The organism is Myxococcus sp. CA005 (genome assembly GCF_006518205.1).
In the GTDB taxonomy this organism is placed as follows: domain Bacteria; phylum Myxococcota; class Myxococcia; order Myxococcales; family Myxococcaceae; genus Myxococcus; species Myxococcus xanthus.
In genome coordinates this window covers 1-44,389 of record NZ_SRLV01000075.1, presented here as the reverse complement: position 1 = coordinate 44,389, position 44,389 = coordinate 1, and the positions used below count along the sequence as shown (strand labels likewise).

The 44,389-nt window shown below is 69.7% G+C and carries 36 protein-coding genes; 16 read left to right on the top strand and 20 right to left on the bottom strand.

Annotation, left to right across the window (positions count from 1 at the left end; all coding sequences use genetic code 11):
* Positions 1–408: RIO1 family regulatory kinase/ATPase (locus tag FMQ63_RS27545; protein WP_301340265.1), on the bottom strand; the 408-nt coding region annotated here is incomplete at its 3' end.
* A gap of 306 nt (positions 409–714) precedes the next feature.
* Here FMQ63_RS27545 and FMQ63_RS27540 point away from each other — a divergent pair.
* The 5 genes from FMQ63_RS27540 to FMQ63_RS27520 all read left to right on the top strand — a co-directional run bounded on the left by FMQ63_RS27540 (position 715) and on the right by FMQ63_RS27520 (position 7,972).
* The gene (locus FMQ63_RS27540; RefSeq protein ID WP_011552391.1) at positions 715–1,389 is read left to right on the top strand and encodes an EF-hand domain-containing protein; all 675 of its coding nucleotides are present in this window, start codon (positions 715–717) and stop codon (positions 1,387–1,389) included.
* A 42-nt stretch (positions 1,390–1,431) separates the two neighbouring features.
* A complete protein-coding gene (locus FMQ63_RS27535; protein ID WP_011552392.1) occupies positions 1,432–4,266 on the top strand; it encodes a response regulator in 2,835 nt (944 codons plus the stop codon).
* Positions 4,267–4,389: 123 nt separating this feature from the next.
* A complete protein-coding gene (gene gor / locus FMQ63_RS27530; protein ID WP_011552393.1) occupies positions 4,390–5,808 on the top strand; it encodes a glutathione-disulfide reductase in 1,419 nt (472 codons plus the stop codon).
* Positions 5,809–5,891: 83 nt separating this feature from the next.
* A complete protein-coding gene (locus FMQ63_RS27525) occupies positions 5,892–7,187 on the top strand; it encodes a nucleotidyltransferase domain-containing protein (RefSeq protein WP_020477597.1) in 1,296 nt (431 codons plus the stop codon).
* Positions 7,184–7,972, top strand: coding sequence for a nucleotidyltransferase domain-containing protein (locus FMQ63_RS27520; RefSeq protein ID WP_026113938.1), 789 nt, complete (start codon positions 7,184–7,186; stop codon positions 7,970–7,972). Before FMQ63_RS27525 ends, FMQ63_RS27520 begins: the two co-directional genes overlap by 4 nt.
* An 8-nt stretch (positions 7,973–7,980) precedes the next feature.
* Here FMQ63_RS27520 and FMQ63_RS27515 read toward each other — a convergent pair whose 3' ends face one another.
* From FMQ63_RS27515 to FMQ63_RS27505, 3 genes are all read right to left on the bottom strand, one after another.
* On the bottom strand, positions 7,981–9,147 hold the full coding sequence (locus FMQ63_RS27515; protein WP_225909904.1) for a serine hydrolase: 1,167 nt from the start codon (positions 9,145–9,147) through the stop codon (positions 7,981–7,983).
* A 34-nt stretch (positions 9,148–9,181) separates the two neighbouring features.
* Complete coding sequence (locus FMQ63_RS27510) at positions 9,182–9,439, bottom strand: DUF504 domain-containing protein (protein ID WP_171410160.1); 258 nt, start codon at positions 9,437–9,439, stop codon at positions 9,182–9,184.
* Positions 9,440–9,546: 107 nt separating this feature from the next.
* The gene (locus FMQ63_RS27505) at positions 9,547–11,010 is read right to left on the bottom strand and encodes a BamA/TamA family outer membrane protein (protein WP_011552398.1); all 1,464 of its coding nucleotides are present in this window, start codon (positions 11,008–11,010) and stop codon (positions 9,547–9,549) included.
* A 23-nt stretch (positions 11,011–11,033) separates the two neighbouring features.
* On the opposite strand from FMQ63_RS27505, the gene FMQ63_RS27500 reads away from it, so the two are divergent.
* Positions 11,034–11,765, top strand: a complete 732-nt coding sequence (locus FMQ63_RS27500) for a M90 family metallopeptidase (protein ID WP_011552399.1) — start codon at positions 11,034–11,036, stop codon at positions 11,763–11,765.
* A gap of 69 nt (positions 11,766–11,834) precedes the next feature.
* Positions 11,835–12,788, top strand: a complete 954-nt coding sequence (coaA, locus tag FMQ63_RS27495; protein WP_011552400.1) for a type I pantothenate kinase — start codon at positions 11,835–11,837, stop codon at positions 12,786–12,788.
* Between the two features lie 7 nt (positions 12,789–12,795).
* On the opposite strand, the gene FMQ63_RS27490 is transcribed toward coaA, so the two are convergent.
* The 3 genes from FMQ63_RS27490 to FMQ63_RS27480 form a co-directional block, all read right to left on the bottom strand.
* Positions 12,796–14,187 carry an aldehyde dehydrogenase family protein gene (locus tag FMQ63_RS27490; protein ID WP_011552401.1) on the bottom strand — a complete coding sequence of 464 codons (1,392 nt, stop codon included), beginning with the start codon at positions 14,185–14,187 and terminating at the stop codon, positions 12,796–12,798.
* A 138-nt stretch (positions 14,188–14,325) separates the two neighbouring features.
* Positions 14,326–15,900: a tetratricopeptide repeat protein gene (locus FMQ63_RS27485; RefSeq protein WP_011552403.1), complete on the bottom strand. Its 1,575-nt coding sequence runs from the start codon at positions 15,898–15,900 to the stop codon at positions 14,326–14,328.
* Positions 15,901–15,999: 99 nt separating this feature from the next.
* A complete protein-coding gene (locus FMQ63_RS27480; RefSeq protein WP_011552404.1) occupies positions 16,000–16,473 on the bottom strand; it encodes a GNAT family N-acetyltransferase in 474 nt (157 codons plus the stop codon).
* A 93-nt stretch (positions 16,474–16,566) separates the two neighbouring features.
* On the opposite strand from FMQ63_RS27480, the gene FMQ63_RS27475 reads away from it, so the two are divergent.
* Positions 16,567–17,637 (top strand): AbrB family transcriptional regulator, encoded by a 1,071-nt coding sequence (locus FMQ63_RS27475; RefSeq protein ID WP_043612179.1) that lies wholly within the window; start codon positions 16,567–16,569, stop codon positions 17,635–17,637.
* Positions 17,638–17,765: 128 nt separating this feature from the next.
* Positions 17,766–18,629 carry an NAD-dependent protein deacetylase gene (locus FMQ63_RS27470; RefSeq protein ID WP_011552406.1) on the top strand — a complete coding sequence of 288 codons (864 nt, stop codon included), beginning with the start codon at positions 17,766–17,768 and terminating at the stop codon, positions 18,627–18,629.
* 15 nt (positions 18,630–18,644) lie between these two features.
* Here the strand turns inward: FMQ63_RS27470 and gspC are convergent, their stop codons facing one another.
* The gene (gene gspC / locus FMQ63_RS27465) at positions 18,645–19,517 is read right to left on the bottom strand and encodes a type II secretion system protein GspC (RefSeq protein WP_011552407.1); all 873 of its coding nucleotides are present in this window, start codon (positions 19,515–19,517) and stop codon (positions 18,645–18,647) included.
* Between the two features lie 373 nt (positions 19,518–19,890).
* On the opposite strand from gspC, the gene FMQ63_RS27460 reads away from it, so the two are divergent.
* A complete protein-coding gene (locus FMQ63_RS27460; RefSeq protein ID WP_171452331.1) occupies positions 19,891–20,853 on the top strand; it encodes a trans-aconitate 2-methyltransferase in 963 nt (320 codons plus the stop codon).
* Positions 20,854–20,876: 23 nt separating this feature from the next.
* On the opposite strand, the gene cysI is transcribed toward FMQ63_RS27460, so the two are convergent.
* From cysI to FMQ63_RS27425, 7 genes are read right to left on the bottom strand one after another with little or no spacing between them, the layout of a single operon-like run.
* Complete coding sequence (cysI, locus tag FMQ63_RS27455) at positions 20,877–22,565, bottom strand: assimilatory sulfite reductase (NADPH) hemoprotein subunit (RefSeq protein ID WP_011552409.1); 1,689 nt, start codon at positions 22,563–22,565, stop codon at positions 20,877–20,879.
* Positions 22,566–22,589: 24 nt separating this feature from the next.
* On the bottom strand, positions 22,590–24,416 hold the full coding sequence (locus tag FMQ63_RS27450; RefSeq protein ID WP_011552410.1) for an assimilatory sulfite reductase (NADPH) flavoprotein subunit: 1,827 nt from the start codon (positions 24,414–24,416) through the stop codon (positions 22,590–22,592).
* Positions 24,413–26,125, bottom strand: coding sequence for a sulfate adenylyltransferase subunit 1 (locus tag FMQ63_RS27445; protein ID WP_011552411.1), 1,713 nt, complete (start codon positions 26,123–26,125; stop codon positions 24,413–24,415). Before FMQ63_RS27445 ends, FMQ63_RS27450 begins: the two co-directional genes overlap by 4 nt.
* Positions 26,125–27,042: a sulfate adenylyltransferase subunit CysD gene (gene cysD / locus FMQ63_RS27440; protein ID WP_011552412.1), complete on the bottom strand. Its 918-nt coding sequence runs from the start codon at positions 27,040–27,042 to the stop codon at positions 26,125–26,127. The genes FMQ63_RS27445 and cysD overlap by 1 nt, the downstream gene beginning before the upstream one ends.
* The gene (gene cobA, locus FMQ63_RS27435) at positions 27,035–27,835 is read right to left on the bottom strand and encodes a uroporphyrinogen-III C-methyltransferase (RefSeq protein WP_011552413.1); all 801 of its coding nucleotides are present in this window, start codon (positions 27,833–27,835) and stop codon (positions 27,035–27,037) included. Before cobA ends, cysD begins: the two co-directional genes overlap by 8 nt.
* Positions 27,832–28,497 carry a bifunctional precorrin-2 dehydrogenase/sirohydrochlorin ferrochelatase gene (locus FMQ63_RS27430; protein WP_011552414.1) on the bottom strand — a complete coding sequence of 222 codons (666 nt, stop codon included), beginning with the start codon at positions 28,495–28,497 and terminating at the stop codon, positions 27,832–27,834. Before FMQ63_RS27430 ends, cobA begins: the two co-directional genes overlap by 4 nt.
* Positions 28,494–29,216 (bottom strand): phosphoadenylyl-sulfate reductase, encoded by a 723-nt coding sequence (locus FMQ63_RS27425; RefSeq protein ID WP_011552415.1) that lies wholly within the window; start codon positions 29,214–29,216, stop codon positions 28,494–28,496. The genes FMQ63_RS27430 and FMQ63_RS27425 overlap by 4 nt, the downstream gene beginning before the upstream one ends.
* A gap of 692 nt (positions 29,217–29,908) precedes the next feature.
* Here FMQ63_RS27425 and FMQ63_RS27420 point away from each other — a divergent pair.
* Both FMQ63_RS27420 and FMQ63_RS27415 read left to right on the top strand, forming a co-directional pair.
* A complete protein-coding gene (locus FMQ63_RS27420; RefSeq protein WP_026113937.1) occupies positions 29,909–30,346 on the top strand; it encodes a DUF2383 domain-containing protein in 438 nt (145 codons plus the stop codon).
* Between the two features lie 219 nt (positions 30,347–30,565).
* Positions 30,566–31,336 carry a hypothetical protein gene (locus FMQ63_RS27415; RefSeq protein WP_011552418.1) on the top strand — a complete coding sequence of 257 codons (771 nt, stop codon included), beginning with the start codon at positions 30,566–30,568 and terminating at the stop codon, positions 31,334–31,336.
* Between the two features lie 16 nt (positions 31,337–31,352).
* Here FMQ63_RS27415 and FMQ63_RS27410 read toward each other — a convergent pair whose 3' ends face one another.
* Complete coding sequence (locus FMQ63_RS27410; RefSeq protein WP_011552419.1) at positions 31,353–32,447, bottom strand: hypothetical protein; 1,095 nt, start codon at positions 32,445–32,447, stop codon at positions 31,353–31,355.
* A 93-nt stretch (positions 32,448–32,540) separates the two neighbouring features.
* A complete protein-coding gene (locus FMQ63_RS27405; RefSeq protein ID WP_225909905.1) occupies positions 32,541–32,909 on the bottom strand; it encodes a hypothetical protein in 369 nt (122 codons plus the stop codon).
* 378 nt (positions 32,910–33,287) lie between these two features.
* On the opposite strand from FMQ63_RS27405, the gene FMQ63_RS27400 reads away from it, so the two are divergent.
* The 3 genes from FMQ63_RS27400 to purL all read left to right on the top strand — a co-directional run bounded on the left by FMQ63_RS27400 (position 33,288) and on the right by purL (position 39,901).
* Positions 33,288–34,805, top strand: coding sequence for a hypothetical protein (locus tag FMQ63_RS27400; RefSeq protein ID WP_225909906.1), 1,518 nt, complete (start codon positions 33,288–33,290; stop codon positions 34,803–34,805).
* Between the two features lie 36 nt (positions 34,806–34,841).
* Positions 34,842–35,696: a metal-dependent hydrolase gene (locus FMQ63_RS27395; protein ID WP_011552423.1), complete on the top strand. Its 855-nt coding sequence runs from the start codon at positions 34,842–34,844 to the stop codon at positions 35,694–35,696.
* Positions 35,697–35,992: 296 nt separating this feature from the next.
* The gene (gene purL / locus FMQ63_RS27390) at positions 35,993–39,901 is read left to right on the top strand and encodes a phosphoribosylformylglycinamidine synthase (RefSeq protein WP_011552424.1); all 3,909 of its coding nucleotides are present in this window, start codon (positions 35,993–35,995) and stop codon (positions 39,899–39,901) included.
* 72 nt (positions 39,902–39,973) lie between these two features.
* On the opposite strand, the gene msrB is transcribed toward purL, so the two are convergent.
* Positions 39,974–40,396, bottom strand: a complete 423-nt coding sequence (gene msrB, locus FMQ63_RS27385) for a peptide-methionine (R)-S-oxide reductase MsrB (RefSeq protein ID WP_011552425.1) — start codon at positions 40,394–40,396, stop codon at positions 39,974–39,976.
* Between the two features lie 189 nt (positions 40,397–40,585).
* Between msrB and FMQ63_RS27380 the strand changes: the two genes are divergently transcribed.
* Positions 40,586–41,023, top strand: coding sequence for a CBS domain-containing protein (locus tag FMQ63_RS27380; RefSeq protein WP_225909907.1), 438 nt, complete (start codon positions 40,586–40,588; stop codon positions 41,021–41,023).
* A gap of 56 nt (positions 41,024–41,079) precedes the next feature.
* Here the strand turns inward: FMQ63_RS27380 and thrS are convergent, their stop codons facing one another.
* On the bottom strand, positions 41,080–42,282 hold the full coding sequence (thrS, locus tag FMQ63_RS27375; protein ID WP_011552427.1) for a threonine--tRNA ligase: 1,203 nt from the start codon (positions 42,280–42,282) through the stop codon (positions 41,080–41,082).
* Positions 42,283–42,561: 279 nt separating this feature from the next.
* A complete protein-coding gene (locus FMQ63_RS27370; protein ID WP_011552428.1) occupies positions 42,562–44,322 on the bottom strand; it encodes an OPT/YSL family transporter in 1,761 nt (586 codons plus the stop codon).
* Positions 44,323–44,389 lie beyond the last annotated feature (67 nt).

The following is a 44,389-nucleotide window of genomic DNA, read 5'->3' as shown; positions in this document are numbered from 1 at the left end:
GGCTTCCACCATGCGCGGGGCGGGGTGGCCCTCTGGATCCAGCACCACCTCCATGAGGAGGATGCCCTCGTAGAACAGCACCGGGGTGGGGACGCGCACCCCCTGGGCGTGCAGTTTGTAGAGCGAGTCCGACTCCGCGCTCTTCCAGGCGTCCTCGGCGGCGTTCTGGCCGAAGCGGCTGCCCTTCTCCATGGCGCGGCGCGTGCGCGAGTTGCGCACCTCGCGGCCTTCCCGGTAGCCCGCGTTGTTGCGGAAGTTGCGCTCGTGGCGCTCCTTGTACAGCTTGGCCGCGACCACCTGGCCGGCATGCTGGACCAGCCATACCTCGGCCTCCTTGCCCGTCTTCAACTGGCCGATGATGGCTTCGATGATGCCATCGGCCAGGAGGGTCTCTAGCGAGTCATTCATTCCGACGCGGGGTTCCAGTGGGGGCCGGGCAGGATTGGCGGCGCAGTAGCGAGCGTGCGGGCGGCCCTGTTCGCGGCGCACGGCGGCATGTGAACATCTCGCGGGCCCTTCTTGCTACCAACACGGTGCGGCAAGCAGTCAAGAAGGCTGGCGGACGGCCTGCTAGCAGTTTGCCTCCCGGGGTTCCAGGGTAGCCTGGGCTTTGAATCCGCTGGGTGGGTCATCTTGGACCATGTTTTGGACTTGATTTCAGGCCCTCCCCACCGTCCGCGTTCGCCAGGGGACGGAGGCCGCACCGCATAATGGGTGGGTTGGGGCGCGTGCCGATGCTTGGACCCGAACGAGGGAGCGCTACGATGCGCGCCGTCCAGGGAGGGGTTCATCATGGCGACGAAGTCACGCAAGACGGCTGTTGCGAAGAAGTCATCCCGGCGTACCGCGACGGCGAAGAAGGCCACGCCGAAGAAGGCGGCTGGCAAGGCGCACGGCGCGAAGAAGACCACCACGAAGAAGAAGACGACGGCGAAGAAGACGACGGCGAAGAAGGCGGCTGCGAAGAAGGCCCCCGCGAAGAAGACGACGGCGAAGAAGGCAGCGGCCAAGAAGACCACCGCGAAGAAGGCCACCACGCGCAAGGCGGCGACGCGGCGGACCTCCAAGTCTCGGCGTGAGCGGCCCACGACAGGGGTGCCCTTCGTCGAGCAGGTGGAGACGACGTCCGCGGGGCTCCAGCCCCTGGCGCCCACCCACGCCGCGGTGGACGAGTTCACCAGTTCCGGCGACGAGGTGCTCGACATCTTCCAGCGGTACGACCGCGACCGGACCGGCACCATCGACCGTGCGGAGTTCGCGCGCTTGCTGGAGGCGCTGGGGCAGAACATCTCCGACGAGGAGCTGGAAATCGCCGTCGACATCGTCGACACGGACCGCACCGGGAAGATTTCCTGGAACGAGTTCAAGGCCTGGTGGAACAGCCGCTGACGGCTCGTCGCAACACGGACCTGGTCCGCGCGCGCGTCTGGCATGATGCGGTCCGAGCGGGCCTTCATTCTCGTGGCAGGGGGAAGGGTGGCTGACCTGGCGTCAAGCGCACATGCAGCGATTTTCGAGCACTCGCGGGATGGGGTGCTCGTGCTGGATGCTGGGCAGCGCATCGTGGAGGTCAACCGCGCCGCGGAACGCATCTTCGGGCCGCGTACCAGACTCGTGGGGCAGCCGGTGGGGCTGCTCCTGCCCGGCTGGCGTCCTCCCGAGCCCCGCGCTCCCGCCGATGCCGCCCTGCGCGAGACGGAGCTGGCCGGGCATCGCCCAGGCGGCTCTGGCCCCGCGCACTACCTGCGGGTGGTGACGCTGCCCCTGCCCGGAGAAGGGGACGGGGGCTGGGTCTTGCAGCTCCATGACATGACGGCCCGCCTGGAGGTGGAGGCCTCGCTCCGGCAGCAGAAGGAGTTCTTCGAGGCGGTGGTCATCAACAGCCCGGTGGCCATCATCACCATCACCCGCCAGTTCCGCGTGCTGTCGTGGAACCCCGAGGCCACGCGCCTGTTCGGGTATTCGCCGGCAGAAGCGCTCGGCAAGCACATCTTCGAACTGGTCGCCACCGAGCCCACCGTCCTCCCGGAAGCGGAGCAGGCGTCGCGCGAGGTCGTGCAGCGCGGGCGGCTGCGCTCCGTCACCCGGCGGGTCCGCAAGGATGGCAGCGTGGTGGACGTGGAGCTGCGGGCGCTGCCGGTGTCGGTGGGCGGGCGGCAGCTTGGCTTCATCGCCATCTACCACGACATCACCGACCTCGAACGGGCACGCAAGGCGGCGGAGGCGGCCAATCAGGCCAAGAGCCTGTTCCTGGCCACCATGAGCCACGAAATCCGCACGCCGATGAACGCCATCATCGGCATGACGGGCCTGCTCCTGGACCGGGCGCTGACGGAAGAGCAGCGCGACTTCGTCGCCACCATCCGGCAGAGCAGCGAGGCGCTGCTGACGTTGCTCAACGACGTGCTGGACTTCTCCAAGATCGAGGCCGGTCGCTTCGAGGCGGAGCTGCGGCCCTTCGACCTGCGCCAGTGCGTGGAGTCCGTCCTGGACCTGATGGCCGTGCGCGCCAGCGAGAAGGGGCTGGACCTGGGGTGTGACCTCGCGCCGCCGCTGCCGCAGATGTTGGTGGGCGATGCGTCGCGCCTCCGCCAGGTGCTGCTCAACCTGGTGGGCAACGCGCTCAAGTTCACCGAACACGGCGGCGCGGTGGTGAGCGTGGAGGGATTGGCCCTGGGCGGCACGGAGGGCGCGGCGGACTGGGAGCTGACCTTCAGCGTGCAGGACACCGGCCTGGGGATTCCCGACGACCGGCGCACCGGGCTGTTCCAGCCGTTCAACCAACTGGATGCCTCCGTGTCGCGGCGCTTTGGTGGCACGGGGCTGGGGTTGGCCATCTCCAAGCGGCTGGTGGAGGCCATGGGCGGCACCATCTGGGTGGAGAGTGAGGGCGTGCCCGGACAAGGCACCACCTTCCGCTTCACCCTGCGCGCCCAGGCTGCGCCACAAGCCTACGCGGTGCAGCCGCGCCAGGAGCAGGGGCTGCTCCAGGGCCGGCGCGTGCTCGTCGTGGATGACAACGCTCTGTTTCGAAGGTTGCTGGGCCGGCAGCTCCAGGCGTGGGGCCTGGTGCCCGTGGAGTCCGCGTCGGGGATGGACGCGCTCGCCCAACTCGAGGCGGGGGCTTCGTTCGACGCGGTGCTCATTGACCATCACATGCCGGGGCTGGATGGCACCGCGCTGGCCGAGCGCATCCGGCAGCGCGAGGAGACGCGGGCCCTTCCCCTGGTGCTGGTGTCGACGCCGGGCCGGCGGGGCAATCCCCCCGAGGGCCTGTTCGCGGGCGTGTTGTCGCGTCCGCTGAAGGACTCGCAGCTCTACGACGCGCTGGTGTCGTGCTTCTCGCAGCACCTTCCCCAGCTCCCGGAGCCCCGGCAGACGCGGCCCTCGCGAGCGGGGCCCTTTCCGGGGGAGCGGCCGGGGGACACCGTGCCGCTGGACATCCTCCTGGTGGAGGACAACGCCACCAATCAGAAGCTGGCGCTGCTGGTGCTGGAGCGGCTCGGCTACCGCGCTGACGTGGCGCTGAACGGACGCCAGGCGCTGCAGGCGTTGTCCCAGAAGCGCTACGACGCGGTCCTCATGGACCTGCAGATGCCGGAGATGGACGGCCTGGAGGCCACGCGCCGCATCCGCCAGGAACTGCCGCCCAAGGCGCAGCCCTGGGTCATCGCGATGACGGCCAACGCCATGGACTCCGACCGGGAGCAGTGCTTCTCGGCGGGCATGGATGACTTCCTGGGCAAGCCCATCCGCGTGGAGGCGCTGACGGCGGCGCTGCTGCGCTGCCAGCCCCGGCGTTCGGAGGTGGCACCGGAGCGGCGGGTCGCGAGCGGCGCGGTCGCGCTGACGCCGCTGCAAACGGTCATGGAAGGCCTGCCGGACGCGGCGCGCATCCCGGGCCTGGAGTCTGCCGCGCTCGCCCGGCTGTGGGCGGAGCTGGGGGCGCAGGCGGCGCAGATTCTCCCCGAACTCATCGACACCGCGCTGCACAGCATGCCGGCGCTCCTGGAGGACGCGTACTCGGCCCTGGGGCGTGGGCACGCGGACGACCTGGGCCGGGCGGCGCATACGCTCAAGTCGAACGCGGCCTGGTTCGGCGCCAGCGCGCTGGAGTCCCAGGCCCGCGACATCGAGTTGCAGGCGGACTCCGGGCTGCTGGAGGACATGCCCGAGCGGCTCGAGCGGTGCCGGGCGGAGCTGGAAGTGACGCGGCTCTTGCTGGGCCGCCTGCGGGACAGCGTCCTGGCCCTGTCCGGCGCCTGACACGCGGCGAGTGGGGCGGCCCGGATTACGCGGCGGAGGCGCACGTCGACGGTGCGCGACGCCCCATCCGAGCGCTATCTCTTCAAGCTCATTCGCGAATGCCACCGAGGAGAGTCAAAACGCATGGCCCGATACGACTTCGACCTGTTCACCATTGGCGGCGGCTCTGGCGGTGTGGCGGCCAGCCGCAGGGCCGGGGCACACGGGGCCGGGGTGGCGCTGTGTGAGGACCGCGACGTGGGCGGCACGTGTGTCCACCGTGGTTGCGTGCCCAAGAAGCTCCTGGTGTACGGAGCACACTTCCGGGAGGAGTTCCAGGACGCGGAGGGCTATGGCTGGACGGTCCAGGAGCCGCTGTTCACCTGGAGCAAGCTGCTGGCCGCCAAGGACAAGGAGTTGGACCGGCTGCGTGGCGTGTATGCGCGCTTGTTGCGCGACTCGGGCGTGACGCTGCTGGAAGGGCGCGGGCGCGTGGTGGACCCGCACACGGTGGAGGTGGCCGGAAAGCTGTACACGGCCGAGCGCATCCTGATTGCCACGGGCTCGCGGCCCTACCTGCCGCCCGACATCACCGGCATCGAGCACGCCATCACCTCCGATGAGGCGCTGTCCTTCCCCGAGCTGCCTCGGCGGCTGGCCGTCGTCGGGGCCGGGTACATCGGCGTGGAGCTGGCGGGCGTCTTCCACGGGCTGGGCTCCAAGGTGACGATGTTGATTCGCGGCGCCAGCGTGCTGGGTGGGTTCGATGACGACGTCCGCTCCTTCCTCACGGACGAGATGCGCAAGAAGGGCATCGAGCTGATGACGGACACCTTCATCCGGGACATCGAAAAGCGAGCCGAGGGTGGGGTGAGCCTGCTGACGGGCGGGGGCGAGACGGTGGAGGCGGACGCGGTGCTGTTCGCCACCGGGCGCGTTCCCAACTCGGGGGGGCTGGGACTGGAGGAAGTGGGAGTGACGCTGGACGCGCGCGGCGCGGTGGTGGTGGACGCGTGGTCCCGCACCTCGGTGGAGAGCATCTATGCGGTGGGCGACATCACCGACCGCATCAACCTCACGCCGGTGGCCATCTCGGAAGGGCGTGCCCTGGCGGAGACGCTCTTCAACGACAACCCGACGCAGATGGACCACACCAACGTACCGTCGGCTGTCTTCAGCCAGCCGCCCGTGGCCTCCGTGGGGCTGACGGAGCAGGAGGCACGGGAGCGTCATGGGAAGCTGGACATCTATGTCACCAGCTTCCGCCCCATGAAGCACACCCTGAGCGGGCGTAACGAGCGCACCATGATGAAGGTGGTCGTGGAGCGCGAGTCCAACCGCGTGCTCGGCTGTCACATGGTGGGGACGGACGCACCGGAAATCATCCAGGGACTGGCGGTGGCGGTGAAGTGTGGCGTCACCAAGAAGCAGCTCGATGCCACCGTGGGCATCCACCCCACCGCGGCCGAGGAGTTCGTCACCCTGCGCGACAAGCGGCCGGACCCCGACGAGCGGCTGGCGGCGGAGCTGGGCCGTGATGCGGCGGCGTCTACCCGGCGCTGAGGCCCGCCTCGGGTCGGGTCAGGGGGGCGCTCGTCCCGCCGTCCCTGGGCGGCTTTCGCATCGATTCGAGAGGTGATGACCCCATGAGTGATTCATCGACGGAGGCTCCTTCCCCAGGCGGCGCGCGCATCCGGGGGCTGGAGCAGGTGGACCGGTTGTCGGTGCCGCTGCCGCACGGCACCGAGGTGACGACGCGCGTGGAGCGCCTGGCCTCGGGAGGCCGCCGCATTCCGCAGGGCGTCGTGGGCCGTGTGGTCCGCGCGCATGATGGCGGCTTCGACGTGCAGATTGTCGGCGTGGGGGAGGTGTGGTTCGCGCGGGACGAGCTGGTGCCCCGGCGCCCGGGGCAGGTGCAGTTCGCCCAGCGCCGCGAGGCGGCCTGGAGCGCGCTGACGCCATGTGTGGTGCTGGAGACGCGCGTGGGCAGCCATGCATGGGGGCTTGCCGACGAGCGCTCGGACGTGGATGTGCGCGGCGTGTTCGCCTTGCCGCTCCCCTGGCGGTTCGGACTGGTCGACGCGCCCAGGGATTTGGTGAGCGCGGATGGCAGCACCATGTACTGGGAGGTCCACAAGGCGGTGGAGCAGGCGCTCCGCGCGGACCCGAACACGCTGGAGACGCTCTTCGTGCCGGGCGCGAAGGCGTTGGACCCGGTGGGCGAGTGGCTCCTGGCGGAGCGCGACGCCTTCGTGTCCAAGGCCCTGTTCGGCAGCTTCGGGCGTTACGCCATGAGCCAGCTCGACAAGCTCACCCGCAGCCAGCGGCTGGCGGAGCATCGGGACCTGCTGCTCGAATGGCTGTGCGAGGAGCCCGCGCCGGACCTGGACGAGGTGGCGCGCCGGCTGTCGGCCGTGTCGCCCCGCGAGGCGCCGTCGGCGCAGGACGCGCTGCTGGCGGCGAAGACGTACGTGAAGCAGCTCTACCGCTCGCTCTGGGACCAGGGGCTGTTGGCGGCCAACGACTTCAAGGCGCTCACCGCCTATGCGCGAAGCGGCGGTCAGCGGCCTCCCTCCGCGCGCGAGCTGCGCCCGAAGAACGCCTACAACCTGCTGCGGCTGGTGGCCACGGCGACAGGGTGGCTGCGCGAGGGCGCGCCCGTCTTCGAGGCCTCTGGCGCACTGAAGGCGCGGCTGCTGGACATCAAGGCGGGCCGCGTGCCGCTGGAAGACGTGCTGCGGGACGCGGAGGCCCTTGCGCCGGACCTGGAGGCCGCGCATCGGGAGAGCCGTCTGCCAGAGCATCCGGACTACGAACGCGCGGACCGGTTGCTGCGGCGCGTGGGCGAGGAGTTGGCGCGGCGCTGGGTGCTGAAGGAACCCGGGCCGCTGGGACGTGACGCGCCGGAGGCCCCGGCCATGGGGTGGAGGGATTCGGAATGAAGGGCACTTTGACGGAACATCAACGCGCGATGGCGGACCGGGTGCTGGACGAGGAGTCCCGGCACCGCGCGCATCTGGTCGTCTCCCTGTCCGGAGCGCACGCCTATGGCTTCCCCTCGCCGGACAGCGACCTGGACCTGAAGTCCATCCACGTCGCGCATACCGCGGCGTTGTTGACGCTGCAGCCCGTGCATGTCCCCACGGAGCGACTGGAGGTGCTGGAGGGCGTGGAGGTGGACTACTCGTCCAACGAACTGCTGCCGGTGCTCCAGGGCATCCTGCAAGGCAATGGGAACTACCTGGAGCGGGTGTTGGGGGCCATCCCCCTGCGCGTGTCTCCGGAGCTGGAGTCGCTGCGTCCGCTGGTGCGCGCGGTGCTGTCTCGCAAGATGTACCGGCACTACAACGGCTTTGCCCAGGGACAGCTTCGCGAGTGGGAGAAGAGCGGTTTCCGTTCGGCGAAGCGGCTGCTCTACGTGCTGCGCACCACGTTGACGGGGACCCATGCGCTGCGGACTGGCGTGGTGGAGACGGACGTCACGGAGCTGCTGTCGCAGTACGGCTTCGTGGAGGCCCATGCCCTGGTGGAGCAGAAGCTGCGCGGGGAGAAGAGCGAGCTTCCGGAGGCTCTGAGCGCGCGGTGGCGCGGCGAGGTGTCGCGTGCGTTCGAGGTGCTCGAAGCCGCGCGGGCGGACTCGGTGCTGCCTGAGTCGCCGCCCGACGAGGCCGTGGCCGCGCTGGAGGCGTGGATGCTGGACCTGCGGCGGAGGCGCTTCGACGGATAGCCGCTGGTTCAGGGGGCCAGCGCCGCCCGGATGAGGGGCTTCACCTCCGTGGAGAGGTGCATCGCGAAGCTGACGACGCCCGCGCCCGGGTCATCCCGCTGAAGGTGCATCCCGAGGACGGCGTAGTAGCCCGCCTCCCGGTCCACCCAGGGCGTCCATCCGAACGCCCCTGGCGAGCTGATGACGGCGCAGCCCTGCGCGGGCGTGGGGCACTCCAGCCACGCCGTCAGGCCATAGCGGAGGTCCAGGCCCATGTCCGCCGCTGGCGAATTGCCGACGACGACGCCAGGGAAGGGCTCGACGGCCTGTGCGTCGAAGAGCTCCGGCGTGCCGATGACACCGCCGGGATGCGTGCCCCGGTGGAAGACGAGCGCCAGCAGGGGCGCGTACTCATTCATGGACGCGCGCAGCCCGCCCGCCACCAGGGGATTGGTGGTGCCCAGCGGGTGATTGGGCGCGGTGAAGTAGGTGACGCCTGAAGGCAGGCCCAGCGGCTGGGCCAGCGTCTCGGTGAAGAGGGCGTTCCACGTCTTGCCCGTGCTCACCTCCGCCATGCGCGCGGCGACTTGCAAGTGGGTGCTGCCGTAGTCGAAGCGCGCCCCGGGAGCCGCGACTTGTGGGGTCTGGGCGATGCTGGCGACACAGTCCGCCAGGGTGATGCCGGATTGGAACGTGCAGAGGTGCGAGGGTTGCAGTCCCGACGTGAAGGAGAGCAGGTGTCGCAGGGTGATTCCCGCCTTGTTCCCCGTCCAGCCGAGCACCTGGCCCGTGGTGGAGTCCAACGAGAGACGGCCTTGGCGGATGAGCTCGAAGAGAAGGGTGCCGGACACCATCTTCGACGCGGAGGCCACGGCCACCCGCCGGTCCGGCGCGAAGTCCCCGACGATGTGTTCGTACACCTTGCGGTCCTGCGCGTCGTACACCGCGAGGCCCAGTCCCGGAACGGAGGCACCCGCCTCGGCGACGCGTGCCTCCAGCACGGCGGTCACCGTGGCCCATGGCGAGCCGGCGTCCGGCTCCGGGGTTCCTGCATCGTCCAGAGGGCTCCCCGCGTCGGGCTGGGGAACTCCCGCGTCTGGGGCGGGTGGAGACGCTCCTCCATCCGGGGTGGGCGCGTCTGATTCACCACAGGCAGCCAGGACGACTCCAAGGACGACCAGCAGCGTTCTCAACATGCCCGTCATCTTCGCATCCGCTCCCTTCAACCCGCTACCCGGGCGGAGGTTGCGGCGAATTCAGCAGGTCCAAGCGCTGCTCGCGGTCCCAGACCACCTGGTGGCCCCGCTTGAAGTACCAGACGCGGTGCCAGGGAATCTCGCCGTCCGGAACGAAGGCCGCGAATGGCATCTCCTCGCGCGTCTCACCATGGGCGTCGTAGCCGATGGTGAACTCGCGGGGGTCGAACCGCGGGTCCCACTGGATGCGGTGGTAGACCTCGCGGCTGGTCGTGAAGCGTTCGTCGGACATGGCGGACTCGCGGGAAGCGGGGAGGGGAGACGCGCATGTCCTCATGACATGGAGGCATGGCGCGCCGCACCCGACGCCCCACCACGGGGCCGCCTGACGTGTCGTCCCTAGGACGGATTCACACCCGCCACCAGATAGAAGCGGAACTCGCCCGAGTTGACGCTGTAGGCCGCGTCCACGCCCACCAGGGGCAGCACGATGTTGCGCAGGTACAGCCGCAGGCCGGCGCCCACGCCCTGGGCCACCGTGGCGTTCCCCAGCCCGTCTTCCGTATCCGGTAGGTAGCTGCGCACCACGCGCCCATTGACGTCCCGCAACTCCCGGTCCCCGGGCAGCTTGCGCCACATCATCATCCCCGTGTCGGAGAAGGCGACGCCGCGGAAGGACAGCGGGTTCACCGTGAAGAGGGGGAAGTGGTACTCGGCGGTGAAGGACAGGCGCGTGTCGCCCCGGAACTGACGGTAGACGAAGCCGCGCAGTGAATTGCCGCCCATCACGAACTCCTGATGGAACGGCAGGTCCACCCCCGCCACGGCCTCGCCGCGCAGCACCAGGTTGTGTTCACCCACCAGCCGCAGGCCATGGCGGTACAGCAGTCCGAAGCGCTCGTAGCGGAAGTCACTGCCGACGCCGGGATTGGAGAGCTCGTAGGAAGCCTCCAGGTTGAGGCCCTCCATCACCGCGTGCAGGTTCTGCCGCGTGTCGATGCCCACCATCAGCCGCAGGGACGCATCCTGCTGCGACGGGCCCAGGGAGAACGCGGGCGTCGTCACCTCCTCGGCGGTGTCGGGGGACTTCGCGTCGATGGACATCAGCCGGTACTTGGCCGCCGCGCGGACGCGCTCGAACAGCAGGAAGCCCAGCTCTCCGGCGATGGACGCGGAGTTCATCCGCGTCCGTCGCACCACCTCTGGGCGCCGCTGGCCGGAGCCGGCCTGGTACTCGTCTACCCGGTCGCTGCGAAGCTGGCCTTCCAGGCTGAAGCGGAGCTGGGGCAGCCCGAAGAGGTTCGGGTCCAGGAAGCCCGCGAAGATGCCGCTCTCCGCCGTGCTCACCTGGGCCGCGGTCGCGAACTTCTTGCTGCGGCCCCAGAGGTTGTTCTCCGCGTACAGCACGCCGCCGCCGACGTTGTCGGATTGCAGCACGAAGGTGGGCGCCACCACCCAGGATGCCTTGTCCTCCACCTCCAGAATCAGCCGCACCCGGCCCGGCCCGGAAGGCTCGTAGCTGACCTTCACCTCCTGGAAGAGGCCCGTGGCGACCAGCCGCCGCTCGACCTTGGCCAGGTCCTCGAGCGTGAGCGGGTCTCCTTCCCCCACACGCGCATAGGCGCGCACCGTGTCCGGCTGGGTCTTCTCCGGGCCGCGGACCACCACTTCCTCGACGACCGGGTCTGACTCCGTGATTTGCGCCGGTGCCTGGGACGCCAGGAGGCTCAGCCCCAGCGCCGCGCATCGAACCCACACGCGTCTGCTCATCACTCGTTGCACGTCCGTGAAAGGGGCTGCCGGCCGCGCCCGCCAGGCGCAATCTACCTCCAGTTTCGTCCCGGGAGGTGCTCCTCGCGCCATGCGCGTCTGCTATGCCAGGGCGCATGTTCTCCTTCATCCGCCAGTTCCGGCGTCGGCGACTGCTTCGCCGCCCCTTTCCGGAGGCCTGGCTGGGCTACCTCGACGCGCGCGTGCCCTTCTTCCGCACCCTCTCCCCGGAGCTGCGGCAGCCCTTCCTGGACAAGCTCAAGGTGTTCGCGTGGGAGAAGGAGTTCATCGGCGCCGGCGGCCTGGAGGTCACCGACGAGATTCGCGTGGTGATATCCGCCACCGCGGTGCAACTCGTGTTGCACCTGGGCCTTTCGTATTACGACCGGCTGCGGGAGGTCATCGTCTATCCCAGCGCCTTCCGAATCCCGGACCGCACGGGCGGGGTGCTGGGCGAGGCGAAGAACTGGGGCTCCGTCATCCTCTCGTGGGAGTCGGTGCTCGCGGGGCTGCGCAACCCGGGCGATGGTCACGACACCGCCACGCATGAGTTCGCCCACGTGTTGGACCGGGCCGACGGCGCCTTCGATGGCACGCCCAACCTGCGCGCGTATTCGCATTACCGGGCCTGGAGCGCGGTGATGAGCGAGCACTTCCACAAACTTCAGCAGGGCCAGCGCCGGGAACGGCAGGTGCTGGATGACTACGGTGGGCTCAACGAGGCCGAGTTCTTCGCGGTGGCCACCGAATCGTTTTTCGAGAAACCCCGGCAAATGCAGGAGAAGACGCCGGACCTCTATGAGGAACTGAAGCGCTTCTACGGGTGGGATCCCGCGGCTGGCACCTGAACGTCCGAGCGTGAACGTCTCGGCTGTGCTACGCGGCGGCTTGGATGTTCAGCTCCTGGAGTGGAATCCATGGCCTTAGCCACCGGTCTGTCCCCAGCCATGTTCATCGACCTGGAACGGGATGCCTGGCGGGCGCTGCGTGCCGCAACGCCTCTGCCGCTGAAGTCCGAGGACATTGACGGCCTGCGGGGCCTGGGAGAGCACCTCGACCTGGACGAGGTGGTGGACGTCTACCTGCCCTTGTCCCGGTTGCTGAACCTGCAGGTGGCCGCGGCGCAGCGGCTGTGGGCGGAGCAGCAAGCCTTCCTGGGAGGTTCGACGCAGAAGGTGCCGTACATCATCGCCATCGCCGGGAGCGTGGCGGTGGGCAAGAGCACGACGGCGCGCATCCTCCAGGCGCTGCTGAAGCGGTGGCCGGACCACCCGCGCGTGGAGTTGGTGACGACGGACGGGTTCCTTTTCCCCAACGACGTCCTCACCGAGCGCGACTTGATGAAGCGCAAGGGCTTCCCGGAGAGCTACGACCGGCGCGCCCTGGTGCGCTTCCTGGCGGAGCTGAAGGCCGGACGCGCGGAGGTGGCGGCGCCGGTGTATTCGCACCTCGTCTACGACGTGGTGCCCGGTGAGGCGCAGGTCGTCCGCCAGCCCGACATCCTCATCCTGGAAGGGCTCAACGTCCTCCAGGCCGGGGCACAGGAGGGGAAGCAGATGCCGGCGACGTTCCTCTCCGACTTCTTCGACTTCTCCATCTACGTGGACGCGCACGAGCACGACATCCGCCGCTGGTACGTCAACCGTTTCCTCAAGCTCCAGCAGACGGCGTTTCGCGACGAGCGCAGCTACTTCCGCCGGTTCTCCGAGCTGAACCACGAGCAGGCGATTCAGCTCGCCGAGTCGGTGTGGGGCGAAATCAACGGGCCCAACCTGGCCCAGAACATCGCGCCCACCCGTTCGCGCGCGCGCCTCATCCTCCTCAAGGGCCCCGACCACAAGGTGAAGCGGGTGAGGCTGCGCAAGCTGTAGCCGCGCGTCAGAAGCGCAGGCGGTAGTGGAGCGCTTTGGGTCGCGTCAGGGCGTCGAAGCCCAGCGCGCTCAGCGTCACGCCGCGTCCGGAGTCCTTCACGCCGCTCCATGGCAGAGCGGGGTCCAGCGCGTCACAGCGGTTCATGTAGACGGTGCCCGCTTCCAGTTGCCGCGCCAGCCGGTCCGCGCGCTCCCGGTCGGACGTCCACACGCTCGCGGTGAGGCCCAGCCGCGAGGCATTCATCAGCGCCAGGGCCTCCTCATCCGAGTCCACCGGCGCGATGGGCAGCAGCGGCCCGAAGGACTCTTCACGCATCAGCCGCGCCTGGGGGCTCACGTCGCGGAGCAGGGTGGGTTCGAAGAAGCGGCCCCGTCCTCCCACTTGTGCCGCGCGGCCACCCGTGACGAGCCGTGCGCCCAGGTTCGTGGCGTCCTGGACGAAGGACTGCAACTCGGCGGGGTGCCAGGGCTGGGCGATGGGGCCCATCGTCGTCTGCTCGGACTCCGGGTCGCCCAGCACGTAGGCGCGCACGAGTGGCTCCGCGGCGGCGACGAAGCGCTCGTACAGCGAGCGGTGCACGTACACCCGCTCCACGGCACAGCAGCTCTGCCCCGCGTTGTACATGGCACCGTCGACGATGTTCTCCACCGACTTGTCGAAGTCACAGTCCGGCGCGACGTAGGCCGGGTCGTTGCCTCCCAGCTCCAGGCCCATGTGGAGGAATCGCTCGCGCGCGGCCGTCTGCATCTTGTGGCCGCCGAGCACCGAGCCCGTGAAGAGGACGTGGTCCACACGCGCGTCACCGACGAGCTGCTCCGTCCCCGGGTAGTCCAGGAAGATGGCCTGCACCGCGCCGTCGGGCGCGCCTGTTTCGGCGAAGGCGCGCGCGAAGTGGCCACCGCACAGGGGCGTGCGCGGCGAGTGCTTCACGATGACCGCGTTGCCCGCGAGCACGGCGGGCGCGATGGCATTCACCGCGGTGAGGAGAGGGTAGTTCCACGCGGGCAGGTCCAGCACCACGCCCAGCGGCTCCTTCGCGATTCTCCGCTCGAAGCCGTCCTTGGGCGGCAGGACGATGTCCGCGAGGGATTCCTCGGCGATGGCGGCCATGTGGCGCAGGCGTCCCGCCATGCCGCCCACCTCACCCCGGGCCTGGGACAGCGGCTTGCCCATCTGCCGGGTGATGTCCCGTGCGATGGCGTCGGCGTTCTTCTCCATCGCCTCGCACGCGCGCAGCACCAGCTTCACGCGCTCCGCCACGCTCAGGGCGCGCAGCGCGCGCGACGCGGCGCGGGCTCGCTCCAGCACGGTGTCCAGCTTCACGGGGGACGTGGGCTCGACCGAAGCGGCGACGTCTCCGGTGAAGGGATTGTCGACGATGTGAGTGCACTGGCTCATGGCCCCGCAGGAAAGCCATGGACGCGCATTGCGTCATGGGGCCACGAAGTCGCCGGCCGCCCCAGCCACCCTGACGCGTGAGGTACGCGACAGATGGCGTCCGGGAAGTGTTGTCGGCCCATCGCCAGCCTCCGTGCCTCAGGGGCCGGGCGGGCTCGCCACGCAGAGGGTGCCGTCCTCGAGCCCGGCGATGCGCTGGCGGAGCAGGTACTCCAGCTCTGGCGCGCCGTCCTCCTGGATGAAATCCAGTGCCCGGTGCTCCGCCTGCCGTGCCTCCTCGCAGGCGCCGGTGCCGGCCAGCGCCAGGGCCAGCGTGTCCAGGGCGTTGGGGCTCCACGGCGCGAGCGCCACGGCCCAGCGCGCCAGCGGCAGGGCTTCTTCGCTCCGGTCCTGGTTGATGAGCATCCACGCCAGTTCACGCGCCGCGTTGGCGTTGCGCGGATCGAGCCGCAGGGCTTCGCGATAGGTGGCCTCGCGCTCCTCTGTCGCGGCGGGGGCGTGCCGCATCGCCATGCCCAGCAGCAGCCAGGCCTCACTCTCGTGGGGATGGGCCTCCACGATGCTTCGGCCAATGGCCACCTGTTCGGACGGCGCCGCGCCGCGCAGCTTCGCGGACAGCGCCAGGAGTCCCGTGGGGTTCAGCCGGAGCGCCTCATCGAGTTCGTCCCTCGCCACCTTCTGGCGGTTGGTGATGAAGGGCTCCCGGTGCGCCAGGTGTGCCCCCAGCGCGGCGAGCCTGGCGCGGATGGCATGGACTTGGGCGTCATCGAGGTACTCCTCGACGAACGCCGTTCCGATGGGAGGCACGGAGACGGTCCGCTCCACGAAGTGGCGTTTGCGCACGTATTGATAGAGCAAGCCGTCGAGCGACGGCGACGTCAGTTCGGGCAACGTCCGCGTGAGCGCTTCATCGGGCGAGACGCCCTGGTGGAGCAGTGCCAGGTATTCGGCGAAGGGCTGGGGGCGTTCATTCACCAGCCAGTGCACCAGCAGCCAGCTTCCCGCGTAGTTCGCCTCGACCTCCTTGTCCTGCTCGCGGGCCTCCAGGGTGCGGTCCCATTGAAGGACTTGTTGCATCGACCATCCTTGCGCCACGTCTCGCAGGACTTTGTTGAGCCTGGGTCGGATATGCGCGATGGCCGTCCAGTGCGGCGCTCCGACGACCGCCGTTCTCCCATCCTTGGAGATTCGCAACGTCTCCAGGTACTCCGCCATCCCCTCAGAAAGCCAACGGGGCTGACGGGACAGGGGATAGGCGCTCAGATAGTGGGCCAGCTCATGGTTCAGCGGCGACGAGGATGCCAGGGAGAGGCCGGAGAAGGTCTGCTCCCAAGTGCCGGGCCGTCCCGACAGGACGATGAGAGCCTCGCTGTCGGAGCGGAAGAAGAATGCGCGCACGCGGCGTGGGTAGAGGCCTTCGAACTCGCGCGGGCTCTGAATCACGTAGACGTCCAGCTTCGTCATCTGTTGGCGCAGGGACTGCGGCCACATCGACGTGAGGATGGCGGCGCGGGTCCGCTCCAGGCGCTGCATGGCCTCGCGGGCCTCTTCGGCGAGGAGGTCCGTGTGCAGCGTGTAGTGGTCGCTGTCCAGGCGCAGCCAGGGCCGGCCGCCTTCACCCGGACACGTGGTGAAGCGCGGGCCCACGACGCACGCGAGCTGGGTGGTGGCGAGCAGTGCAAGCAGTGCCCCCATCGCGAGGCCGTGGCGCAAGTCGGGTCGTCTCCTCGGCTGGGGCGCGGTCCCAGCGCATGGTCCATGTAACGTCTGACCACCCGGGACATAGCGGCGAGCGCTGGCCGTGGCCCGGCGTCAGCGCGTCCCGCCCGCTGGCCGCACCATGTCGATGTGGGGAATGCCGTCCTCGTCATAGACGTCGCCCTGCGTCTGGAAGCCGAAGTCTTCGTAGAAGCGCTGGAGGTAGTGCTGGGCCCCGATGTGGACGGCGGCCTGTGGGTACAGGCTGTCCAGCCGGGCAAGGCCACGCGCCACCAGCTCTCGCCCCAGCCCCTGGGCCCGTGCGCGGGGCGACGTCACCACGCGGCCCAGGCTGCTCTCCTGGGGATACTTCACACCGGGGGGCAGCACCCTCAAGTACCCGGCGAGCAGCCGGGGGCCCTGCGACTCCGTGTGGAGCAGCAGGTGTTCCGCGCTCCGGTCGAAACCGTCCACGTCCTGGTAGATGGAGCGCTGCTCCACCACGAAGACTTCCTGTCGCAGGGCGAGCACGTCGTACAGCTCGTCGAGGGACAGCGCCTGGAAGGACTTCCATTGCCAGCATCGCATGAGGAGGGCGTCTAGCACGGGTAAGCGTGCGGGGCCCTCCTCGGCGGATACCCGGCGCATGTCCCATCCTTCATTGGTACGTTCGGCGCCGTGATGACCAATGACTCCGCGCCTGGACGCCGCTTACGCCGCGTGGTGGCCGTCTCCGTGGCGACGCTGCTCGCCGCTGGACTCGCGGAGCTCGCCCACCTGCCTGCTGGGGCGTTGCTGGGGGCGATGGTGGTGTCGATCGCCGCGTCGCTGACGCTGTCCGTGCACGTCCCGGTGTCGCGTCGGGGGCTGCTGGTGGCGCATTCGGTGCTGGGGGGCGCGCTGTGTTCATCCTTCTCTCCGGAGGCTTGGAGCGCCCTCGCGGACAGTTGGACCGTGTCACTGGGCGCCGTGGTGGGCGTAGTGGCCGTGGCGCAGGGCGTGGCGTGGGTGTGCGCGAAGCTGGGCTACCTGGACTCGCGCACCGCCACCTTGGGGCTGATGCCGGGGGGCGCGTCCGCGATGGTGGCGCTGAGCGACGAGCTGGGCGCGGACGCGCGGCTGGTGACGCTCTTCCAGTTCATGCGTCTGTGCATCGTGATTCTCGTGGCCGTGGTGGTGGGGCGGTGGGTGGGGGACACGCCGGACGTGGCGGTGGCCCGCGCGGCGGACCTGCCGGGCTCGCCGCCACCGCTGTGGGCATGGCTGACGACGGCGGCGGTGTCCGCCGTGGGCAGTTTCCTGGGACTGCGCTTGAAGCTGCCGGCCGGTGCCTTCCTGGGGCCCGTGTTGCTGGGCATCCCGCTCACGGCGCTGGGCCTGCCGGTAGGCGCGTGGCCGCCGGGCCTCCTCCCGTTGGCCTTGTGGGTGCTGGGCGTGCGCGTGGGCAGCCAGTTCGATGCCTCGGCGGTGCAGGAGCTGAAGCGCGTCGCCCACGTCGCACTGGCGGCCTCGGTGGCGATGGTGGTGGGGTGTCTGCTGCTCGCGTGGGGCTGGTCCGCCGCCACGGGCGTGGACCTGCTCACCACCTACTTCGCGACGTCTCCGGGCGGCGTCGACTCCGTGCTGGCCATCGCGCTGGGCACGCGTGCCACTTTGTCCGTCGTGCTGGCGGTCCAGGTGGGACGGCTGCTCTTGATTTTTCTCGTCGCGCCGCCGTTCCTGCGCAGGCTGTCTCCCGCCCGGGGCGCGTGAGCACCCCGCTGGCCAGGCTGGCAGGCGTGCCTGCCTGAGTGGGCGGGGGCAGATGTGCGTCCGGGAGGTCCCAGGGGACGGCGGACGTCCGGCGCGGCCAGGGACGCGCGGTTAATATGTAGGCCGCGATGACTGCCCCGCACGATGCCCTGCCTGTCCCCAGCCTCGCTCCGAGCATGGAGGCGCTGGTCTCATTGCTCACGCGCCGCAGCACGGTGGTGCTCACCGGGGCGGGGTGCAGCACCGAGTCAGGCATCCCCGACTATCGGGGGCCCGGGACGCGGGCGCGGGCGCGCAACCCCATTCAGCATCGCGAGTTCCTCACGCGCCCCGAGGTCCGGGCGCGCTACTGGGCGCGGAGCCTGATGGGCTGGCCGCGCTTCTCCTCGGCCCGGCCCAACGCTGCGCACGCGGCGCTGGCGGAGCTGGAGCAGGCGGGCCACGTCCGAGGCCTCATCACCCAGAACGTGGACGGGCTGCACCATGCCGCTGGCAGCTCGCGGGTGATTGAGCTGCATGGCGCGCTGGCCCAGGTCCGGTGCCTGGCGTGCGGCGCGCAGGAGGCGCGCGAGGCGTTGCAGGCGCGGCTGCTGTCACTCAACCCTGGCTTCTCCCTCGAGGTGCTGGAGCTGCGTCCGGACGGTGACGCGGACCTGACCTCCGAGCAGCTGTCGTCCTTCCAGGTCCCTGCGTGCCTGGTGTGTGGTGGAACGCTCAAGCCGGACGTCGTCTTCTTCGGCGACAACGTGCCGGTTCCCACCGTGGCGTCGGCGTTCGCCCTGTTGGAGGAGGGCGACGCGCTGCTGGTGGTGGGCTCTTCGCTGGCCATCTTCTCCGGCTACCGCTTCCTGGTGCGCGCGTCCGAGCGCCGGATGCCCATCGCCATTCTCAACCTGGGGGAGTGCCGGGGCGTGGAGCTCGCGGACGTGCACCTGGAGGCGCGGGCAGGGGATGCGCTCCCCCGGCTCGCGGCGGCACTGGCCCGGAGCTGAAGGGCCGTACGGCAATCACCTCACGTCGTACACCTTGCGGACCGGGCTCCCTCCTCGCTCGATGTCGAGCTCGAGGTGCGAAGCGCCCCGTAGCAGCATGAAGGCCTCCAGGGCTCTGTCGGGCGCGTCGAGCGAGACGCCATTGATGCGCCGGAGCACGTCACCAGACTGGATGCCGAGCTGCTCGTAGAGGGAGCCCTTCTTGATGGAGAAGACCTTGAAGCCCTGGGGCTTGCCGTCGCGGAAGGCTGGCACCACACGGGCCTGGGTGAGCAGGCCGTCCATATTGGCAAGCGCGTCTTCGACAGCGCGGCGGGACACCTCATAGGTATGCGCACCCACCGCGCGGACGCCCGTGTGCGCGGGCGCGGCGTTCGCCAGGAAGGGCGCGTGTGAGACGCCTCCATGGCGGTCGGCGCGGATGAACTCCTCCTGGCCGTCCATCAGGAAGGTGATGCGCTCGCGCTCGATGGAGACGACGCGAGCGCCCTGCAGGTCGTCACCGGTCATCACGCTGCGGATGCGCTTCGCGTCGAGGTCTTCGACCGAGGCGAGCGACCACTGCGAGTCATGCGCCACCAGGGTGCCGAGCAGCTTCAACCGCAGGGATGTGTTCATGGCCGTGCCGCCACCCGAGGGCGGCGTCTGCTCCGGCGATTTGTCGAGGGTCAGTCCTGTGAGCTTTGCCAGACGCTTGCCTTCCAATGCCGCGCGGGGGCGTGAGGTAGCCTCGGCTGGCGATGCTTGCTCATCCCGCAGCATGTTTGAAATGCGTGGAGTGAATGCGAACTCCACGAGCAGGTTGGTCGTACTCGCCAGGAGCAGCATGGCGAGTGCGATGAATGTCGTCGTGACGAGCCAGAAGTGCTTCCGGAGTGGGGTGGCCATGGCCGAGTGCCTTTGGGTTCAGGAGTGACACGCGGCCCTTGAGCAAGCACGAGGCCAGGGCCTGAGTGGGGCTGCGCTCACTCTGGACGCCTTGCCCGCACGGGACTTCCCCAGCCACCTCTGTCACGGACGCGCGACGAGTGTGTGACTCCCTGTCACGCCACTTGGCGAGTCCGGACACGTTCGAGAACGCGCCCACGCGGGATGGTGGCACCACGGGCTCTGGCACGGCCAACCGTTCGGCGAGCGCCGCCAACGGTCAGGTTCGCGACGACGACCACCGCCATGGCGGTGTGGGCCTTCGATTGGGGAGATTGTGCACGGCGCGGAAGCCATGGAACAGGACAGGTGCCGCGCTAGGCTCCGCGCCATCATGTCGAGCCCCACCGAGTCTGCCGTGCACCCTCGCCGCTTCCATGCCGAGTCCCTGGTCCACATCCATCGGCACTTGCTGGCGTCGCTCCGGGCGGGGCCCGTCACCATCGAGGTGCCAGACCCGGACCTGGGCAGGGGTTGCTACCCCGGCGAGCGGGTGGGCCCGTCCGGCGCGCTGCTCCATCGGCCCCTGCGCAGTTGGTGCGACCTGGCGGAGGGGCTCGCGTGCCGGCTGCTCACGCCCCGCGCGGTGGATGCGACGCACATCGCGCTGACCTTCGAGCGGCTGGGGCCCGAGGCGACCTGGCACGCGGGAGGCCAGGCGGACGAAGCGGTGTCACTGCAAGAACGCTATGGCGCGGCCTCCGCGTTCGCGCGCCTGCGCAAGCTGGAGGACGCGGGCTTCTTGCTGCCGTGGCTCGAAGCGCTTGGGCGCATCCGGTTGCCGGAGTCCGGCCGCGTGCTCGACCTGGGTGTCAACCGCGGGGATGAGCTGGCGGCGTTCTCGTGGCTGGAGGAGGCCCCGGATGTGCGCTTCGTGGGGGTGGACCACAGCGCCAGCGCCATCGAAGAGGCGCGTGCCCGCTTCCCCGATGCGCGGCACCGCTTCGTCGTCGCCGACCTCAACGCGCTGCCGGAGGACCTGGGGCGCTTCCACCTGGTGGTGTCGGTGGGCACACTGCAGAGCCCTGGCGTGGATGACCATGCCCTGCTGCGCAGGCTGGTGCAGGAGCACCTGGAGCCGCGCTCGGCGCTGCTGCTGGGCTTCCCGAATTCCCGCTTCCGGGATGGTGAGGTCGTCTATGGCGCGCGGGTGCGGAACCTGCGCGAGCCCGACCTGTCGCTGCTGGTGAAGGACCTGTCTTTCTACCGTCGCTATCTGCACCAGCACGGCTTCCGTACGTTCCTGGGCGGCAAGTACGACCTGCTCCTCACCGCGGTGCGGGGCGCGAGTGATTGAACACGCGCGTGGTCCGCGTTGGCTCAGGACGGCCGAGGCTGAACGGCTGGGCTGGGGACGTGGCCAGCGCGCACCACGAAGTCGCCAAAGCCTTCACCGGGCTGACGTTCGCGTGCGTAGCCTTCGAACAATGGCTCCAGCGCGGCGAGGATGGCGTCCTCGTCGATGTTCTCCCTGTAGAGGTGACTGAGGCGCTGGCCTCGCGCATCTCCGCCCAGGTGCAGGTTGTAGCGGCCCGGCGCCTTGCCCACGAGTCCCACCTCCGCCAGGTACGGCCTCGCGCAGCCGTTGGGGCACCCGGTGATGCGGAGCAGCAGGTTGGCGTCCTGCAGGCCATGCGCCCGCAGCCGGTCCTCCAGCCGTCCCACGAAGGTAGGCAGGTAGCGCTCCGCCTCCGCCATGGCGAGCCCGCACGTCGGCAGCGCCACGCACGCCAGCGCGTTGCGACGCACCGGGCTGGCGCTGCGGAAGCTGTCCAGCGCGTGCGCCGTCACCAGCGCGCCGATGGCGTCGCGAGCCTCGGGCGTCACACCTGCGATGACGAGGTTCTGGTTCGCCGTGAGCCGGAAGTCCCCGGTGTGGATGCGCGCAATCTCCCGCAGGCCCGTCAAGTGCGGCGCGCCGGGCCGGTCCGCCACGCGGCCGCTGTCCAGGTGCAACGTCAGATGCCACCGGCCGTCATGGCCCTCTGTCCACCCGAAGCGGTCTCCGTTGTGCTCGAAAGCGAAGGGGCGCGCTGGCTGGAGCGGGAAGCCGAGCCGCTTCTCCAGCTCTGCCGTGAACCAGGGAACGCCGCGCTCCTCCAGGACGTACTTCAGGCGCGCGTGCTTGCGGTTGGTGCGGTCCCCGAAGTCGCGGTGAATCTTCACCACCTCCTCGGCGACGGCGAGCGTCTGCTCCGGCGGGATGAAGCCGACGACGTCCGCCAGCCGGGGATAGGTGGCCGCGTCACCATGCGTGGCGCCCATGCCGCCGCCCACGGAGACGTTGAAGCCCACGAGCGCGTCGCCTTCGATGATGGCGATGAAGCCCAGGTCCTGCGCGAAGACATCCACGTCGTTGAGGGGCGGCACCGCCACGGCGGCCTTGAACTTCCGGGGCAGGTACGTGGCGCCGTAGATGGGCTCGTCCTCACCGCCGGCCACCTTCTCCTTCCCCAGCCAGACTTCGTAGTAGGCGCGCGTCTTCGGCAGCAGGTGCTCGGAGATGCGCACCGCCCACTGGTACACCGTCTCGTGGACGCGCGAGTCCACCGGATTGGGGTTGCACAGCACGTTGCGGTTCACGTCGCCGCAGGCGGCCAGCGTGTCCATCATCGCTTCGTTGATGCGGGCGATGGTGGGCCGGAGGTCATCCTTGATGACGCCGTGTAACTGAAAGGCCTGCCGCGTGGTGATGCGCAGCGTGTGGTTGGCGTGCTCGCGCGCCAGGGCGTCCATCACCAGCCACTGGGCCGGTGTGCACACGCCTCCAGGCAGGCGGGTGCGGAGCATGAAGCTGTAGTCGGGCTCCAGCTTCTGCTGACGCCGCTCCTCGCGCACGTCGCGGTCGTCCTGCTGATAGCTGCCGTGGAACTTGATGAGGTTGGTGTCCGGCGTGGCGAGGCCGCCCGTCACCGGGTCCTCCAGGCTCTCCGCCAGACTTCCCCGGAGCAGGCGGCTCTGGGTCTTGATGTGCTCCACTTCGGAGAGAGGCTTGGGCTGGTGGCTCATGTCGTTGCTCGCAATCGGAATGGGTCAGTAGACGTCGCGCAGGTAGCGCCGCTGCTCGCGCAGGGATTCGAGCCAGGCGTGCGCGTCCTCGCGGCTCTTGCCGCCGTGGGTGGAGACGACGTCCACCAGTGCCTCGTGGACATCCGGGGCCATGCGCTGGGCGTCGCCGCACACGTAGAGGTGGGCGCCTCCTTCGAGCCATTCGTAGACGTCACGTCCGGACTCACGCAGCCGGTGCTGCACGTAGACCTTCTGAGCGCGGTCCCGCGAGAAGGCGAGTGACAGCCGGTGCAGCGTCTGCTTCTTCAGGGCCTCCTGCCACTCCGTCTGGTAGAGGAACTGGGTGCGGAAGTGTTGCTCACCGAAGAAGAGCCAGTTGCGGCCCTTCGCTCCGGTCTCCGCGCGCTCCTGGACGAAGGCCCGGAAGGGCGCCACGCCGGTGCCAGGGCCAATCATCAGCACGTCCTTGTCGCCGTCCTGCGGCAGCCGGAAGCGTTCGTTCGGCTCGATGAAGATGCGGACCGTGTCGGTGCCGGCCGTGCGCGTGGCCAGGTGGTACGACGCCGCGCCGAAGTGCCGCAGGTCGAACACCGTGTAGTCCACCACCGCCACCGTGAGGTGCGCCTCTTCACCCACGCGCTTGGGGCTGGAGGCAATCGAGTACAACCGGGGCGTCAGCCGGCGCAGGGACTGGACCAGCTCCGTGGCGTCCCAGGTGGCCTTGTGGGCGCGGAGTACGTCGATGACCTGATGCCCCGCCAGCAGTGCGCGGAAGGCCTCGGTGCGGCCCGGTTCGAGCACTTCGTGCAGCGCCGCGCTGCCGGACAGCGTGGCTTGTCGCTCCAGGAAGGGGCGGTTGAGCCTGGTGATTTCCAACTCGTCACTCAGCCAGCGCGCCAGCGGGAGCGTGCGGCCCTCTCGGGTGACCGCCGCTTCTCCGTCGAGGCGCAGCTCGGACAGGAAGGACGCCACCAGCTCCGGCGGATTGTGGGGCCACACGCCCAGCGCGTCGCCGGGGGCGTATTCCAGCCCGGAGCCCGCGAGCGACAGCTCCAGGTGCCGCACGTCCTTGAGCGCGCCGCGTGCAGTGATGCGCTGATTGAGCAGCACCTCCGCCGTGTAGGGCGCTTCCTTGGTGAACGCGGGCGTGGCGTGCGGCTCCCGCAGCGGCACGACCGTGGCCGTCACCGTCGCCTGCGGAGTCAGTGCTTCGCGCGCCAGGGTGTAGGCCTGGTCGAGCCAACCCTTGGCCACGGGCTCGAAGTCCACATCGCAATCGGCACGCTCCAACAGCCGGCTGGCGCCCAACTCCGCGAAGCGGGCGTCGAGCCGCCGGCCCACCTCGCAGAAGCGCGGGTAGCTGGAGTCTCCCAGCCCCAGCACGGCGTAGCGCAGCCCCTCCATGCGAGGCGCGCGCTTGCCGAGGATGAACTCACTGAAACCGCGTGCGTCGTCCGGCGGGTCGCCATCTCCCTGGGTGCTGATGACCACGCAGAGCAGCTTCTCCTTGGCCAGCTCCCGCACCGGATAGTCGCTGGCCCGGAACAGCCGCGTGGCGAGCCCGGCGGACTCCACCTGGTGCTTGAGGCGCTCGGCCAGGAGGCGGCTGTTACCCGTCTGCGTCCCGTAGATGATGGTGAAGTGACCGGCGGGGGCGGCCACGGGTACGGGCGTCACGGGGACAACGGTGGTCTGGGGGGCGCGGACGGCCAGTCCCGCCGTGTAGCCGCTCAGCCAGTGCAGGGCGGAGGCGTCCATCTCCTCCACGAGCTTGAGCAGCAGGGCACTCTTGTTCTCACCCAGCAGAGCGTTGATGAACGGGGGAGCATGGGTGGCAGGGGATGCGCTCATCGTGCGGCCTCCCGGAGGGAGATGATCCGGTCGAGGTGTTGCTGCAGGTCTTCAGTGGCTTCCAGCTCCAGCCACGCGGCGCCGGCATCGCGGGCCTCCGCCCGCAGGACCCGGCGTGTCTGGGGCGTGTCGGTGTGGACCAGGGCCACCAATCCCGCCGCCGCGAGCGCCAGCGCGACCTCCACATCACCGGGGGTGGTGGTGACGTGCCAGCCCAGGTCGAACAGCCGGCGCTCCAACTGGAATGCGCGTGAGCCCGCGTCCGGCGTGGCGGGTAGCAGGACAATGGCACCGGGCTGCCCCAGCCGTCCCCGCCGCTCGGGCTGCGTGACGAGCGAGGAGGCCACGTCGCTCTTCGTCGACTCCTCCGCGGGACCCAGGACCATGCCCGCGGCCACCGTGTCGTGCGTGAGCGCGTCGATGACGATGAAGGCGCCCGTGCGGCGGTTGTCGCGGTACGGGTCGGTCAGCAGCGGCCGACGGCACACCACCCGCACCCGGCCGATGTCGTTGAGCGACAGGGACTCGGCGGGTTGCTCGGACAGGTCCGCCAGTTCCTTGCGCCACAGCACCCGCTCGATGTGCGCGGGCGCGGTCCGCGAGGCCTGCTTCACCAGGTAGCGGCGCGAGCAGTCCAGCGGTTGTTCTCCAAACCACACGAGCATCGCGTCGAGCTGGTGGAGAGACAGCGGCGGCTGGTCCACATGGGCCAGCACGTCGCCTCGGCTGGCGTCCACTTCGTCCGCGAGTCGCAGCGTGACGGACGCGGGGGACGCGGCCTCCTCCAGCGGTCCGTCGAAGGTGTCGATGCCCGCCACGCGCGTGCGCCGCCCGGAGGGATGGACCTGGATTTCATCCCCGACGCGGACGGTGCCGGAGGCAATCTGTCCCGCCAGCCCTCGGTAGTCCTGGTGGGGTCGGAGCACGTACTGAACGGGGAAGCGGAAGGGCGCGTCGTCCTGCCGGCGCTGGTGGGGCAGGGACTCCAGCCATGCGAGCAGGCTGCCGCCTTCATGCCAGGGCGTGCGGGCGCTGGGCCGGGTGATGTTGTCCCCGCGACTGGCGCTGATGGGGAAGAGCCGCACGCCCTCGAAGCCGAGCGCGTGGGCGAAGTCCACCAGCTCGGCGCCGATGCGCTCGAAGGCGCCGCGGTCGAAGCCCGTGAGGTCCATCTTGTTCACCGCCACGGCCAGGTAGGGGATGCCCAGCAGCGAGGCGATGTACGCGTGGCGGCGCGTCTGCGGCAGCACGCCCAGTCGCGCGTCCACCAGGATGACCGCCGCGTCCGCCGTGGAGGCGCCGGTGGCCATGTTGCGCGTGTACTGGATGTGGCCCGGCGTGTCCGCGACGATGACCTTGCGCCGCGCGGTGCTGAGGTAGCGGTAGGCAACGTCGATGGTGATGCCCTGCTCACGCTCGGCGCGCAGGCCGTCGGTGAAGAGGGAGAAGTCCAGTTCCTCCCCGTCCGCGCCGGCCGCGGCCTTCAGGCCTTGGACCAGCACCTCGGAGGGCACGGACACGGCGGCGGCGGTCCGCTTCGCGCTGGCCTTCCGCACGGCGGAAATCTGGTCCTCGAAGAGCCCGTCGCACTCGTAGAGGAGCCTGCCGATGAGGGTGGACTTCCCGTCATCCACGGAGCCGACCACGACGAGCCGGAGCAGCTCCCGGGAGGCATGCTGGTCGAGCAGTTGCTGCAAGCCGGTGTCCATTAGAAGTAGCCCTCGCGCTTCTTGAGCTCCATGGAGCCCTCTTCGTCGTGGTCGATGAGTCGGCCCTGCCGCTCGGACTGGCGGGCGTTCACCATCTCGTGGATGACGGTCTCCACCGTGGTGGCGGAGGATTCGATGGCGCCGCTGAGCGGGTAGCAGCCCAGGGTCCGGAAGCGCACGCGCCGGATTTCGGGCTTCTCCCCGGGCCGAAGCCGCATGCGCTCGTCATCCACCATGAGCAGCGTGCCGCCCCGGTCAATGACAGGACGCTCCGCGGCGAAGTAGAGCGGCACCACGGGGATGCGCTCGCGCAGCACGTAGTGCCACACGTCCAGCTCCGTCCAGTTGGACAGCGGGAAGACGCGCATGCTCTCGCCCGCGTCGACGCGGCCGTTGAAGAGGTTCCACAGCTCCGGCCGCTGGCGGCGCGGGTCCCACTGTCCGTGCCGGTCCCGGAAGGAGAACACCCGCTCCTTGGCGCGGGACTTCTCCTCGTCGCGCCGCGCGCCACCGAAGGCCGCGTCGAAGCCATGCGCCGCCAGCGCCTCCAGCAGCGCCTGCGTCTTCATCGCATGGGTGTACTTCTGGCTGCCGTGGTCGAAGGGGTTGATGCCCTCGGCCAGCGCGCGCTGGTTCCGGTGGATGATGAGGCGCAGTCCGTGGCGCGCCACGAAGGCGTCCCGGAACGCATACATGTCCCGGAACTTCCAGGTGGTGTCCACGTGGAGCAGCGGGAAGGGCAGGGGCGCGGGGTGGAAGGCCTTGCGCGCCAGGTGCAGCAGGACCTGGGAGTCCTTGCCGATGCTGTAGAGCATCACCGGGTTGGCGAACTCGGCCACCGTCTCCCGGAGGATGTGGATGCTCTCCGCTTCCAGCTCCGACAGGTGGGACGCCCGCGCGAACGTGTGCTCACTCATGACCGCCCTCCGCCACGCGCGCTGGCGCGTGTCCATGCTCCGAGGTTCCTTGCGCTACCAGCGAAGGCAGGCGCCCGCGCAGCGAGACGACCTCGCCCACGATGAGCAGCGACGGCGAGCCGATTGCGTCACGCGTCGCCGCCTGGGCGATGTGGCTCAGCGGAGCCTCCACCACCCGTTGATGCGCCCACGTGCCCGCCTCCACCACGGCGGCCGGGGTGGACGCGGAACGCCCCGCGCCGACCAGCGCGCGCACCGTCTCCTCCAACCGGCTGCCCGCCATGTAGAGGACCAACGTCTGGGCCTTCGCCAGGAAGTCCCAGGCCGGCGCGCTGCCGCCTCGGTATGCAGTGGCGAACGTCACCGCCCCGGAGACACCCCGGTGCGTGACGGGAATGGCCGCCGCCGCGGGCACGGCTGTCCCCGCGGTGAGGCCGGGCACGACTTCATAGGGGATGCCCGCCTCTTCCAGCGCGAGCGCTTCCTCGCCGCCGCGGCCGAAGACGAAAGGGTCACCGCCCTTGAGCCGCACCACGCGGCGCCCCAGCAGCGCCTGGGCGATGAGGATGACGTGAATCTCCTCCTGGCTCACGGAGTCCCCGCCGCCCTCCTTGCCCACGTAGATGAGCCGGGCGTGGGGCCGCGCATGCTCGAGCACGCCAGGGTGGACCAACCGGTCATGAACGACGGTGTCCGCCTCCCGGAGCACGCGCGCGGCGCGCAAGGTCAACAGCTCCGGGTCTCCCGGCCCCGCGCCGACCAGGAACACTCGGCCTCTCGTCTGCTCTCTCATCGTGTCTCTCCAGGTATCTTCGAGTGCTCCAACTCCGTGCGGAGCCGAGCCCAGGCGGCCTTGCGCTCGCCTCGCTCCAGCAGCGCGCCGATGTCTCCCACCGCCACCTGCTTCAGCAGCCGCTGGCGCCCTTCGCCTCGGGGCAGGTGCTCGCGGAGCCAGCCGCTGAGTCGCGCCAGCCAGATGTGGTGTCGCGTCACCTGGGCGGTGAGCGTCTTGCGCAGGTGGCTGGCGAGCGCTGGGGCCCGCCCCGCCGAGGACACGGCGACGGTGATGGGGCCGCGCCTGCCGACGGAGGGCAGGGTGAAGTCACACAGCGCCGGTTCGTCCGCGGTGTTGACCCACAGGCCCACGTCCCGGGCTTCGGTGGCCACCTGCCGGCCCACGGCCACGTCATCCGTGGCCGCGAGCACCAGGTGATGGCCGCGCACGTCGCCGGCCTTGTAGGAACGGGGCTGCCATTCCAGGCGCCCATCGGCTGCGAGCCGCCGCAGTGTGGCGGTGGCCTCCGGCGCGATGACACGCAGTCGCGCGCCGGCGTCGAGCACCGCGAGGGCACGGCCCTCCGCGATGGCGCCGCCGCCCACCAGCAGGACGGAGCGTCCCTCGAGTCGAAGGCACACGGGATAATCCAGGGGGTGTGAAGGCATGGCGTGTTTCATCGGACCGGGTGGAGGCCGCACTCGCGGTTCTCCGCGGACTCCCACCACCAGCGGCCCGCGCGCTCGTCCTCGTAGGGTTTCACCGCGCGCGTGCAGGGCGCACAGCCGATGGACGGGTAGCCACGGTCATGGAGCGCGTTGTAGGGCACGCTCTTCGCCCGGACGTAGGCCCAGATGTCCCGGCTGCTCCACGTGGCCAGCGGGTTGAGCTTGAGCAGCCCATGCGCGCTGTCCACCTCTAACGTCGCCACGTCGGTGCGGGTGACGGACTGCTCACGGCGCAATCCCGTCACCCACGCCTGTTGACCCGCGAGCGCGCGCGACAGGGGCTCCACCTTGCGGATGGCGCAGCACGCCTTGCGTGCCTCTAGGCTCTGGCGGAAGGAGAAGTAGCCGTTCGTGGACTCCAACGCCTCCACGCGCGCGCGCTCGGGGAAGTACGTCTCCACGGTGACGCCGTAGCGCTTACGCACCACCTCCATGAGTTCGTACGTCTCCGGGGGCAGGCGTCCGGTGTCGAGCGTGAAGAGGCGCAGGCTGGGCGCATGCTGGCGCGCCAGGTCGATGAGGACCATGTCCTCCACGCCGAAGCTGGAGGCGATGGCCGCGCGCGCACCGAAGCGGCGCTCGGTCCAGGCGAGGAGGTCCTGCGCGGGGGCGTCCTTCACTTCAGCGGCTTCGGCGAGCAGGGCCGAGGCCTGGGGCTGCGGGGGCGACATGGTGACTCCAGGAAAAGAAAAGGCCCGCCTCTTTCGAGGGCGGGCCGCACGAGCAAGAAGGTTCGAGAAGGACGCGCTACACGCTTCTCGATGCTCGGCACCCGCCTGCAGGCGGACACGCGGGACACGCACGGCACAGACAGCACGCGCCACCCGTGGCACAGGCGTCATCACCCCCGGCGGGGAGCACGGGAGAGCGGGGGACACGGGCGTCGGTGGTGAAGGTCATGGGTGAGGAGAGTGGTGCAGGGCTGGGGGAGGAAACGAAAACGGCCCGGTTCCTGGGACAGGAGACCGGGCCGGGAAGAGCGCGAAGAGGGAGGCTTGGAAGGGCGTCCCGTATGCGCGTCAACAACCCAGGTCCGGCTGACGACAGCAGGCACACGACGGACAGCAGCGGCTGGCAAACGGCGCGGCGGTCGGTGTGTGGGAGTGCGTCATCGCGAAGACCTACGCTAGCGGCTGTTTCAGGCGCGCGTCAACCCGTCCTCCTTGATGCGGTATGCGGTGCTGGGCCAGCCCGGGGGACGCCCGCTCGCCCGCCCGTCTGGAGGGCGGGACACGGCGCCATCGGATGAACGTCCGCGCAGACCTTGGAAGGGGGCGGGGAGGCGAGCCCTCGTTGCCCATGCGGCAGCGGGCATCACCTTTTGCGGCAAGCCGGATTCACCCGTCACCCATGGAGGCCATCGATGGCGAGCACCAACAAGGACGTCGAGACGCTCAACTCGTTCCTGCGCGGCGAAATCTCCGCCGTGGAGACCTATCGCAAGGCGATCGGGCACGTCTCGGACGGACTGGCCCGTGACGCGCTGGAGTATTGCCAGCACGACCACGAGCACCGGATCGAGGAGATTCGCGAGCGCATCCTGAAGATGGGTGGTGAGCCCGTGGAGAGCTCTGGCATGTGGGGCACCTTCGCCAAGCTGGTCCAAGGCGGTGCGGACGTCCTGGGCGAGAAGGCCGCCATCCAGGCGCTGGAGGAGGGCGAGGACCATGGCCTTGCCGACTACCAGCGCGACGCGGACCAGGTGCATGGCGAGAATCGACGCTTCGTGAGGATGGAGTTGATTCCCGCGCAGAAGCGGACGCATGAGCGGCTCAGTCGTCTGAAGCGCACCCTTCACTGAACGCGTGCCGCGCGGATGCACGCCGGCCGGGTGTCTCGTTCCGGGCGCCCGGCCGGATTTTTCTCAACCCGTGCGACACGTCACCGGCTTGAATCCCCGGGCATCCCGCCCGTCTCCGTCCACGCGCGGCGCCCTGAACCCTCCCCTGATGGGGTGTTGGAGCTTGTGCGCAGGGCATGCGATACCTGGGGTAGCTCGTCGCGTTGAGGGAGGCGGAGCATGTCGCCGGACCGCGGTTCATCGGAACGGGATCCACGCCCGGAGCAGGTCTCCGGCGAGGAAGCCCGGACCGTGCCCGCGACCTCCACCTCGCTGATGGACGCCAGCCATGCGGGGACGCTGAGCGCGGGTTGTGAAGCCCTCTTCCGCTCCACCGAGACGACGCTCCAGTGGGCCTGGCGGGTGCTGAAGTGCGCGAAGGCGGGTCCGGGCGCGGGCCCCCTGGCCACGTCCGCCCGTCAGTGCGCGCTCGAGTTCCTGGATCGCGTCCCGCCCCATGTGCGCCGCGGCGTGGCGGAGCTCCTGGGGTACAGCAGCCTGTGGCAGGCGGTGTGTACGCGGCTGGGCCGCCCGGTGGCGCGCTCCACCGAGGAGCTGCAGCATGAGCTGGGCGAGGACCTCCAGGTCCTGCTCCACGGCGCCCAGGCGCGGCTGGGGACCGCCGCCGCGCTGGAGCAGGGGCTCCTGGTCCACCTGGGGCGGCTGCGCGATTCCCGCCGGGGGGAGCCGGGCGCGCCGCTGGAGCTGCGCGCGGCCCTGGACGCCTTCACCCACTCCCTGTCCGAGCTGATGACCGCGGCCAGCGCCTACCGCCGCGCGTGGGAAGCCGCCGAGACGGAGCTGTCCGAGTCCGCGGCGTGGCTGGGCGCCGGAGACCCGGGCTTCTGCTCGTGGATGGCGGACCATCTGTCAGAGACAGTCTTCGCGTGGCGCAACGCCCAAGCCTCCGTCCGCACGCTGCGCGAGCTGGGAGAGCTGTCCCAGCAGTAGTCGCCGGACGCCTGCCTCACTCGCCCACGAGGATGCGGTGCCGGTACAGCTCCAGCAGGACGTCCTCGGACAGGTCCGCCTGCTTGTGCTCGCGCAGGTGCTTGCGCACGGCGTCCACGGGCTCGCGTCCGGTGAAGTCGACGAGCAGTCCATAGGCTTCACCGGGCAGGGCCACGGCGTCGTATTCGCTGTACGCGCCCAGGGCCACGCTGCCGTCCTGCATCCACTGGACGGTGGCATCGGGGTTGAGCTTGAGCGTGCGAGGCAACTGGGGCGCCACGGCGGTGTGGTGGAGCTTCTCCAGCGTCTTCAGCTCGATGGTGCCATCCAGGCCCAGCAGCTTCTCCACGCCGTCCGGGGGCAGCGCCTTCACCATCCGGTAGCACTCCCGGAAGTAGTCGAGCTCGAGTCCCTCGTAACCCTGCCACAGCGCCGCGTAGGCCTTGGCGGGCGGCGCGGTGTCATCCAGGTCCTCCACGGTGAGCGGCCCGGGCTGTGTCTCCGCGCGGTCCCTGCCGGTCAGCACGTAGTCGGGGAGGAGCTGGAGCGCCGTCCAGCGTGACAGTTGGATTTCGGCGAGCGTCAGGTACGTCTTGAGGGACATCCAGAACTTGCGGCCGTCCGCGCCCGCCACGTACTTGCAGAAGAAGGTGGAGCAGACGGCTTCGCGGTAGGGCCAGATGGTGCAGCCGCCGCTGTCCGCGGAGAAGTAGCCGCAGCGCAGGGACGCGGCCCGGCCGAAGAACTGGTGGCCGTTCTTGTAGAGGAGCTGGAACTTGGCGGGAGGCTTCACCCACTGCGGCGTGACGCCCACGCGGCTGGCGATCTTCGCCTCCATGCGGCGCCGGCCCTCGGCCAGTTCGGGGCGGTCATCGGACAGCAGCGCGCCCACCAGGTAGTTGGGCAGGCGCGGTGAGTACGTGCAGCACTTGGTGTCCGGCCGGAACATGCGACTCACGCCGTCCACGGAGTCGACGGCGCCCTGCGCGGAGTCCTGGCTCATGGCGCAGTTCGAACAGGTGGCCTTGCTCTCCTCGGGAACGTCCTGCCGGAAGAAGTCAGGAAGAAGGTCGCGGTAGAGAAGAGGAAGGCTGTCGAGCAGGCGTGGCATGGCGGCTCCCGGAAGGTGTCCACCGACGCGCCGGACTCACTGGCGCGGGCTGTCTTCCCGGAGCCTGACGAGCGGAACGACGCGTCGAGCGGCCTAGAAGTAGCAGATGGAGTCGAAGCCGCAGTAGCCCTGACGGTCTCCGCACTGACAGTCGTAGTCATCCGCACAGAACATCGCCGAGCAGAAGGGGCCACCTGAGCCGCCGGTGCCGCCGCCCGTTCGATAGGTGTACTCGCACATGGAGTTCACGCAGGCGGCCGTCTGCGCACTGGGACACGCGTTTGCGCACTCCCAGTCCTCGTCACAGAAGGACTGGAAGCAGATGGCCAGCGAGGACTCGGCGCTCGCGCGGTTCTCACAGAGCGCCTCGGGCCCGGAGCTGATGGGGTCGGCCGCCGCGACGGTCGCGAACGTCAGCAGCAGGGCGGCACTCCAGGCGAAGGGACGGCGGATGAAAGACATGGCTGCTCCTGAGCCGACATCCCGGGCGGGAGCGCATGGGAATGTCAGGCTGTCAAAGAATACCAGGATGTGTCTGGGGTGAAGGCAGGCGTTCTCGCTCGCTTTCATTCAATGTCAGACATTCTTTCCGACCGACGTGGCACGTCGCGCGAAGATTCCGTCCCGACTGATGCGCTGCGTATCACGCCCACTGCGTGAGCTGCCCATGCGCTCCGTGAGGGGGCGCCTTCGTGAGTCGTGTTTCACCCGCGCAGGCAGGTCAAAAAGCGTGGCTGTAAGTGAAATAGCGCGATGACCTGACGGTACAGGTGGCGTGTCCAGTAGGCTACGCAGCCAATGCCGTGGGTCATCCCCCCGTTGACCACTCGGAGGTGTGCCATGGACGGATCCGGTCCCCTCCCGTTTCCGGTTGAAGCCCAGGACGTTGGCGTCATCGGACGCGTGCATGCTGCGCTGACGCATCAGTTTCCACACCTGCATCCGGTGGCGCGTTATGCCATCAGCGGGCTCGTGCGTTTCTGCGACGGGTGGCGGCGGCTGTTTCCGGCGCGGTGGCCGACCCAGGTGGTGCCCGCGCTGACGACGTGGGAGCAGTTCCTGACGACGGAGCCCCGCTCGCGCCGCATCATGGTGACGGTGCAGCCGTTGGGCGTGGAAACGGCCGGCGGGACGTGGGCACCGGTGCTGCTGGCGCGTGTGGCGCGCTGGTACCGCGACAGCCGCGGCGTGCGCCGGCAGAACCAGCCCCTGGACGTCTGGGTGGCGCGCCTGGGCCGTGAAGGCTCCGATGCACGCCAACGCGTCCAGGACGCGGACGTCCTCACCGCCGCCATCACGTGCGAGGACGGTGGGCTCCAGGTGGTGCGTTTGTCCCTGGACGACGCGGCGCTGACGCCTGATGCGGTGGCGGCGTTGCTGGCGCGCACGCCCAGCCGCTCGCTGGCCGAGGCACGCCGGGATGGCTTGTTCCCACAGGTGCTGGTGGACCGCGCCTCGCGAGGCGACAGCGCCTGGACGTCCCACCTGCTGACGTCGAGCGCCTGGCTCGGTGCGAGAGTGGACGCGGCGACGGGCGCCCTGGAGCTGAGCTTCGACCACCTGGTGATGGATGGCACCGCGATGGCCGAGCTCTCGCTTGCGGCCTCGGAGGGCTTGCCGCGCAGGGAGGGCCGCGCGGCGCCGGGCGAATGGCTCACCGGTCCCGAGGAGCCGTCGCCGCTGCTGCGAGTGGAGCTGCCGGAGGGGCTCGACTTCCGGAACCTCGCCTGCGCGATGCTCCAGGCGGTGCAGCGGGCCGGCGAGGGCGTGTTCCCCGTCGACAATCCCACGCTGCTGGTGCCGGTGCTGCCCGCGTCGCCGCACACCGTGGCGCGGAAGTGGCGGCGCATTGGTATCGCGGTGGTGCCCTCGCGGACGCGCACAGGGCCGATGACTCCCGCGCACGTCGCGCACCTGCTGGAGCAGACCCGGCGGGGCGGCGGCGTGCTGAAGGACATCTTCTCCACGTTGTACTCACCGGCGCTGCCGTGGTGGATGCCCTCGCTCACCACGCACGGCTTCGCCTTCACGCCCTTGCTGCGGCAGGTGCCCGCCGCCCTGGGAGGCAATGCCCTGCTGTCCAAAATCACCTTGGAGGTCGACGATGATGAAGCGCTGGCGCGGCACTCCTCGCTCTTCTTCAACACGATGCGGCCGCTGTCGGCCGTGGGGGGCGGCGTGGCCCTCTGCGTGACGGAGGTCCTCCACGCGACGCCCTCGGGCGTGCGCAAGCGCTTCTTCGCGGCGCTCGCGGGCAGTGGTGCCCTGGGCTCGCGCGAGAAGCTGCTGGCCTTCCGGGATGTGCTCGTCGCGGAGGCCGTCAGCAGGGCCCGGCCGCGGCGCCCGGCACTCCCTTGAATGAACCTTCCTGGTCTTCCGTCACGAGAGCACTCCATGGTCTCCCCCCACGACCCCGGACGCATCCGGCCGCGACCGCACCTCCAGTTCCCCTTCGACGCGAGCTTCCCGCGCATCTGGCACCGCAACGGCCCTGGCACCACGCACCTGTGGAACGGGCTCAACATGCTCTTCCCCCAGGGCGAGCGGTTCTTCGTGCGCAGCGTCAACCACTACATGCCGCAACTGGCGGACACGCCCGCGCTGCACGCGCAGGTGAAGGCCTTCTTCGCGCAGGAAGGCAAGCACGCGCGCGAGCACCAGGACTACATCGAGCTGCTGGAGTCCCAGGGTTACGACATCCGCCGCTTCATGCGGCGGTACGAGTCATTCCTCTGGGGCGTCATCGACGCGAAGTTTCCGCCGTCGCTGCGGCTGTCCATCACCGCCGCGCTGGAGCACTACACGGCGCTGATGGGCGAGAACACGCTGACGCTGGGCGTGTTCGCGGACGGCCACCCGGCGATGCGCAACCTCATCGAGTGGCACGCCGCCGAGGAGATTGAGCACAAGGCGGTGGCCTTCGACGTGCTGCGGAAGGTGGCACCGGGCTATGGGCTGCGCGTGCTGGGCATGGTGCTGGGCGTGTTGTCGCTCTTCGCCCTGTGGTTCGCCGCCACGGTGACGCTGCTGCGCCAGGAGCGTGGGCTGGGGTGGACGGGGCTGCTGCGCGAGCTGTGGCGCGCTCACCGGAAGGACCCGGTGCTGTTCCAGGTGCTGGGGAGGGGCTTGCGGCAGTACCTGCGCCCCTCCTTCCACCCGCTGGACAATGACAACCTGGAGTTGGCCAGGGCCCACCTGGCGACACTGGAGGCGCCGCCTCCGGAGGTCCCGGAACGCGAAGCGGCATAGCGGCACGAATGCACGCCTGGTGAGGGGGTATGCCGCGCGGGGGTTGTTCCCTGGAGGAACGTGAAGGTTGCTGGCTCTTGCGATGCCCCGTCCTGCGCCCTGGGGGACCGGTACGTCTGTTGGCGGTGCTTCCCGCTTTGTCACGAGCGCCGCGCAGGCTCTGACGTGCGGCTGACACCTACCGTGGCTCCTGCCCGCATGTCCGGCAGGCGTCCCGGCGCGAACTCTTCACGCGCCGGGACGACACACGGTGATAAGGACGGCCCCGCTGTTACCCAGAGCCACGATCTCGACCCATGTCCAGCATGCACACTCTGCGTGGGGCTCCGGCCCTTTCTGACTTCAGGCTCGCCAAGCTCCTGGCCCAGTGCCGTGAGCGGGTGCCCTCCGTCTCATCCATCTATGCGGAGTTCGTGCACCTCATCGACGCTCCGGCGCCCCTCTCCGAGGCGGACCTGGCCACCCTGGGCCGCCTGCTCGACTACGGGCCCCGCGTGGCCACGGGCGCGCGCATCGGCAGCCTGCTGCTCGTGCTGCCTCGGCCGGGCACCATCTCCCCCTGGTCCTCCAAGGCCACGGACATTGTCCACAACTGCGGCCTGGGCGAACGGGTGCGGCGCATGGAGCGCGGCACCGCCTTCTTCATCGCGGGCCCCGACGGGCAGGCGTTGCAGGATGCGGAGCTGGAGCGCCTGAAGCCGGTGCTGCATGACCGGATGACGCAGGCGGTGGTGGGGCGTCTCGAAGACGCGGCCATCCTGTTCGCCGGGCACACGCCCCGGCCCTTCACGACGGTGGACGTGCTGGGCGGAGGCCGCGCGGCATTGGTGACCGCCAACCGCGAGCTGGGCCTGGCCCTGGCCGACGATGAGATGGACTACCTGGTGGCGCGCTTCACCGAGCTGAAGCGCAACCCCACCGACGTCGAGCTGATGATGTTCGCGCAGGCCAACAGCGAGCACTGCCGGCACAAGATCTTCAACGCGAGTTGGACCATCGACGGCAAGCCGCAGGAGCGTTCGCTCTTCCAAGCCATCAAGAACACCTACGTCCAGCACAAGGAAGGCGTGCTCGGCGCGTACAAGGACAACGCGGCCGTCATCGAAGGCTTCGAGGTGGACCGCTTCTTCCCGTCCCCCGAATCCGGTGAGTGGGGCTCCGTGCGCGAGCCGGCCCACATCATGATCAAGGTGGAGACGCACAACCACCCGACGGCCATCTCCCCGTACCCGGGCGCCGCCACCGGCGCGGGCGGCGAGATTCGCGATGAAGGAGCCACCGGCCGTGGCGCCCGGCCCAAGGCCGGCCTCACCGGCTTCAGCGTGAGCCACCTGCGCATCCCGGGCTTCGAGCAGCCCTGGGAGCAGCCCTACGGCAAGCCGGACCGCATCGTCTCCGCGCTGGACATCATGGTGGACGGCCCCCTGGGCGGCGCGGCCTTCAACAACGAGTTCGGCCGGCCGAACCTCACGGGCTATTTCCGCAGCTACGAGGTGCAGGTCCCCACGCCCGGTGGCGTGGAGGTGCGCGGCTACCACAAACCCATCATGATTGCCGGTGGCCTGGGCAACATCCGCGCGTCGCACGTGCAGAAGGGACGCCTGCAGCCGGGCGACAAGCTCATCGTCCTGGGTGGGCCCGCGATGCTCATCGGCCTGGGCGGTGGCGCGGCGTCCTCCATGGCGCAGGGCGCGAGCGCGGCGGACCTCGACTTCGCCTCCGTGCAGCGGGACAACGCGGAGATGGAGCGTCGCTGTCAGGAGGTCATCGACAGCTGCTGGGCGCTGGGCGACAAGAACCCCATCCGCTCCATCCACGACGTGGGCGCCGGCGGTCTGTCCAACGCGGTGCCGGAGCTGGCCCACGACAACGACCTGGGCGGGCGCCTGGAGCTGCGCGCGGTGCCCAACGCAGAGCCGGGCATGTCGCCAGTGGAGATCTGGTGCAACGAGGCACAGGAGCGCTACGTGCTGGGCGTGGCGCCAGAGGACCTGGCCCGCTTCGCCGCGCTGTGCGAGCGGGAGCGTGCGCCCTTCTCCGTGCTGGGTGACGCCACCGCCGAGCAGACCCTGAAGCTGGGGGACACGCAGTTCGGCAACGCGCCCATCGACCTGCCCATGGACGTGCTGTTCGGCAAGCCGCCGCGCATGCACCGTGACGTGACGTCGCGCCCGGTGTCGTTCGCGCCGCTGACGCTGGATGGCTCGCTGGCGCTGCTGGCGGAGCGCGTACTGAGTCACCCCACGGTGGCGGACAAGAGCTTCCTCATCACCATTGGCGACCGCACCGTGTCCGGGCTCAGCAGCCGGGACCAGATGGTGGGCCCCTGGCAGGTGCCGGTGGCGGACTGCGCGGTGACGCTGTCCACCGTGACGAGCACCACGGGCGAGGCCATGGCCATGGGCGAGCGCACGCCGCTGGCCCTCATCGACGCGGCGGCCTCGGCGCGCATGGCGGTGGGCGAGGCGCTCACCAACATCGCCGCGGCCCGCATCGGCAAGCTGTCCGACGTGAAGCTGTCCGCCAACTGGATGGCCGCGGCGGGCAGCCCGGGCGAGGACGCCAGCCTCTACGCCGCCGTCCACGCGGTGGGCATGGAGCTATGCCCCGCGCTGGGCCTCACCATCCCCGTGGGCAAGGACTCCATGTCCATGCGCACCGTCTGGGAGGAAGGCGGTGCCCGCAAGGCCGTGACGTCGCCGGTGTCGCTCATCATCTCCGCGTTCGCGCCGGTGCTGGACGTGCGCAAGTCCCTGACGCCGCAGTTGGTGGACGTGGCGGACGACACGCGGCTGCTCTTCATCGACCTGGCGCGCGGGAAGCAGCGGCTGGGTGGCTCCGTGGTGGCGCACGTCCACGGGCAGGTGGGGCCGGAGAGCCCGGACGTGGAGGACCCCGCGCTGCTGCGTGGCTTCTTCGCCGCGGTGCAGGCGCTCAGCGAAAGCGGCTCGCTGTTGGCGTACCACGACCGCTCCGACGGTGGTCTGTGGGCCACGCTGTGCGAGATGGCCTTCGCGGGTCGCTGCGGACTGGATGTGGACCTGGCGCCGCTGGGCGGTGACGTGACGGCGGCCCTCTTCAACGAGGAGCTGGGCGCGGTGGTGCAGGTGCGCGCCTCGGATGTGGCGCGGGTGCGCGAGGTGCTGGCGCAGCACGGCCTGTCACGGGATGTCCACGAGCTGGGCCGCCCGGTGACGGCGCTTCAGGTGCGGGTGCGCCACGGCGGTGACACGTTGATGGCGGAGGACACGTTGGCCTTGCGCCGCACGTGGTCCCGCGTCAGCTACGAGATGCAGAAGCTGCGCGACAATCCCATCTGTGCGGACCAGGAGTCCGCCGCGAGGAGTGACGCGTCGGACCCGGGTCTGTCGCCGAAGCTGACGTTCGACCCGGCCCAGGACGTGGCCGCGCCCTTCATCGCGAAGGGGGCTCGTCCTCGGGTGGCCGTGCTGCGCGAGCAGGGCGTCAACAGCCAGCAGGAGATGGCCGCGGCCTTCACGCGGGCGGGCTTCGCCGCGGTGGATGTCCACATGAGTGACATCCTGTCGGGGAGGGTGTCGCTCGAAGGCTTCAAGGGCGTGCTGGCGTGCGGCGGCTTCTCCTACGGCGACGTGCTCGGCGCGGGCGGCGGGTGGGCGAAGTCCATCCTCTTCAACCCTCGCGCGCGGGACGCCTTCGCTGCCTTCTTCGCGCGGCCGGACAGCTTCGGCCTGGGCGTGTGCAACGGCTGCCAGATGATGTCGCAGCTCAAGGACATCATCCCGGGCGCGGAGCACTTCCCCCGCTTCGTGCGCAACGCCTCCGAGCAGTACGAGGCGCGCCTGTCGCTGGTGGAGGTGTCGAAGACGCCGTCGCTCTTCTACCAGGGCATGGAAGGCAGCCGGATGCTCATCGTCACCTCACACGGGGAGGGCCGCGCGGAGTTCCCCAGTGTGGAGGACGCCGCCCGCGTCAACGGGCTGGGGCTGGTGACGACGCGCTGGGTGGACAACCACGGACGCGTGGCGGAGTCGTATCCCGCCAACCCCAATGGCTCCCCCCACGGCATCGCCGGTCTGACGACGCGGGATGGGCGCTTCACCATCACCATGCCGCACCCGGAGCGCGTGCACCGCTCCGTGCAGCACTCGTGGCGGCCTCGCGAGTGGGGCGACGACGGCCCCTGGATGCGCATGTTCCGCAACGCCCGCGTCTGGCTGGGCTGAGCGCCGCGGGTTCGCTGGGCGGGGAGCAGGGCCGGGACAGCATCCGGCCCGCTCACCCGTTCCGTGAGGAGGCTATGTCTTGACCAGCTCCAGCGGCTGGCCTTCGGGGACGTGCTTCATGGACACCGAGTTCATGCAGTAGCGCAGGCCGGTGGGCGGAGGGCCGTCGGGGAAGACGTGGCCCAGGTGCCCATCGCAGCGCGCACAGCGGACCTCGGTGCGAATCATTCCGTGTGAGACGTCCTGGATTTCCGTCACCGCGTCGGGCGCCACCGGCTGCGTGAAGGACGGCCAGCCTGTGCCGGACTCGAACTTCGTTCCCGCCTTGAACAGGGGATTGCCGCAGCCTGCGCACACGTAGGTGCCGGGCGTCTTCGTGCCCAGGAAGCACCCGGAGCCAGGCCGCTCGGTGCCCTGGCGGCGGAGGACTTCATACTCCTGGGGGCTCAAGCGCTTGCGCCATTCGTCGTCGCTGAGGGTGAGCTTGTCGACCATGCCTTCCTGCTCCTTGTCCGGGCCCGGACCGGGGCCCACGCGCACATCAGATGCGCATCCTGCCCCAGCGTCGCGCCTGGTGGGCAGCAAGGTGTGAGGGTGCTTGTCCGGCTCCTCGCTCCAGGGCCAGGCGCAATCCGGGAGGCGACGGCGGGGCGCCGGGGTTCAACGGGTGTGGGGAGGGGCGTCATGCCAAGTGAGGAGCGTGCAATGCGGATTGGCGAGCTGATGACCAAGAACCTGGAGACCATCGAAGCGGGCGAGCCCATCCGGGCCGCGGCGCTGAGGATGCGCACGTGCAACATCGGCTCCCTGCCGGTGCTGGAGGGTGGGCAACTGGTGGGCATGCTGACGGACCGGGACATCGCGGTGCGGTCCGCGGCGCTGGGGCAGGACCCGAACACCACGCCCGTGCGCGAGGTGATGACGGCCACGGTGATCACCTGCGACGTGGACGCGACGCTCGAGGTGGCGGAGAAGGTGATGGAGGAGAAGATGGTGCGGCGCCTCGTGGTGGTGGACGGTGAACGGCGGCCGGTGGGGCTCTTGAGCCTGGACGACCTGGCCACGGTGCCAGAGGAAGTCCTGCACGCGGGCGAGGTGCTGGAGCGGCTCCAGCAGGTCTGAAGCGACGGGGCGCGAGCGGTGCGGCGTTTCTCACCGCCCGCGCCCTGGTGTCACCCTCAGGCGTTCGGGGCCGGACGGCACGATGCGACGAGCTCCGCCGCGGCGTCCTCCCACGGGACGTCCCGCTGCGCGCCGTCCCGCTGCCGCAGGCGGACGTTGCCCGCGGCCACCTCGCGTGCGCCCGCCACCACCAGCCACGGGACGCCCGCCGCGTGGGCATCCAGGACCTTGCGGGACAGGGATTCACCCCGCCGGTCCACGCTGGCGCGGCAGCCCGCCTCCTGGAGCTTCGCGGCGAAGCGCTCGGCGTAGTCGGCCGCGCCTTCACCCACGGAGGCCACCACCACCTGCTGCGGCGCCAGCCAGGGCGGCAGCGCGCCGCCGTGGTGTTCCAGCATGACGCCGATGAAGCGCTCCAGGCTGCCGAGCAGCGCGCGGTGAAGCATCACCGGACGGACGCGGGCCCCGGAGGCGTCGACGTAGTGGAGGTCGAAGCGCTCCGGCAGCACGAGGTCCAGTTGGATGGTTCCGCACTGCCACGCGCGCCCCAGCCGGTCCTTCAGGACGAACTCCAGCTTGGGCCCGTAGAATGCCCCCTCGCCCGGCTGCATGTGGCACTGGAGCCCCGCTTCCTTCGCCGCGAGGAGGAGCCAGGACTCGGCCTTGTCCCAGAGCTCATCGCGCCCTGCGCGTGACGCGGGCCGGCCGGAGAAGGCCACCTGGACGTCGTCGAAGCCGAAGCCCGCGTAGAAGTCCTTCAGCGAGCGGGCGAAGCGGACGACCTCCGGCACCACCTGCGGCTCGGCGCAGAAGATGTGGCCGTCATCCTGGGTGAACTGCCGCAGGCGGAACAGGCCATGGAGCGCGCCGCCGGGTTCTGCGCGGTGCACCAGGCCGAACTCGCCCAGGCGCAGCGGCAGGTCGCGGTAGCTGGGCGCCATGCGCTGCACCAGTTCGATGTGGCCGGGGCAGCTCACCGGCTTCACGCCCAGGTGCCGCGCGCCGTCCTCCACCAGGAACATGTTCTCCCGGAAGTTGTCCCAGTGGCCGCTGCGCTCCCACAAGGGTTGCGCGTAGAGCTGTGGGGTGCGGACTTCCTGGTAGCCCTCGCGGCGCATGCGCTGGCGGACGTGCTCCTCCAGCAGCCGGTACAGCACCAGTCCGCGCGGGTGCCAGAACACCATGCCGGGTGCCTCTTCCTGCAGGTGGAAGAGGTCCAGGCGTTGGCCCAGCGCGCGGTGGTCGTGTTCGTCAAGCATTGCTTCGTCTCCGATTCGGAAGGGTGAAACGCCATCCGGTCGGAGCGCTGAGCGAGCGCACGGTTGCCCCGGCCGGAGAAGGCGGGGCAGGGAACCGTGCGTTCGTCAGCTCACCACGTGACGCGCACGGTTCCACGCCCGCCGAAGCGAGTCGTGGTGCCGGTGGTCGTGGTGGTGATGACGAAGCTCACGGCGAAGAAGATGCGAGGGGCGCGGAGAATTGTCAACTCGGCCCCGTGCACGGACCCTGCGCCACTGGGAGGGCCCGTGCAGGTGTTGCTACGCCAACAGCGACGCGAGCCCGATGAGGCCGGCGATGAGGAAGAACAGCGACTCACCGGCGATGAGGCCACCGCCCATGAGGGACATGGTGCTCATGTCCTCCGGAAGGGCCTCGCCTTCACCCGGGCTGCCACTCACCGCGGGCTCTTCACGCTTGGAGAACGTGTTCCAGACGGACGTCACGATGCCGCCCGCGCCGAACCACAGCGACACCGGGAACGCCACGAAGCCGCCGAACGACGACGCGTAGGGACTGGGAAGCAGGATGGCGTCCACCGTCCAGCCGACGGCGAAGCCCTTTCGGGAACCCTTCACGTACTGCTGGTAGCGCGCGTTGCCTCGCACCACCTTGCGCAGCAGTTCGTAGATGAAGCCGATGGCCAATCCGAGGAGCAGGGCATTCACGACGGCCTGCGACAGCGAGCCGAGGTCGCGGATGGCGCCCACCAGCTTGTACGTCATCGCGGAGCCCCACTGGCCCACTTCGGCGTTGGGGTTGTCGAGCTGGTTGATGGTGAGCGCCGGGTAGGCGGTCATGAACACGCGCGCCAGGCCCACGCACAGCAGCGCGCCCATGGTGACGCCCAGCACCTGATAGCGGAACTGGGTGACGCGGTTGGTGCCCAGGCGCCAGCCGGTGGAGCGGTCCTGCTGCATGTCGCAGCCCACCGAGGTGGAGATGAGCAGGATGGTGGCGGCCATCATGCCCACCAGCGGAACGCGCAGGCCCATCATGGACATCATCAGCACGGAGATGACGAAGGCGCTGGAGATGGGGTTCTGGTCGGTGATTCCGAACGAGATGCCGTTGATGAGCACGAACAGCAGGGCGAGCAGCATGCCGAAGAGGAGCCAGCCGACAGGCTGATTCAGCACCTGCGTGCCCACCACCAGCGTCGCGCCGCCCCAGACACCCACCCAGGCCAGCAGCCGGGGGATGTTGACCTTCTTCCAGGACTCCTCCTCTTCGTCTTTCGCCGAGGCCCGCTCGCGGATGCGCTTCGCCGCCTGGACCGCCAGCAGCGACAGGTCCACCACGGCCGCGCCGCAAATCATCCCCAGGCCGATGACGAAGCCGATTTTGCGGAACGGATCCTGAGGGCCGAGCCACCCTATCTCGCGGAGGGTGGGCACCAGCACCGCGCCGATGACGGCCATCACGATGGCGGGGACGGTGATGCGACTGCCGACAATCATGCCCGCGCCCAGCGTCGCCGCGCTGGTGCCGATGGAGGAGACGAAGGCCACCTTCTCCGTCATCCACGCCGCCAGGGCGCCCAGCAGGGTGCCGCCGCCCAGCTTGGAGATGGACGCCTTGAGCAGGCGCTTGTCCGTGAGGGCGCGCAGGATGTTGGCCACCGCCAGCCCGGACGGATAGTCGAGCTGGAGCTTGTCCACGAGCAGCGGCGTGTAGAGCATGCCCACGCCCACGGCGAACATGCCCACGCAGCCGACGAAGAGCATGAGCTGCCAGGCCGCGGGCATCTCCATGCCCAGCCACACCATGGACTGGATGAGCACGGACATGGCGCACAGCGAGGCCACTGATGCGGCCATCGTCTGCATGTAGTTGGCGCCGTGCTTGCCCTCCGCGCCGTACCCGTAGGTGACGGCGCTGCCGAGGATGCCGGCCAGCACCTGGCCGCCGACGAAGAAGCCCACGCTGAAGTTCATGTACGAGGCGGCGATGCCGCCCAGGGGCCCCAGGATGAATAGGGCCACGGCGCTCAGCAGCAGGTGGTACTTCCACGTCCCCACGGGGGGCAGCCAGTGGAAGCGACGTTGGGAGGGCTCCGCGAGGGCGCCGCCCGAGGACGGGGGAGGG

Coding starts and splice junctions, on each gene's coding strand:
- FMQ63_RS27400 (WP_225909906.1), top strand. CDS start 33,288: ATGGACGGATCCGGTCCCCTCCCGTTTCCGGTTGAAGCCCAGGACGTT.
- FMQ63_RS27510 (WP_171410160.1), bottom strand. CDS start 9,439: ATGTCCGACGAACGCTTCACGACCAGCCGCGAGGTCTACCACCGCATC.
- FMQ63_RS27480 (WP_011552404.1), bottom strand. CDS start 16,473: ATGCGATGCTGGCAATGGAAGTCCTTCCAGGCGCTGTCCCTCGACGAG.
- cysI (WP_011552409.1), bottom strand. CDS start 22,565: ATGAGCCACCAGCCCAAGCCTCTCTCCGAAGTGGAGCACATCAAGACC.
- FMQ63_RS27415 (WP_011552418.1), top strand. CDS start 30,566: ATGTCGCCGGACCGCGGTTCATCGGAACGGGATCCACGCCCGGAGCAG.
- FMQ63_RS27475 (WP_043612179.1), top strand. CDS start 16,567: ATGACCAATGACTCCGCGCCTGGACGCCGCTTACGCCGCGTGGTGGCC.
- cobA (WP_011552413.1), bottom strand. CDS start 27,835: ATGAGAGAGCAGACGAGAGGCCGAGTGTTCCTGGTCGGCGCGGGGCCG.
- gspC (WP_011552407.1), bottom strand. CDS start 19,517: ATGGCCACCCCACTCCGGAAGCACTTCTGGCTCGTCACGACGACATTC.
- cysD (WP_011552412.1), bottom strand. CDS start 27,042: ATGAGTGAGCACACGTTCGCGCGGGCGTCCCACCTGTCGGAGCTGGAA.
- msrB (WP_011552425.1), bottom strand. CDS start 40,396: ATGGTCGACAAGCTCACCCTCAGCGACGACGAATGGCGCAAGCGCTTG.
- FMQ63_RS27505 (WP_011552398.1), bottom strand. CDS start 11,010: ATGGCGCGAGGAGCACCTCCCGGGACGAAACTGGAGGTAGATTGCGCC.
- FMQ63_RS27405 (WP_225909905.1), bottom strand. CDS start 32,909: ATGTCTTTCATCCGCCGTCCCTTCGCCTGGAGTGCCGCCCTGCTGCTG.
- FMQ63_RS27520 (WP_026113938.1), top strand. CDS start 7,184: ATGAAGGGCACTTTGACGGAACATCAACGCGCGATGGCGGACCGGGTG.
- FMQ63_RS27470 (WP_011552406.1), top strand. CDS start 17,766: ATGACTGCCCCGCACGATGCCCTGCCTGTCCCCAGCCTCGCTCCGAGC.
- FMQ63_RS27425 (WP_011552415.1), bottom strand. CDS start 29,216: ATGTCGCCCCCGCAGCCCCAGGCCTCGGCCCTGCTCGCCGAAGCCGCT.
- FMQ63_RS27420 (WP_026113937.1), top strand. CDS start 29,909: ATGGCGAGCACCAACAAGGACGTCGAGACGCTCAACTCGTTCCTGCGC.
- FMQ63_RS27490 (WP_011552401.1), bottom strand. CDS start 14,187: ATGAGCCAGTGCACTCACATCGTCGACAATCCCTTCACCGGAGACGTC.
- FMQ63_RS27410 (WP_011552419.1), bottom strand. CDS start 32,447: ATGCCACGCCTGCTCGACAGCCTTCCTCTTCTCTACCGCGACCTTCTT.
- FMQ63_RS27525 (WP_020477597.1), top strand. CDS start 5,892: ATGAGTGATTCATCGACGGAGGCTCCTTCCCCAGGCGGCGCGCGCATC.
- FMQ63_RS27460 (WP_171452331.1), top strand. CDS start 19,891: ATGTCGAGCCCCACCGAGTCTGCCGTGCACCCTCGCCGCTTCCATGCC.
- FMQ63_RS27445 (WP_011552411.1), bottom strand. CDS start 26,125: ATGGACACCGGCTTGCAGCAACTGCTCGACCAGCATGCCTCCCGGGAG.
- FMQ63_RS27395 (WP_011552423.1), top strand. CDS start 34,842: ATGGTCTCCCCCCACGACCCCGGACGCATCCGGCCGCGACCGCACCTC.
- FMQ63_RS27450 (WP_011552410.1), bottom strand. CDS start 24,416: ATGAGCGCATCCCCTGCCACCCATGCTCCCCCGTTCATCAACGCTCTG.
- coaA (WP_011552400.1), top strand. CDS start 11,835: ATGGCCTTAGCCACCGGTCTGTCCCCAGCCATGTTCATCGACCTGGAA.
- gor (WP_011552393.1), top strand. CDS start 4,390: ATGGCCCGATACGACTTCGACCTGTTCACCATTGGCGGCGGCTCTGGC.
- FMQ63_RS27380 (WP_225909907.1), top strand. CDS start 40,586: ATGCCAAGTGAGGAGCGTGCAATGCGGATTGGCGAGCTGATGACCAAG.
- FMQ63_RS27515 (WP_225909904.1), bottom strand. CDS start 9,147: ATGTTGAGAACGCTGCTGGTCGTCCTTGGAGTCGTCCTGGCTGCCTGT.
- thrS (WP_011552427.1), bottom strand. CDS start 42,282: ATGCTTGACGAACACGACCACCGCGCGCTGGGCCAACGCCTGGACCTC.
- FMQ63_RS27430 (WP_011552414.1), bottom strand. CDS start 28,497: ATGAAACACGCCATGCCTTCACACCCCCTGGATTATCCCGTGTGCCTT.
- FMQ63_RS27535 (WP_011552392.1), top strand. CDS start 1,432: ATGATGCGGTCCGAGCGGGCCTTCATTCTCGTGGCAGGGGGAAGGGTG.
- purL (WP_011552424.1), top strand. CDS start 35,993: ATGTCCAGCATGCACACTCTGCGTGGGGCTCCGGCCCTTTCTGACTTC.
- FMQ63_RS27500 (WP_011552399.1), top strand. CDS start 11,034: ATGTTCTCCTTCATCCGCCAGTTCCGGCGTCGGCGACTGCTTCGCCGC.